56 protein-coding genes and 1 pseudogene (1 of these 57 running past the window's edge) are annotated in these 55,552 nt (G+C 70.2%); 25 read left to right on the forward strand and 32 right to left on the reverse strand.

The window, feature by feature from the left end; all coding sequences use genetic code 11:
• Positions 1 to 84: 84 nt before the first annotated feature.
• Entirely contained in the window at positions 85 to 570 is a 486-nt protein-coding gene (locus AUC44_RS14180; protein WP_062159298.1) for a YbjN domain-containing protein, read from the reverse strand.
• A gap of 222 nt (positions 571 to 792) precedes the next feature.
• On the opposite strand from AUC44_RS14180, the gene AUC44_RS14185 reads away from it, so the two are divergent.
• The gene (locus tag AUC44_RS14185) at positions 793 to 1,743 is read left to right on the forward strand and encodes a bifunctional nicotinamide-nucleotide adenylyltransferase/Nudix hydroxylase (RefSeq protein WP_335338673.1); all 951 of its coding nucleotides are present in this window, start codon (positions 793 to 795) and stop codon (positions 1,741 to 1,743) included.
• Between the two features lie 65 nt (positions 1,744 to 1,808).
• The gene (locus AUC44_RS14190; protein WP_062159299.1) at positions 1,809 to 2,387 is read left to right on the forward strand and encodes a GIY-YIG nuclease family protein; all 579 of its coding nucleotides are present in this window, start codon (positions 1,809 to 1,811) and stop codon (positions 2,385 to 2,387) included.
• Positions 2,388 to 2,441: 54 nt separating this feature from the next.
• Here AUC44_RS14190 and AUC44_RS14195 read toward each other — a convergent pair whose 3' ends face one another.
• The 9 genes from AUC44_RS14195 to AUC44_RS14235 form a co-directional block, all read right to left on the reverse strand.
• A complete protein-coding gene (locus AUC44_RS14195; protein ID WP_335338701.1) occupies positions 2,442 to 3,233 on the reverse strand; it encodes a carbohydrate ABC transporter permease in 792 nt (263 codons plus the stop codon).
• Positions 3,234 to 3,313: 80 nt separating this feature from the next.
• Positions 3,314 to 4,438 carry a carbohydrate ABC transporter permease gene (locus AUC44_RS14200; protein ID WP_062159301.1) on the reverse strand — a complete coding sequence of 375 codons (1,125 nt, stop codon included), beginning with the start codon at positions 4,436 to 4,438 and terminating at the stop codon, positions 3,314 to 3,316.
• Positions 4,439 to 4,525: 87 nt separating this feature from the next.
• Entirely contained in the window at positions 4,526 to 5,761 is a 1,236-nt protein-coding gene (locus tag AUC44_RS14205; protein ID WP_062159302.1) for an ABC transporter substrate-binding protein, read from the reverse strand.
• The gene (locus AUC44_RS14210; protein WP_062159303.1) at positions 5,758 to 7,095 is read right to left on the reverse strand and encodes an ROK family protein; all 1,338 of its coding nucleotides are present in this window, start codon (positions 7,093 to 7,095) and stop codon (positions 5,758 to 5,760) included. The genes AUC44_RS14205 and AUC44_RS14210 overlap by 4 nt, the downstream gene beginning before the upstream one ends.
• Positions 7,096 to 7,345: 250 nt before the next feature.
• Complete coding sequence (gene lysS, locus AUC44_RS14215) at positions 7,346 to 8,908, reverse strand: lysine--tRNA ligase (protein ID WP_062159304.1); 1,563 nt, start codon at positions 8,906 to 8,908, stop codon at positions 7,346 to 7,348.
• Positions 8,909 to 9,026: 118 nt separating this feature from the next.
• The gene (locus AUC44_RS14220) at positions 9,027 to 9,515 is read right to left on the reverse strand and encodes a GreA/GreB family elongation factor (RefSeq protein WP_062159305.1); all 489 of its coding nucleotides are present in this window, start codon (positions 9,513 to 9,515) and stop codon (positions 9,027 to 9,029) included.
• Between the two features lie 144 nt (positions 9,516 to 9,659).
• Entirely contained in the window at positions 9,660 to 10,811 is a 1,152-nt protein-coding gene (locus tag AUC44_RS14225) for an MFS transporter (RefSeq protein ID WP_231724461.1), read from the reverse strand.
• A gap of 70 nt (positions 10,812 to 10,881) precedes the next feature.
• Complete coding sequence (locus AUC44_RS14230) at positions 10,882 to 11,850, reverse strand: hypothetical protein (protein WP_062159306.1); 969 nt, start codon at positions 11,848 to 11,850, stop codon at positions 10,882 to 10,884.
• A gap of 66 nt (positions 11,851 to 11,916) precedes the next feature.
• Complete coding sequence (locus AUC44_RS14235) at positions 11,917 to 14,211, reverse strand: endonuclease MutS2 (RefSeq protein WP_062159307.1); 2,295 nt, start codon at positions 14,209 to 14,211, stop codon at positions 11,917 to 11,919.
• Positions 14,212 to 14,326: 115 nt separating this feature from the next.
• Between AUC44_RS14235 and AUC44_RS14240 the strand changes: the two genes are divergently transcribed.
• Positions 14,327 to 14,785, forward strand: coding sequence for a DIP1984 family protein (locus AUC44_RS14240; RefSeq protein WP_062159308.1), 459 nt, complete (start codon positions 14,327 to 14,329; stop codon positions 14,783 to 14,785).
• A gap of 236 nt (positions 14,786 to 15,021) precedes the next feature.
• Here the strand turns inward: AUC44_RS14240 and AUC44_RS14245 are convergent, their stop codons facing one another.
• The 4 genes from AUC44_RS14245 to AUC44_RS14260 form a co-directional block, all read right to left on the reverse strand.
• Positions 15,022 to 15,354: a hypothetical protein gene (locus AUC44_RS14245; RefSeq protein ID WP_062159309.1), complete on the reverse strand. Its 333-nt coding sequence runs from the start codon at positions 15,352 to 15,354 to the stop codon at positions 15,022 to 15,024.
• Positions 15,339 to 15,926 (reverse strand): hypothetical protein, encoded by a 588-nt coding sequence (locus tag AUC44_RS14250; RefSeq protein ID WP_157445391.1) that lies wholly within the window; start codon positions 15,924 to 15,926, stop codon positions 15,339 to 15,341. Before AUC44_RS14250 ends, AUC44_RS14245 begins: the two co-directional genes overlap by 16 nt.
• Positions 15,927 to 16,027: 101 nt before the next feature.
• Entirely contained in the window at positions 16,028 to 16,480 is a 453-nt protein-coding gene (locus tag AUC44_RS14255; RefSeq protein ID WP_062159311.1) for a hypothetical protein, read from the reverse strand.
• Between the two features lie 23 nt (positions 16,481 to 16,503).
• Complete coding sequence (locus tag AUC44_RS14260) at positions 16,504 to 17,784, reverse strand: replication-associated recombination protein A (protein WP_062159312.1); 1,281 nt, start codon at positions 17,782 to 17,784, stop codon at positions 16,504 to 16,506.
• A gap of 91 nt (positions 17,785 to 17,875) precedes the next feature.
• On the opposite strand from AUC44_RS14260, the gene AUC44_RS14265 reads away from it, so the two are divergent.
• A complete protein-coding gene (locus AUC44_RS14265) occupies positions 17,876 to 18,145 on the forward strand; it encodes a hypothetical protein (protein WP_062159313.1) in 270 nt (89 codons plus the stop codon).
• A 58-nt stretch (positions 18,146 to 18,203) separates the two neighbouring features.
• Here AUC44_RS14265 and AUC44_RS14270 read toward each other — a convergent pair whose 3' ends face one another.
• Positions 18,204 to 19,448 (reverse strand): MFS transporter, encoded by a 1,245-nt coding sequence (locus AUC44_RS14270; RefSeq protein WP_062159314.1) that lies wholly within the window; start codon positions 19,446 to 19,448, stop codon positions 18,204 to 18,206.
• Between the two features lie 50 nt (positions 19,449 to 19,498).
• Here AUC44_RS14270 and AUC44_RS14275 point away from each other — a divergent pair, with 50 nt between their 5' ends.
• The 3 genes from AUC44_RS14275 to AUC44_RS14285 all read left to right on the forward strand — a co-directional run bounded on the left by AUC44_RS14275 (position 19,499) and on the right by AUC44_RS14285 (position 21,644).
• Entirely contained in the window at positions 19,499 to 20,401 is a 903-nt protein-coding gene (locus AUC44_RS14275) for an MBL fold metallo-hydrolase (RefSeq protein ID WP_062159315.1), read from the forward strand.
• Positions 20,402 to 20,449: 48 nt separating this feature from the next.
• Positions 20,450 to 21,067 carry a Dps family protein gene (locus AUC44_RS14280; RefSeq protein ID WP_062159316.1) on the forward strand — a complete coding sequence of 206 codons (618 nt, stop codon included), beginning with the start codon at positions 20,450 to 20,452 and terminating at the stop codon, positions 21,065 to 21,067.
• 85 nt (positions 21,068 to 21,152) lie between these two features.
• The gene (locus tag AUC44_RS14285; RefSeq protein WP_062159317.1) at positions 21,153 to 21,644 is read left to right on the forward strand and encodes a DUF4385 domain-containing protein; all 492 of its coding nucleotides are present in this window, start codon (positions 21,153 to 21,155) and stop codon (positions 21,642 to 21,644) included.
• 33 nt (positions 21,645 to 21,677) lie between these two features.
• Here the strand turns inward: AUC44_RS14285 and mobA are convergent, their stop codons facing one another.
• Both mobA and AUC44_RS14295 read right to left on the reverse strand, forming a co-directional pair.
• On the reverse strand, positions 21,678 to 22,244 hold the full coding sequence (gene mobA, locus AUC44_RS14290; protein ID WP_062159318.1) for a molybdenum cofactor guanylyltransferase: 567 nt from the start codon (positions 22,242 to 22,244) through the stop codon (positions 21,678 to 21,680).
• Positions 22,241 to 23,686, reverse strand: coding sequence for an aldehyde dehydrogenase family protein (locus tag AUC44_RS14295; RefSeq protein ID WP_062159319.1), 1,446 nt, complete (start codon positions 23,684 to 23,686; stop codon positions 22,241 to 22,243). The genes mobA and AUC44_RS14295 overlap by 4 nt, the downstream gene beginning before the upstream one ends.
• A gap of 191 nt (positions 23,687 to 23,877) precedes the next feature.
• Here AUC44_RS14295 and AUC44_RS14300 point away from each other — a divergent pair, with 191 nt between their 5' ends.
• On the forward strand, positions 23,878 to 24,315 hold the full coding sequence (locus AUC44_RS14300) for a hypothetical protein (protein WP_062159320.1): 438 nt from the start codon (positions 23,878 to 23,880) through the stop codon (positions 24,313 to 24,315).
• Positions 24,316 to 24,394: 79 nt separating this feature from the next.
• Here the strand turns inward: AUC44_RS14300 and AUC44_RS14305 are convergent, their stop codons facing one another.
• The 4 genes from AUC44_RS14305 to AUC44_RS14320 all read right to left on the reverse strand — a co-directional run bounded on the left by AUC44_RS14305 (position 24,395) and on the right by AUC44_RS14320 (position 29,742).
• Complete coding sequence (locus AUC44_RS14305) at positions 24,395 to 25,546, reverse strand: prepilin peptidase (protein WP_157445392.1); 1,152 nt, start codon at positions 25,544 to 25,546, stop codon at positions 24,395 to 24,397.
• Positions 25,547 to 25,624: 78 nt separating this feature from the next.
• Complete coding sequence (locus AUC44_RS14310; RefSeq protein ID WP_062159322.1) at positions 25,625 to 26,134, reverse strand: transcription initiation factor IIE subunit alpha family protein; 510 nt, start codon at positions 26,132 to 26,134, stop codon at positions 25,625 to 25,627.
• Positions 26,135 to 26,265: 131 nt separating this feature from the next.
• A complete protein-coding gene (gene rimO, locus AUC44_RS14315; protein WP_062159878.1) occupies positions 26,266 to 27,756 on the reverse strand; it encodes a 30S ribosomal protein S12 methylthiotransferase RimO in 1,491 nt (496 codons plus the stop codon).
• Between the two features lie 108 nt (positions 27,757 to 27,864).
• Positions 27,865 to 29,742, reverse strand: a complete 1,878-nt coding sequence (locus tag AUC44_RS14320; protein ID WP_062159323.1) for an alpha/beta hydrolase — start codon at positions 29,740 to 29,742, stop codon at positions 27,865 to 27,867.
• 218 nt (positions 29,743 to 29,960) lie between these two features.
• Here AUC44_RS14320 and minD point away from each other — a divergent pair, with 218 nt between their 5' ends.
• The 6 genes from minD (at position 29,961) to AUC44_RS14350 (ending at position 35,051) form a co-directional block, all read left to right on the forward strand.
• Complete coding sequence (gene minD, locus AUC44_RS14325; RefSeq protein WP_062159324.1) at positions 29,961 to 30,761, forward strand: septum site-determining protein MinD; 801 nt, start codon at positions 29,961 to 29,963, stop codon at positions 30,759 to 30,761.
• A 1-nt stretch (position 30,762) separates the two neighbouring features.
• On the forward strand, positions 30,763 to 31,017 hold the full coding sequence (minE, locus tag AUC44_RS14330) for a cell division topological specificity factor MinE (protein WP_062159325.1): 255 nt from the start codon (positions 30,763 to 30,765) through the stop codon (positions 31,015 to 31,017).
• Positions 31,018 to 31,176: 159 nt separating this feature from the next.
• Positions 31,177 to 32,244, forward strand: coding sequence for an FtsW/RodA/SpoVE family cell cycle protein (locus tag AUC44_RS14335; RefSeq protein ID WP_062159326.1), 1,068 nt, complete (start codon positions 31,177 to 31,179; stop codon positions 32,242 to 32,244).
• Positions 32,245 to 32,291: 47 nt separating this feature from the next.
• Complete coding sequence (locus tag AUC44_RS14340) at positions 32,292 to 32,858, forward strand: dihydrofolate reductase family protein (RefSeq protein WP_062159327.1); 567 nt, start codon at positions 32,292 to 32,294, stop codon at positions 32,856 to 32,858.
• A gap of 50 nt (positions 32,859 to 32,908) precedes the next feature.
• A complete protein-coding gene (locus AUC44_RS14345) occupies positions 32,909 to 33,961 on the forward strand; it encodes a GGDEF domain-containing protein (protein WP_062159328.1) in 1,053 nt (350 codons plus the stop codon).
• A gap of 145 nt (positions 33,962 to 34,106) precedes the next feature.
• Positions 34,107 to 35,051: an aldo/keto reductase family protein gene (locus tag AUC44_RS14350; protein WP_062159329.1), complete on the forward strand. Its 945-nt coding sequence runs from the start codon at positions 34,107 to 34,109 to the stop codon at positions 35,049 to 35,051.
• 58 nt (positions 35,052 to 35,109) lie between these two features.
• On the opposite strand, the gene AUC44_RS14355 is transcribed toward AUC44_RS14350, so the two are convergent.
• The 4 genes from AUC44_RS14355 to AUC44_RS14370 form a co-directional block, all read right to left on the reverse strand.
• Positions 35,110 to 36,279, reverse strand: coding sequence for a DUF885 domain-containing protein (locus AUC44_RS14355; RefSeq protein WP_062159330.1), 1,170 nt, complete (start codon positions 36,277 to 36,279; stop codon positions 35,110 to 35,112).
• 125 nt (positions 36,280 to 36,404) lie between these two features.
• Positions 36,405 to 37,733: a S41 family peptidase gene (locus tag AUC44_RS14360; RefSeq protein WP_062159331.1), complete on the reverse strand. Its 1,329-nt coding sequence runs from the start codon at positions 37,731 to 37,733 to the stop codon at positions 36,405 to 36,407.
• A 152-nt stretch (positions 37,734 to 37,885) separates the two neighbouring features.
• Complete coding sequence (locus tag AUC44_RS14365; protein ID WP_062159332.1) at positions 37,886 to 38,971, reverse strand: M20/M25/M40 family metallo-hydrolase; 1,086 nt, start codon at positions 38,969 to 38,971, stop codon at positions 37,886 to 37,888.
• 129 nt (positions 38,972 to 39,100) lie between these two features.
• Positions 39,101 to 39,526, reverse strand: a complete 426-nt coding sequence (locus AUC44_RS14370; protein WP_062159333.1) for a hypothetical protein — start codon at positions 39,524 to 39,526, stop codon at positions 39,101 to 39,103.
• 246 nt (positions 39,527 to 39,772) lie between these two features.
• On the opposite strand from AUC44_RS14370, the gene AUC44_RS14375 reads away from it, so the two are divergent.
• The 6 genes and pseudogenes from AUC44_RS14375 (at position 39,773) to purL (ending at position 46,066) form a co-directional block, all read left to right on the forward strand.
• Positions 39,773 to 41,200 (forward strand): DR2241 family protein, encoded by a 1,428-nt coding sequence (locus AUC44_RS14375; protein WP_062159334.1) that lies wholly within the window; start codon positions 39,773 to 39,775, stop codon positions 41,198 to 41,200.
• 316 nt (positions 41,201 to 41,516) lie between these two features.
• Positions 41,517 to 42,241: pseudogene (gene purC / locus AUC44_RS14380) on the forward strand (phosphoribosylaminoimidazolesuccinocarboxamide synthase).
• 94 nt (positions 42,242 to 42,335) lie between these two features.
• Positions 42,336 to 42,611, forward strand: a complete 276-nt coding sequence (purS, locus tag AUC44_RS14385; protein WP_062159335.1) for a phosphoribosylformylglycinamidine synthase subunit PurS — start codon at positions 42,336 to 42,338, stop codon at positions 42,609 to 42,611.
• Complete coding sequence (gene purQ, locus AUC44_RS14390; RefSeq protein ID WP_062159336.1) at positions 42,608 to 43,279, forward strand: phosphoribosylformylglycinamidine synthase subunit PurQ; 672 nt, start codon at positions 42,608 to 42,610, stop codon at positions 43,277 to 43,279. The genes purS and purQ overlap by 4 nt, the downstream gene beginning before the upstream one ends.
• 20 nt (positions 43,280 to 43,299) lie before the next feature.
• A complete protein-coding gene (locus AUC44_RS14395) occupies positions 43,300 to 43,767 on the forward strand; it encodes a DinB family protein (RefSeq protein WP_231724462.1) in 468 nt (155 codons plus the stop codon).
• 70 nt (positions 43,768 to 43,837) lie between these two features.
• Positions 43,838 to 46,066, forward strand: a complete 2,229-nt coding sequence (gene purL, locus AUC44_RS14400) for a phosphoribosylformylglycinamidine synthase subunit PurL (RefSeq protein ID WP_062159338.1) — start codon at positions 43,838 to 43,840, stop codon at positions 46,064 to 46,066.
• Between the two features lie 65 nt (positions 46,067 to 46,131).
• Here purL and AUC44_RS14405 read toward each other — a convergent pair whose 3' ends face one another.
• Positions 46,132 to 46,425 carry an endonuclease domain-containing protein gene (locus AUC44_RS14405; protein ID WP_231724463.1) on the reverse strand — a complete coding sequence of 98 codons (294 nt, stop codon included), beginning with the start codon at positions 46,423 to 46,425 and terminating at the stop codon, positions 46,132 to 46,134.
• A gap of 151 nt (positions 46,426 to 46,576) precedes the next feature.
• On the opposite strand from AUC44_RS14405, the gene purF reads away from it, so the two are divergent.
• Both purF and AUC44_RS14415 read left to right on the forward strand, forming a co-directional pair.
• The gene (gene purF, locus AUC44_RS14410; RefSeq protein ID WP_062159339.1) at positions 46,577 to 47,995 is read left to right on the forward strand and encodes an amidophosphoribosyltransferase; all 1,419 of its coding nucleotides are present in this window, start codon (positions 46,577 to 46,579) and stop codon (positions 47,993 to 47,995) included.
• A 338-nt stretch (positions 47,996 to 48,333) separates the two neighbouring features.
• A complete protein-coding gene (locus AUC44_RS14415; RefSeq protein WP_062159340.1) occupies positions 48,334 to 48,540 on the forward strand; it encodes a YwbE family protein in 207 nt (68 codons plus the stop codon).
• Here AUC44_RS14415 and AUC44_RS14420 read toward each other — a convergent pair.
• Complete coding sequence (locus AUC44_RS14420; protein ID WP_062159341.1) at positions 48,537 to 49,319, reverse strand: SDR family oxidoreductase; 783 nt, start codon at positions 49,317 to 49,319, stop codon at positions 48,537 to 48,539. The genes AUC44_RS14415 and AUC44_RS14420 overlap by 4 nt on opposite strands.
• Before the next feature lie 292 nt (positions 49,320 to 49,611).
• Here AUC44_RS14420 and AUC44_RS14425 point away from each other — a divergent pair, with 292 nt between their 5' ends.
• Positions 49,612 to 49,803 (forward strand): hypothetical protein, encoded by a 192-nt coding sequence (locus AUC44_RS14425; protein ID WP_046843961.1) that lies wholly within the window; start codon positions 49,612 to 49,614, stop codon positions 49,801 to 49,803.
• 116 nt (positions 49,804 to 49,919) lie between these two features.
• On the forward strand, positions 49,920 to 50,213 hold the full coding sequence (locus tag AUC44_RS14430) for a hypothetical protein (protein ID WP_062159342.1): 294 nt from the start codon (positions 49,920 to 49,922) through the stop codon (positions 50,211 to 50,213).
• 83 nt (positions 50,214 to 50,296) lie between these two features.
• Here the strand turns inward: AUC44_RS14430 and AUC44_RS14435 are convergent, their stop codons facing one another.
• From AUC44_RS14435 to AUC44_RS14455, 5 genes are all read right to left on the reverse strand, one after another.
• Positions 50,297 to 50,812, reverse strand: coding sequence for a hypothetical protein (locus AUC44_RS14435; RefSeq protein ID WP_062159343.1), 516 nt, complete (start codon positions 50,810 to 50,812; stop codon positions 50,297 to 50,299).
• Positions 50,809 to 52,074 carry a hypothetical protein gene (locus AUC44_RS16680; protein ID WP_157445393.1) on the reverse strand — a complete coding sequence of 422 codons (1,266 nt, stop codon included), beginning with the start codon at positions 52,072 to 52,074 and terminating at the stop codon, positions 50,809 to 50,811. The genes AUC44_RS14435 and AUC44_RS16680 overlap by 4 nt, the downstream gene beginning before the upstream one ends.
• Positions 52,075 to 52,188: 114 nt before the next feature.
• Complete coding sequence (locus tag AUC44_RS14445; RefSeq protein WP_062159345.1) at positions 52,189 to 53,577, reverse strand: serine hydrolase; 1,389 nt, start codon at positions 53,575 to 53,577, stop codon at positions 52,189 to 52,191.
• Between the two features lie 89 nt (positions 53,578 to 53,666).
• Entirely contained in the window at positions 53,667 to 53,918 is a 252-nt protein-coding gene (locus AUC44_RS14450) for a hypothetical protein (RefSeq protein ID WP_062159346.1), read from the reverse strand.
• A gap of 72 nt (positions 53,919 to 53,990) precedes the next feature.
• Complete coding sequence (locus AUC44_RS14455; protein WP_062159347.1) at positions 53,991 to 54,878, reverse strand: SMP-30/gluconolactonase/LRE family protein; 888 nt, start codon at positions 54,876 to 54,878, stop codon at positions 53,991 to 53,993.
• 173 nt (positions 54,879 to 55,051) lie between these two features.
• Between AUC44_RS14455 and AUC44_RS14460 the strand changes: the two genes are divergently transcribed.
• A protein-coding gene (locus tag AUC44_RS14460) for a 2-oxoglutarate dehydrogenase E1 component (RefSeq protein ID WP_062159348.1) crosses the window boundary here: on the forward strand, positions 55,052 to 55,552 show its 5' portion. 2,346 nt of this gene lie beyond the right edge of the window; 501 of the gene's 2,847 nt are visible here — the first part of the coding sequence; it begins with the start codon at positions 55,052 to 55,054; the stop codon falls past the right edge of the window.

Below are 55,552 nucleotides of genomic sequence, written 5' to 3' on the forward strand. Positions count from 1 at the left end.
GCACCGCACAGTGGGGTCGGCTGTTCAGGCCTCTTGAACTGGCCTGGGGAATTCCTTTACGTCCGCGCGCCGTCCGCGGCGGTTTCAGTCGCCCGGCAGTTCGTCCTCGAAGGCGCTCACGTCGTCCAGGTAATCGGCGATCCAGGCCTTCACGGTGGCCTGCGTGAACCCGCCGCGGATGGCCAGGGTGCTGTCGAGGTAATAGCTGCCCTCGTAGGTGTAGGCCTGGGTGTAGTAGTTGCCGTTCCACTCGTTCACGAGGCCGGTGTCGAGTTCCCCGGCGTCGCTGTAGTCCCAGGAGGTGCTGGCGGTGGCGCGGCTGCACACGCCGTTCTTGCAGGAGCTGAGCCACACCTGGACCTCGTGCCCGCCGCTCGTGAAGGTCATGGTGGGGTCGCGGTCGGCCTGGGCGGGTTCCATGGTGACCTTGTACCCGGCGGCTTTCAGGGCGGCCATGACGGCGGCGGGCGTGGCGGGCTGCACCTGCGTGACGGGCGCGGCGGCGCCCCCGGCGACAGCGGGCGCGGTGAGGGAGAGGAGGAGGGTGGCGGCCAGCAGGGTGCGGGTCATGCCTCAGCGTACGCTGCCGGGTGCGGGGGCGTCCGGGCAGATGAGGCGACTGCACCCAGTTCAAGTCTCTTCCCTTGATAACTCATGTTTTTCATGGTTGCTGTATGTCAACGTGAGGAGCATGACCGCGCCCAGCACTCCCTCCCCCACCCCGCGCCGCCGCCGCACCTTCGGGGTGTACATCGGCCGCTTCGAACCCCCCACGCCGCGCACCTCGCCGTGATGCTCGAAGCGCTCCAGAGCGTGCAGAAGCTCATCGTGGTCATCGGCAGCGCCCGCGCCGCGCGCAACATCAAGAACCCCTTCACCGCCGAGGAACGCCAGGACCTCATCAGCGCCATGCTCCAGGGCGCCGGCATCCCAAAAACCCGCGTGCTGTTCGTGCACGTCCGCGACTACTACTACAACGAGGCCCTGTGGCTCAGCGAGGTCCAGGCCGGCGTGACCGCCCACACGCGCGGCAGCAGCGATGTCGCCCTCATCGGCCACATCAAGGACGAGAGCAGCTACTACCTGCGCTCCTTCCCCGCCTGGGAATTCATTCCCACCCACGTCGTCAGTCCGCTCAGCGCCACCGACGTCCGCCGCGCCTACTTCGAGGGGCACCTGGACACCGTGCAGGGCATGGTGCCCCCCGCCGTCCACGCCTTCCTGACCTCCTTCCAGACCACCCCCGACTACCGCGACCTGCGCGACGAGTACGAGTACCTCGCCCGCTACCGCGCCGCCTGGAAGGACGCCCCTTACCCCCCCATCTTCGTCACGACCGACGCCGTCATCACCCGCAGCGGCCACGTCCTCCTCGTGCGGCGCGGCGGGCTGCCCGGCCGGGGCCGCCTCGCCATGCCCGGCGGGTTCCTGGAGCAGAAAGAAAACCTCCTCGACTGCTGCGTCCGCGAGGTGCAGGAGGAAACCGGCCTGGGCAGCGGCCTTGACCTGAAAGCCGCGCTGCGCGCCCAGGCGGTCTTCGACTACCCCGACCGCAGCCTGCGCGGCCGCACCATCACCCACGCCTTCCACTTCGACCTCGGCATCGGGCAGCTCCCACGCCTCAGCGGCGGCAGCGACGCCAGCGAGGCCCTCTGGATGCCCCTGAGCGACATCCTGGCCAGCCCCGAACTGTTCTTTGAGGACCACCACGCCATCATCGAACACTTCGTCATGCGCGGGTAAGCGGAGGTGCGGCGCGGTCAGGGGCCCGGACCTGGCATGCTGGAGCGGATGATCGGGACGCCCAGGTGACGCCGGACAAGCCGTACTACGTGTACGCCCTCAAGGACCCGCGCCAGCATCCGGCGCGGCCCTTCTACATCGGCAAGGGCACCGGCACGCGCGCCCACGATCACCTGATCCGCCCGGACCACACCCCCAAGGGTGACCGCATCCGCGAGATCGAAGGGGCGGGCGCGCAGGTCCTCGTGAGCTATCTGGTGGAGCACCTGACCGAACCCGAGGCGCTGCGGCTGGAAGCGAAACTGATCGCGGCGTTCGGCACGCAGGCCAGCGGCGGCCTCCTGACGAATACCGTGCTGCCCTCGGGTCTGGGGGGCAAGGAGCGGCCCGGCCTGACCGTGCCCGCCGGCGTGCCGGAGAAGGCGCAGGTGGGCCTGACGCTGCTCAAGGACGCCGTGCTGGAGTTCGCGCAGGCCAACCCGGGCGGCGTGAAAAACGCCGAGGTGGCCAGCCTGCTGGGCCTGCGCAGCGACTACGGCGGCGGCTCGAAGGACTACCTCTCGTACAGCCTGCTGGGGCTGCTGATGCGCGAGGGCAGGATCGGACGCAGCGGCAAGGGACGGCACGTGGCGCAGGTGAAGTGAACATAGACAGCGCGCCCCACACCGGAGTGCGGGGCGCGCGGAGCGGGTGTGGGTTCAGCCCTTGACGGACCCGGCGAGCAGGCCGCGCACGAAGTAGCGGCCCAGCAGGATGTACACGAGCAGGGTGGGGAGTGCGGCGAGGATCGCGCCCGCCATGGGCAGGTTCCAGCTGACGGCCTGTCCCCCGGCCAGCTGCGACAGGGCGTACGTGACGGGCTGGCTGGTGGTGTTGGTCAGGGTGGCGGCGAACAGGAATTCGTTCCAGACCTGGGTGAACTGCCAGATGATCACGACGACGAAGCCGGGGATGCTGATCGGGAAGATGACCCGGCCGTAGATCTGCCAGAAGCCCGCGCCGTCGATGGTGGCGGCCTCGATCAGGGCGTCGGGCACGTCGGCGTAGAAATTACGGAAGATGAGGGTGGTGATGGGAATGCCGTACACGACGTGCGCCAGGATCAGGCCCCAGATGCTGCCGTACAGGCCGAGGCTCTTGATGAACTGGAACAGCGGGATCAGCACGGCCTGGTACGGGATGAACATCCCGAAGAGCATCAGCGCGAACAGGGTGTTGGCGCCCCGGAACTTCCACTTGCTCAGGGCGTAGCCGTTCAGGCTGCCCAGCAGGGCGCTGAACAGGGTGGCGGTGACGGCCAAGAACAGGCTGTTCAGGACGTTGCCGCCGATCTTGCTCCAGGCGTCGCTGAAGCTCGCCCAGTTCAGCGCGGCGGGCCAGTGCCAGGTGGTGGAGAGGTTGATGTCGTCCGGGCTTTTCAGCGCGGTGGCGACGAGCAGGTACACCGGCACCAGGAAGAACAGCGCGGCCAGCACGAGCAGGGCGTACATGAGAACCCGGCCGGGCTTGATGGGGCGGCGGGGCGCGGCGGTGGGGGCGGCGGCCGGGGCGTTCACGGGGGCGTTCGCGGTCATGCGTGGCCCTCCTCGGTGCGGAACTGGGAGCTGAGGTACGGGACGATCACGAACGCCACGAGGATCAGCAGGATGGTGCCGATCGCGGCGCCCAGCGCGAACTGGTTCTGCCGGAAGCTGGTGAGGTACATGTTCAGCGCGGGCACGCTGGTGTTGATGTTGTCCGGGCCCGCCATGGCGTACACGAGGTCGAAGATCTTCAGGCTGATGTGACCCAGGACGATCATGGCGCTCAGGGTGATGGGGGCCAGCAGCGGGAAGATCACGTGCTGGTACATGCCGAGGTCGTTCGCGCCGTCGACCTTGGCGGCCTCGCGCAGTTCCTCGGGGATGCCGCGCAGACCGGCGAGGTACAGGGCCATGGTGTAGCCGCTCATCTGCCACACGGCGGCGATGATGATGCCGATCAATGCGAAGTTGAAGCCGTGCAGTTCAGGGGCGGGCAGCATCTTGATGTTCGGCCCGATGATGAGTGCCCACAGGAACAGCAGCGCGGCGCACCCGCCCGCGACCAGGGTGCGGGTGCGGTCCCCGCTCCGCGCGGCGCGCACGGCCATGACGACCAGCACGAGGCCCACGACGCTGGCGGTCAGCAGCGGCAGCTTGTTCCAGTCGAATTTCCAGATGGCGTCGGTGCTGCTCAGCCACGCGAAGGTGCTGGGCTGCGCGCCGAACAGGGTGGGCGCCTGGTTCAGGCCGCCCTGGGGTTGCAGCATCCAGCGCCAGATGGTGCCGGTCACGATGAACGACAGGCTCATGGGGAACAGGAAGATGGTGCGCCACAGTCCTTCCCCGCGCGGGTTGCGGTCGAGGATCAGGGCGAGGCCCAGGCCCAGCCCCAGGCAGCCCAGGATGAAGAACAGCGTGAAGAAGATGGTGCTGACGAGTTCCTGCCGGAAGCGCCCCTGGAGGAATCCGGTGAACAGGTCCTGGTAGTTGGCGAAGCCCGTGAAGCGGATGATCGGGTTCAGCGCCAGGGCCTGCGCGGGGTCGTTGCCCCAGTCGGTCATGCTGACGTACACGCTACGCGCGATGAAACCGTACACGAACACCGCGATCAGGATGATGCTGGGCGTCAGGACGGCGATGGACCACAGGCGGTCTTTACTCAGGCCTTTCATGCGGGGCCTCCTTTCACAGGGGCGGTGCGCGGGAAGCGGCGCGCGGCTGACCGCGCATCCGAATTCCGCGCACCGCTGGCTGGTGCGTTACTTGCTGATGCCGGCGCGCACGGCCAGCTGCTGCGCGGCGGCGGCCGCGGCGGCGCTGTTCTTGCTGGCGACGAACTGGTCGATGATCGCGCCGAAGGCGCTGGTGAAGCTCTCGGGGGCGACGGCGCCGTGCACCATGCTGCCCACGATCTTGTTGCTCTTCCAGTCGGCGGCGGCGCTCTTGCTGTACGTGTTGTACTTGCTCAGGTCGCTGTCGGTGCGGGCGGCGATGGAGCCCTTGAGGGGGTTGAAGGCGTCCTGGCCGGCCTTGCTGCCCAGGACTTTCAGCCAGTTCAGGGCCTCGGCGCGGTCCTTGGCGCCCTTGGGCAGACCGAAGGAGTCGGCGAGCATCACGAAGGTCTTGGTGGTGCCGGGGGCGGGGGCCCAGCCGAAGCCGGTGTTCGGGGCGAGTTTCTTGGTGGTGGTGAAGTACCCGGCGGCCCAGTCGCCCATGACGTTGAAGGCGCTGGTGCCGTCGATGATGCGGTCACTGGCCTGCTGCCAGCTCAGGCCGCTGGCGTCCTTGTTGGCGCAGTCCATGACCTTGCCGAAGGTGGTGAAGGCCCCCACGACCTTGGGATCGGTGAACTTCAGCTTGCCGGCCCACAGGTTCTCCCAGTTGGCGGAGCCGAGGGTGCCGATCATGACGCTCTCCCAGAGGTGCTGCTGGGTCCAGTTCTCACCGACGACCAGCGGCGCGGCGACGCCCTTGGCTTTCAGGGTGGAGCAGGTCTTGAGGAATTCGGGCCAGGTCTTGGGCGCGGTGACGCCCCAGGCCTTGAGTTTGGCGGGGTTGTACCACATGACGTTGCTGCGGTGCACGTTCACGGGCACGCTCCAGGGCTTGCCGTTCGTGCTGATCAGCTTGACGAGGTCTTTGGGGAACACCTTGTCCCAGCCTTCGCTCTTGAAGAGGCTGCTGAGGTCTTCCATGCGCCCGGCGACGACCCAGGTGCCGATGAGTTCCTGACCGGCGTGCGCCTGGAAGGAGTCGGGGGGCGTGCCGCCCAGCATGCGGGTCTTCAGGACGGCCTTGGCGTTCGTGCCGGCGCCGCCGGAGACGGTGGCGTTGTCCACGGTGACGGAGGGGTACTTCTGCTTGTACAGCTTGATCAGGGCTTCCAGGGCGGGACCCTCGTCACCGGACCACCAGGAGAAGATCTCCAGTTTGCCAGCGGCAGAGGCGCTGGTGGTGACGGCGAGGGCGGCGGCGAGCAGCAGTGCTTTTTTCATGGTGTTCCTCCGTGTGAAACGGGTGCGTTCAGGGTGGGGGTCGGCCGGGGGGCCGGGGGCGGGGCGCGGCTGCCCGCGAGGTCACGGGCGTTCTGGTTCATGCGGGCGATGCCGTACAGGTGCGGCAGGCCCCGTGGGGTGAAGAGGGAATCGAGCATCATGGCTCCGGCGCCCATCACGCCGGCGTCCTGACCCAGGGTGCCCAGGTCGATGCGGGTGCGGTCGGCGTTGATGCGCATGGTGCGGCTCTGGGCGCTCACGCGGATGGCGCGCAGCAGCACGTCGCCTGCCTGCGCCAGCCGCCCGCCGATGATCACGGCGGCCGGGTTGAAGAGGTTCAGGGTGGTGCTGATCGCCACGCCCAGGTGGTGCCCGGCTTCCTCCCACACGGCGCGGGCCAGGGGATCGTGCGCGGCGTGCGTGAGCAGGTCCTCGATGGTGATGGGGTCGGGGAGGTCAGTGGGGTGTCCCTGGAGGCGCAGGCTGCGGGCGTGGTTCTCGATGACCTGCGCGGCGGCGTAGCTTTCCAGGCTGCCGGGGTTGCCGCTGCGGCCCACGGGGCCCTGCTCGTTGATGCTGATGTGCCCGATCTCGCCGGCGCCGCCGCGCGTGCCGCGGTGCAGGCGCCCGCCGAGCAGCACGCCCGCGCCGATGCCGGTGGCGACCTTGACGTAGATGAGGTCCTGAATGCCGCGGTGCGCGCCGAAGCGGGCCTCGGCCAGGGCGCCCAGGTTGGCGTCGTTGTCCACGAGGACTTCGAGGTTCAGGGCGTCCTGCAGGGCGGCGCGGACGTTCTCGCCGTCCCAGCCGGGCATGTTGGGGGGCTGCACGACGCGGCCGGTGTCGTGGTCGACGGGCCCCGGGACGCCCACGCCGACCAGCGCGACTTGCGCGGCGTGCAGCTGCGCGTCGGCGAGCACCTGCCGGGTCAGGTCTTTCAGCAGGGCGTAGGTGGGCTGCGGCCCGCGCGAGATGTCGTGCGGCACGGTGCGGCTGGCGAGGGTGCGGCAGTGCAGGTCCAGGGCGTCCACGCGGGCGTGGCTGGCCCCCAGGTCGATGGCGAGCAGCGCGGCGGCGCGGGTGTTGAGGTTGAGCAGGGTGGCGCGCCGGCCCACACCCCCGGTTCCGCGCGTACCGACCTCGTTGACCAGTCCCACACTGATGAGCTCCGTGACGATGGAGCTGATCGCGCTGCGCGAGAGGCCCAGTTCACGGGCGATGTCCACGCGGGCCAGATCCCGGTTCCACAGCAGCCCGAGCAGCAGCAGCGTGTGCCGCGCGCGGATGGCCGCGAGGTCCAGGGTGTCCGGGGTGTGGGAGTCGGCGTGCAGCATGGGGCGTCCTCTGTGGCCGGGGTGGGGCCAGCATGGAAAAAGGCGCAGGGGGAGCGTCAGCCGACAGGTTCGGCTGCGGGTCGTGGTGGGGCTTGTGTACGGGTATGCTGCGCCTGTCTAATTTTGTTTGTCAAACGAACGAATTAATGGAAGCGCTTCCCAGCGCCCTTTTCTGGACAACTGATCTAAGTTGACATCAAACGAACCGGCCGGAGCAGCAGCCCCGGTCGGTTTACCCACGCCGATTCGTTCAGCCGGCGGTGACTTCCGCCGCGTCCTCTGCACCCGCACCCGCGCCCTCGGGGCGCAGCAGCGGGAACAGCAGCACGTCCCGGATGGAATCCCGGTCGGTCATCAGCATCGCCAGACGGTCCATGCCCATGCCCATCCCGGCGGTGGGCGGCATGCCGTACTCCAGCGCCAGCAGGAAGTCCTCGTCCTGCTCGTGCGCCTCGTCGTCCCCGGCGTCCCGGCGGGCCGTCTGCGCCTCGAAGCGCTCCCGCTGGTCCAGCGCGTCGTTCAGCTCCGAGTAGATCGGCGCCAGCTCGAAACCCGCCACGTACAGGTCGGCGCGCTCGGCCAGCCCCTCGCGGTCACGGTGCACCTTCACCAGCGGACTGATCGCCAGCGGCATATCCGTCAGGAAGGTCGGGTTCTGCAGCAGCGGCTCGACGTACTCGCCGCCCAGCTTGTCCAGCAGCTTGTAGTCCGGGGTCTTGCGGTGCTCGGGGTGGTGCACGTCACTCCACTCGCGCAGCTTCACGAGATCCAGCGGGTCGAAGTCCAGCCCCGCCTGCTCCTTGAGCGCCGTCACGAAGTCCAGCCGTTTGAACGGCAGCGAGAAGTCCAGTTCACGGCCCTGATAGGTGAGTTTCGGCTCGCCCTTCAGGTCCACGACCAGGTCGTGCAGCAGCGTCTCCACGAGCACCATCATGTCGTTGTAGTCGCCGTACGCGAAGTACGCTTCCAGCATCGTGAATTCCGGGTTGTGCGTCCGGTCGATGCCCTCGTTGCGGTAGTTGCGGCCGATCTCGTACACCCGCTCGAACCCGCCCACCAGCAGCCGCTTGAGGTACAGCTCCAGGCTGATGCGCATGCTGAACTCGTGCCCCAGCGCGTTGTGGAACGTCTTGAACGGCTTGGCCTCGGTGCCACCAGGGACGACCTGCAACGTGGGGCCCTCAACCTCCATGAAGTCGCGGCTGTCGAGGAAATTCCGGATGAAGCGCAGCATCCGCGAGCGCGTGCGGTACACCTCCCGGCTCTCGGGGTTGATCATCAGGTCCACGTAGCGGCGCCGCGCGCGGAGTTCCTCGTCCTGCAGGCCGTGGAACTTGCTGGGCAGCGGGTGCAGGCTCTTGACCAGTGGCTGCCAGGACGTCACGCGCAGCGTCAGCTGCCCGGTCTTCGTGACGAACGGGAAACCCCGCACGCCGATGATGTCGCCCAGATCGATCTTCTTCGTGGGGTCGAAATGCTCTGTGTCCTGCTTGGAGAAGTGCAGCTGGATCTTGCCGTGCTCGTCGGTCAGGTCCGCGAAGGCCGCCTTGCCCATGTGACGCATCAGGGTCACGCGCCCGGCCAGCGCGTACTGCACTTCAGGCCACTCCTGCCCGGCCTCCCACTTCGGCGCGCCGTCCTCACCGTGCGTGTCGGCCGGGTGGGCGGCCAGCACGTCACGGGCGTGATGCGTGCGCGGGTACGTGTAGGGGTGGGCCTCGAAACCCGCGGCCACCTGCGCGTCCAGGTTGTTCAGGCGGCTGACGGTCTGCTCGTGCAGACCTTCGCGGCGGTTGGGGGAACCATCAGACATAACCGCCAGTATAGGCCGCGCCCCACACGCCGCGCCCACCCGACGTCCAGTTCACGGCCTGCCAGAGAACGGGCCGGAGGCAGACCGCACGCGGCGACCTGCCTCCCCAGTGCTGGAGTCAATACTCGATGCTCTTGACCTTGTACTTCATCTGCTTGCCGTTGTCGAGGTTCACCACGAAGGTCTCCCCTTTCTTGCGGCCCATGAGTTCCTTGCCGACCGGGCTGTCCTCGCTGACGCGGGGCAGGCTGCCGCCGGTGACGGTCGCCTCGGCGGCGCTGACGACCTGCACCTTCATGTCCTTCTTGGTGGTCTCGTTGGCGAGCACGACGATCGCGCCGAGTTCCACGCGGCCCTCGTTCTCGTGGTCCTCGATGATCGTGGCGCGCGCCAGGGTGTCCTCGAGTTCCTCGATGCGCGCCTCAATGTTCATCTTCTCGCGCTTGGCATCTTCCAGCCCGGTGTCCTCGGTGTCCGAGTTGGTTTCCATCTGCTCCTGCAGGATGCGGGTCGCTTCCGCGAGGCGGTTCATCTCCTGATCCAGCGTCTTCTGGAGCCGTTCGAACCCTTCACGCGTGAGCTTCACCTGTCTGGTCGCCTGTGCCACTCTAGAGCCTCCGTTGCGCCGCCGGGCCGAACCCGGCGAGGACTTGAATCGTGGGTTGCTGAGAATTCGCCGCGCATTCTGCCACACACCCCCCACCCTGACAACGAGGTTTGCTAGAACCCCCCCTCACACGCCCCCGGCGGTTCAGGCCGCCGCGCGCGCGCCGCGCCGTGCCAGCGCCGTAAACAGCAGCATCAGCGCCGCGAGGACCGCGAGCGTCACCGGCACCGCCCCCGCCCCGAAACGCGCGAACGCCTGCCCCAGCAGCCACGGCGAGAGCACCCCACCCAGCGAGCCGGCCACCAGCAGCAGCGGCACCAGCCGCGCGCTAAGCACCTGCGAGAGCCACGCCAGGGTCGTGCCGAACACCGGGGCCAGCGCCAGCCCGGACAGGATCACGGCCAGCGGGGCCAGCGCGGGCACCCACATGGTCAGGGCCAGGGCCACGAGCGCCGCGCCGCAGCTCAGCACCACGCGCGGCGCGCCCACGCGGCCCGCGAACACGCCGGTCAGGACGCGCCCCACCGTCAGTGCCGCCCAGAAGGCACTCAGGGTCAGGGCCGCGCCGGGCAGTCCCCGCTCGGTCAGGTACCGTGACGCCCACGCGCCGTACCCGGCCTCCAGGCCCACGTAACACACGATCAGCGCCGCGAACAGCGCCGCCTGCACGGCGGGGCGCGCCGGAGTGGGCGCGTCCGCTGCCCGCGCGGGCGCGTGGATGCCCGGCACGCCCCACACCCGCCCCACCACGAACGTCACCGCACACAGCGCCGCGACCGCCAGGAACGGCCCCGCCAGTCCGCCCGGCGTGCCGTCCGCGCGGCCCAGGCCCACGACCAGCAGCGGCGCGATCATGCTGCCCACCCCGAACACCGCGTTCACGAGGTTCACGGCGCGCGCCCCCACGCTCGCGTACGCGGCGTTCAGGCAGGCACTCACGCCGCCCAGCCCGAAGCCGCCCAGGAACGCCGACGCGACCGCCAGCGGCCACAGCGGCGCGAACACCACGCCCGTCACGCCCAGCGCCAGCAGCAGCAGGCTCCAGGACACTCCGGCCCGCACGCTCACGCGGCGCAGCAGCAGCCCCATCAGGGGGGGCGCGACCGCCGACCCCAGGAAGTGCGCGCTGGCGATCACGCCCACCGACGCGGTACTCACGCCGAAGCGCGCCTGGAACAGCCCGAACGCCGGGCCGTACATCGCCTGGATCAGGCCCAGCGTGAAGAACGCCGCCACCCCCACCGCCAGCAGCGTCCACGAGAGCGGCGGCGGGGCGGCGGGGCGGGCAGTCGTCACGCCGGGACGCTATCACCCGCCGGGGCTGCCGGGGCGGTCCCCTGTCCATCCGGCCCCGGCCACCCTGCACTCAGCGGGGCAGGGTCACCAGGCCGTAACGGACGTAACTGGTGCCGGCCCCGGCATCGTAGGCGACGTACCCGATGCTGGGACCGATCAGGACCGGCAGGCCGTCCACGCGGAACATCACGTCCCCGTCCGCCGCGCTGTACCGGCCGGTCCAGTCCCGGGCAGCGCGGGCGCGCACGGCACCCACCCCGAAGCCCGCCTGTCCCGGCAGGCGGTACGTGAGGTCCCCGCTAGTGGAATGGGCGCGCGCCAGGTTGAAGTCGGCAATGGCGACCTCCCCGACCGTGAACCGCTCGAAGTGAGAGGCGTTCAGCGTGAGGCCCTGTGCGAGCGGGGCGTTCAGGGCCAGGTTCACGTCCACGCTGCCCTGCGCCTTGCCCTGCACCGGGAATGCGTACAGGCGCGCAGTGGTGGACAGCCCGGTATTCACGCCGCCGATGGCCCTGCCGTACCCGGCGCTGACCTCCGACTGGGTGTAGGGCGCGGTCACGGCGCCCTGCTGCGCGATCCCGACGTTGTTCAGGAACCGGACCTTACCGCCGTCCACCTGGGTGGCGTAGCCCACACTGAAGTGCGAGTGGGCCCCGCGGCCCTGCACCAGCCCGCTCCACTGGAGCCCGGCGGCGGGGGCGTTCGTCAGTTCGGCCTTGGGGACGTTGTAGAACACGCCCGCAGCGGCGCTCAGGCTGCCGAGCTGCGCGCTGAGGCCGTAATCGGTGTACGTGGGGGCCTTGACCAGGGTGAGGCGCAGGTCGGCCTTGACGGGCAGGGGCAGGTACCGCACGCCGAATCCGTCGGTGCTGCTGGCGACGAGCTGCGTGCTGCCGAAGCGCCCGAAGTAGTCGGGGGGCAGCTGGAATCCCCCGGCGGGAGCGGGCGGGGCGGTCTGGGCGGACGCCAGGCCGGTCAGGGTCAGACCGAGAGCGGTCAGGGCAGAGGCCGTGAGGCGGGCAGGGGCAGGAAATCGCACCTGCCCATCCTGACGGTGAACCCTGAGGGTCGTCAAAGGCCGCCTCATGAGTGCCGCCCCGCCCGGTCAGCGGCGGATGTTCACGATGGTCACGCCGTGCCCGCCCTGGTTGGGTTCGGCGTCGTGGAAGGACTCGACCTTCTTGTCGTTTTTCAGGTACTCGCGCAGCAGGCGCCTCAGGACACCCTGGCCCTTGCCGTGCACGACGCGCAGCGGGGTTTCCTTCAGGGCGTGGGCCTCGAGGATGGCGGTGCGGAGTTCCTCGACGGCCTCCTCGACACCCATGCCCCGCAGCTGGAGTTCCTTCAGGGCGGCGGTGGGCGCGGTGCCGGTGAAGCGGGGGCCGCGCGTCTTAGGGGCGCTGACCTTGGCTTCCTGCTTGAGGCGCACGTCGCGGCGCTTCACGCCGACTTTCATGACGCCGAGCTGCACGACCAGATCGTCGCCGCGCAGTTCGAGCACCTGCCCGCTGGCGTTGTACGCGGGGACGTCCACGCTGCTGCCCACCCGGATGGGGTCGCCGCGGTCCTCGCGCGGGGCGGGGGCGGGGCGGGTCTTCTGCGCGGCGACGCGCAGCTCGCGCAGTTCCTGCATGACGCGCGGGCGGGCGCTGTCCTCCTGCGCGCGGGCCCGCAGCGTCCGGACGCGCTCGACAGCGTCGGCGTACAGGGATTCGGCCTTCTGGCTGGCCTCGGCGAGCATCTCGTTCCGGCGGGCTTCGAGGGTCTCGCGCTCGGCGCGGACGCGGCCCAGTTCGGCCTCGGCGTCGCGCCGGGCGGCCGCCGTGGCGTCCAGCTGGGCGCGCAGGTCGGCCCGCTCGCGTTCCAGGCCCTCCAGCATGCGTTCCATCAGGCCCGCGTCGGGGCCCAGCAGCTCCTCGGCGCGGCCCAGCACGTCGGCCGGGAGCCCCATGCGCTGCGCGATGGCGAGTGCGAACGAGCGGCCCGGCTGCCCCACCTGCAGGGCGTACGTGGGGGCCAGGGTGTCCACGTTGAAGCCCATGCTGGCGTTCTTCAGCCCCGGCGTTTCCAGCGCGAACAGTTTCAGCGGCGAGAGGTGCGAGGTGATCACGCCGCGCGCGTCCTGCGTGAGCAGGCACTCGATCAGCGCCTGGGCGAGTGCGGCGCCCTCGTTGGGGTCGGTGCCGCTGCCCAGCTCGTCCACGAGGACCAGCGTGTCCGGCGCGGCGTGGCGCAGCACGTACCGCAGGTGCTTGAGGTGAGACGCGAAGGTGGACAGGCTCGCCTCGATGCTCTGCTCGTCCCCGATGTCCACCAGCACGTCGCGCACGACCGGCAGCCGCGCACTGGCCGCCGCGACGTACATCCCGCACTGGTGCATCAGCACCGCGAGGCCCAGCGTCTTGATCGTCGCGGTCTTGCCGCCCATGTTCGGCCCGGTGATGAGCAGCAGTTTCGTCTCGCCCAGCGCGAGATCGTTCGCCACCGGATTCTCGATCAGCGGGTGGCGCACCTCGCGCAGGTCGTACGAGCCGCCTTCCACCTGCTCGGGGCGGTTCAGGCGCCAGTCGCGGGCCAGCCGCGCCTTCGCGGCGATCAGGTCCAGCTCGCCGATCACGGCCAGCGTCATGGGCACGGCCATGTCGGAGGCGAGCAGGCCCGACAGTTCCGTCAGGATGCGGCGCATCTCGGCCTCCTCGTCGAGGATCAGGCGGGTGAGTTCATTGTTCAGCTGCGTGACGGCCGCCGGTTCCACGAAGTACGTCTGCCCGGTCGCGGAGGCGTCCACGATGATGCCCTGCACCTGCCCCACGCGGCTGGCCTGCACCGGCAGCACGTAGCGGTCGCGGCGGATCGTGACGATGTGTTCCTGCAGCACGTCCGCCCACTTGTCCAGCGTGGCCGCCAGCCGCTCGCGGATGCGCCCCCGCAGCGGCTCGATGCGCTTCCGCAGGTCCCGCAGGCGCGGACTGGCGTCGTCGCGCACGCCGCCGTCGCGGTCCAGCGCGGACAGCACCCGCCGCACGAGTTCACTGTGGTCGCCCAGGTCCACCGCGAGTTCCCGCAGCGGCCCGCGTGAATTCGCGGTGATGGCGCGCTTGACGGTCATCGCGCCGTCCAGCGAGTACGCGGCGTTCAGCAGTTCCTGCCCGGCCAGCACGCGGCCCTCGCCGGCGCGGGCGTGCAGGTCACGGATGTCCTGAATGCCGCCCAGGCTGAGGCTCACGCCGAACAGCGCGTCCTCGACCTCGTCCAGTTCCCGCGCGATCCGCCCCGCGTCATCCGAGGGGCGCAGGGCCCGGGCGCGCTCGGCACCCAGCGTCGTGGCACTCCGCTCCGCCAGGGCAGACAGGACGCGGGGAAAATCAAGGGCGGACAGGGCGCGGGCATCGAAGGACATCTCCTACGGAGCATAGCGGCCCCCGCATGGAATGACCGTGCGCCGAGTGGCTTAGAAAGCCTTATCCTAATTCCCGCCGCACCTGTGGCCCATGTCCGTCCCCTACCCTGCATGCATGAAACTCGCCGAGGCCCTGATCACCCGCGCCGACCTCCAGAAACGCGCCGCGCAGCTCGAGGAGCGGCTCGTGAAGAACCTGCTCGTACAGGAAGGCGAGGCGCCCGCCGAGGACCCCCAGGCGCTGCTACGCGAGTTCATGGAAGTCGCCGCGCAGCTCGAGGCCCTCCTGCCGCGCATTCACCGCGCGAACCTCAGCGCCACGCTGCCCGGCGGGGAGACGCTCACGGACGCCCTGACCCGCCGCGACCTGCTCGACCTGCGCCTGAAGGTCCTGCGCCGCGCCGCCGCCACCGCCAGCGAACGCCCCACCCGCTACAGCAACAGCGAGGTCCGCATCCTCTCCGCGCTGCCCGCCCGCGACCTGCAGGCGCAGGTGGACACCCTGGCCAAGGCGCGGCGCGAACTGGACACGCAGCTGCAACAGGCCAACTGGTTGACGGACCTGCCCGAATAGGCCCACACTGCCGCTCGGGGACGGCCGCGCGGGCGGAGACCTACCCCGCAGCGGGGAACACGCTGCACCCCTGAAGACGCCGGGGCGGCGTCGCCGGACCGACCGGCCCCACCGGGCACGCCCAGCACACTGCACCCCTCACCCGGCACCGCGCACCCCTCACGACCACGGCCTCGACGCCGGACCGCCCCCACCCCGCCCTCCGCACCCCGGAGCGGCGGGGGCTTTTCATGCCTTCATGCCCGCGCGGCGTCCAGTGCCGCCATGAAGGCGCGTGGGTCGTCCACCGCCCCTGTCACCTGTGGCCGCCCCAGGAAGCCGTGCAGCGTGACGGGCCGCGCAAAGTGCAGGGTGACGTTCGCCCGCGCCTGACGGTGCAGAGGCAACACGCCCGCGTCACTGGACGCGCCCGCCTGCACCTGCGCGAGGTCACTCAGGGCCACGCTGCCGGTCCAGAGCAGGCCCACGTTCAGGTGCAGCCGCTCGCCCAGCACCACCCCCCACGCCCGCAGGGCCCGCAGCTGCCCCGCGCACCACAGGGCGCCCAGCGCGTTCACGAGCAGGTGCACGAGCGCCGCCCGCTCATCCCGCGCCGCCAGCAGGAATGAACTCCGCGCCCGCCCCCGTGGACGACCGGAACGCCGCGCCACGCGGCCCGCGCGCGCCCCAGCAGGTGCGTCCACACCGCCCCCTCCCACGCCAGCCACGCCCCCAGGCCCGAGCGGGGCGTCACGCGCGACCACGACACGATCCGCCGCTCCAGGCCCTCCAGCCGCGCCGCGCCCGCCGGGAGGGGCCGCGTCAGGCCGAACGCCACCACGCCCAGCCCCACCAGCCCCAGCGCCACCGCGACCGGCCACCACCCGCGCGACAGCGGCAGCAGCAGCCACGCCACCAGCACGCCCCGCACGAGCACCCACGCCAGCGCCTCCGGGTGCCGCTCGCCCCGCAACCGCGTGCGGGACGCGATCAGCGCCGCGCTCACCGTCAGGTCGAACAGGGCCAGCCCCACCAGCCAGGGCCGCACCTCCGGCGGGACCCGCCCCGCCAGCAGGAACACCAGCGCCACCGTCACGCCCGGCAGCACCCACTCCGCATTCAGCCGCACCCACGCCCGCCCTGCCACCGGCACTGCCAGCATCACGACCCCCCAGGACCACCCGGAACCGGGCGCCCACACGCACTTGAAGTACGGTCACCGTACCCGGTGAGGGGGACCGGATTGTCCCGGCAGAGCAACGCCTATCCGCACCCGCTCCGCCGTTCCAGTTCAAGCAGGTGCTCATGCATCCGCCAGAGTTGACGGGCGACCCGTCTGAGGGCTTGAGCCTCCGGCGTGGCGTTCAACTCGGCGAGCAGCGCAGGTAACTCCTGCGTGACGAGCTGCGCTTCCTGGCCCGTTGCTCGATCCGTCCTCGTGCGAAGACGCCACACGCGCCGGGGCAGAGTTTCTATCGTCTGCCGCGCCGCTGTGACCGTTGCCTGCTTCGCCCACCAGTCGCCGTACTCCACGAGAGGGCGTCCCACACCGAGCATCCGCTCGACGATCTGGGCCATGACATGGTCGTCCTCAATCACGACGAAACTCTCGCCCGTGACGGCATTCAGTGGCATCAGACGACCATCGGCGAAGCGCGCCACCACCCACTCACGGCTGCGGCTATCCCAGAGAGGCGCGTAATCCGAGACATTCACTCAGACGAGTGTAGTCGGCGAATCTACTCCGCTCCCCCCTCGCCGTGCGCGTCCCGGAGTTTGCGCCAGCGGTCGGCGACGCGGGCCTCCCAGCCCTCGCCGGTGGGGGCGTAGAGCCCCAGTTGTACGCCGTCGGGCAGGTAGTCCTGCCGGAAGCTGCCTTCGGGGTCGTCGAAGTAGTACGCGTACCCCTTGCCGTAGCCCTGAACGCGCATGAGGGCGGTGGGGGCGTTGCGCAGATGCAGCGGGATGGGCAGGCTTTCCCCTTCGCGGACGGCGTTCAGGGCGTTCTTCCACGCGACGTACACCGAGTTGCTCTTGGGGGCCAGGGCGAGGTACACGACCGCCTGCGCCAGCGCGAGGTCGCCTTCGGGACTGCCGAGGAACTCGACGGTGTCGCGCGCGGCGATGCACAGCCGGAGGGCCTGCGGGTCGGCGAGGCCGATGTCCTCGGCGGCCATGCGGACCACGCGCCGCGCGACGTACAGGGGGTCGGCGCCGCCCTCGACCATGCGGGCCAGCCAGTACAGCGCGCCGTCGACGTGGCTGCCGCGCACGCTCTTGTGCAGCGCGCTGATGAGGTTGTAGAAGTCCTCGCCGTTCTTGTCCATCTGCGGCAGGTGCCGCCCGAACGCCTCGGTGATCGCGTCGGGCGTGACGGGGTTACTCAGGGTGCTGGCGACTTCCAGGGTGCTCAGGGCGCGTCGGGCGTCCCCCTCGGCGAGTCGGGCGAGGAGGTCCAGCGCTTCCGGCTCGGCGGTCACGCCGCTCAGGCCGCGCGGGTCGGTCAGGGCGCGGTCCAGCAGGCCGCGCACCTCCTCCGGCGTCAGGGCTTCGAGCACCAGCGTGCGGGCGCGCGAGCGCAGGGCGGGGTTCACCTCGAAGCTGGGGTTCTCGGTGGTCGCGCCGATCAGGGTCAGCAGGCCCGATTCGACGTGCGGGAGCAGCGCGTCCTGCTGCGCCTTGTTGAAACGGTGGATCTCATCGAGGAAGAGGATGGTCTTCTGCCCCCGCCCGCGCAGGCGTTCGGCTTCCGTGACCGCCTCCCGCACGTCCTTGACCCCCGCCGTGACCGCCGAGAGCGGGATGAAGTGCGCGCCGACCTCGCCGGCCAGCAGCCGGGCCAGGGTGGTCTTGCCCACGCCGGGCGGGCCCCACAGGATCAGGCTGCCCAGCCGCCCGGACTGGAGGACGCGCGTGAGCGGCCTGCCGGGGCCGAGCAGGTGCGTCTGACCCACGACCTCCGCGACGGTGCGGGGCCGCAGGCGTTCGGCGAGGGGAGCGGGCGGGTCGAACAGCGTCACCCGCGCAGGATACGGGCGGAGCGCCGCAGGAATTGGGAGGCGGGGCGCGGTCCGGCGGGCCTCATGGCGTCCCCTCCGGCACAATGACCGCATGGACGACACGCTGCGCCACCAGATCGACCTCGCCGCCTTCCCCGCCGACGTGCAGGTCACGCACGTTCCCGGTCCCGGCGTCGTGCTGCGCGCCACGCGGGAGGGCCGGGGCCTGGAACTCCAGGTGACGCCCGACGCCCAGCGCATCTACGGCGAGGGCCCCGCCCTGTCCGCCGCCCTCGCGCAGCTGAAACAGGCCGCCGCGCAGGGCCTCCCGGACACGCATCCGGACGGCGGCTTCGAGCGGCTGGTCTTCATCGGGGACTGACAGCCGGGCAACCCCTCAGTCGGCGGCGCTGACCAATTCTCCTCAAAGAAACTGGGAATCAGGCTGCGTCAGCGGGAGCCTCGTCCAGGCCGCGCAGCGCCCAGCGCAGGCCCAGGGCGGTCAGCACGCCGATGGCCGCCAGGGTGACCCACGGCAGCGCCGGGAAGCCCAGCTGCGCGCCCGTGTCCACCAGCGCGCCGCCCAGGACGCTGCCCACCGCGCCGCCCACACCCAGGCTGATGGCGGAAAAGCCGAAGTAACTGCCGATCAATGCGGGCGGCGCGAAGCGGGCGGTCAGGGTCTGCTGGGTGGGGTACACGGTCATGGTGCCCAGCGAGTACAGCGCCACGCACGCCAGCAGCGCCGGGAAGGTGGTCGCGACGCTCATCAGGCCCAGGCTCAGGCCCACCAGGGCCACCGCCACCACCAGCGCCGTGCGGGTCGGCAGGTACCGTTCCACGGCGCGCAGCAGCGGGTACTGGAGGATCACGGCCATCCCGGCGGACAGGCCGTACAGCGGGCCGGTCGCGCCGGTCCCGGCCAGCGCGATGGCCTTCAGGGTGACCGCCACGTTGATCTGCGTGCTCAGGATGAAGTACCCGATCAGGACCAGCGTGAAGCGCCGGAAACGCGTATCGAGCGCCGCCACCCGCAGCCCGTCCAGGCTGCGGCCCGCGCCGCGCTGGGGGCGCAGGTGCGGGAGCGTCACCGCCAGCACCAGCGCCGCCAAGAGGTACACGCTGGCCGCCGCCAGCGCCGCCGAACGGAACCCCAGGCCCAGCAGCGCCGCGCCGATCAGCGGCCCCGTCACCATCCCGGCGTTCCCGGACAGGCTGGTCAGGCTGAACATCCGCGTGCGGTGTTCCTCACGCGTGACCTGCGTGATCGCGGCGCTCTTGGGCGCGTCGAACAGCCCGCCGCCCACCCCGGCCAGCACCGCCGCCGCGAGCAGCACGCCCAGCGAGTCCGCGAAGCCCATCCACGCGAAGCCCGCCGTGCGCAGCAGGCACCCCGCCAGGATGAGCGGTTTCGGCCCCAGCCGGTCCGACCACGCCCCGCCGAACACCGTCAGGCCCTGCTGCGTCAGCTGCCGCAGGCCCAGCACCAGCCCCACGCTCGCGGCACTCCAGCCCAGCCCGCCCCCCGCCGCAGGCCCACTGAAGTGCACGGTGACCAGCGGAATCACCGCGAAGAACCCGCCCCACATCAGGAAGTTCGACGCGATCAGTCCCGCCTGCGCCGCCGACACCCGGAACGGCGCGGGCGGCGGCGCAGACGGAATCACGGACACGGGCGCACTCACGCCGCGCAGGCTACACCCGGCCCGCGCGCACCGGGGGTACGCTGTCCCGCATGAGCAGCCTGTCTCCCCTGGCCCCCGGTGTTCACTTCCTGCCGGGCGCGGTGAATTCGCTGGTGCTGGAGGACGGGCGGGGTGGGGCGCTGCTGGTGGATACCGGGCTGGACGACGGGCACGCCCGGAAACTGCTGCGCGGCCTGACCGAGCTGAACCTGACGCCGACCGGGATCCTGAACACGCACAGTCACGCGGACCATCACGGGGGGAACGCGTTCATCCTGAAGAAATTTCCGGAGATGAAGGTGTTCGCGCCGCCGCTGGAGGATGCGATCATCACGCACCCGATCCTCGAACCCATCGGGCTGTTCGGCGCGCGGCCCCCGAAGGAGTTGCAGTCGAAGTTCCTGCTCGCGCCGCCCAGTCCGGCGCGGCTGGCCCCCGAGCCGGGGCTGACCCGGATCGGCGGGGTGAGCCTGGAACTGATCGAGGTGGCGGGGCACGCGAGCCTGATGTACGCGGTGCGGGTGGGCGGCGCACTGTACGCGGCGGACGCGCTGTTCGGGCCGGGGGCGCTGGCGAAGCATCCGCTGGTGTTCTGCCAGGATTCGGCGCTTCAGAAGGAGGCGGCGGCGCGGCTGGGTGAACTGGAGGGCGTGGAGGTGACCCTGCCGGGGCACGGTGACCCGACCGGGGACCTGCCGGGGCTGGTCGCCGCGAACCTGGCGGCGCTGGAGCGCGTGACGGACGCGGTGCGCGCGGCGGTGCGCGTAGGTGAGGCGGGGGTGGATGACCTGCTGGCCCGCGTGTGCGACGCGCTGGGCGTGCAGATGACGAACGCGGGCGCGGTGGTGCTGAACCGCGCGGTGGTCAGCGCCCACCTGACCGAGCTGCTCGAACGGGGCGAGGTGGGCCTGCGGGTCGCGGGGAACCGGCTGGTGTTCTTCCCGGAAGCGTAAAGGTTTCCCGTATGGGCGGGCGTGGGGGCGCGGGGGTACGGTGACCGCATGACCAAGAAGAGCAAGGCCGCCCCGAAGAAAGCTGACACCAAGGCCACGAGTGACGGCAAGGCCTCGACCGGCAAGGCCAGCGGCGCCGCGAAGGCCGACGCGGCGCACCTGAGCACCACGAACAACGCGCTCGTGGACCACGCCTACCTGTCCGAATCCGAGTTCGGGACGGTCGCGGAGACGTTGCAGCGCAACCTCGCCACGACGATCAGCCTGTACCTGAAGTTCAAGAAGTACCACTGGGACATCCGTGGCCGCTTCTTCCGCGACCTGCACCTCGCGTACGACGAGTTCATCGAGGAGATCTTCCCCGGTATCGACGAGCAGGCCGAGCGGCTGGTCGCGCTGGGCGGCAGTCCCATTGCCGCGCCGAGCGACATCGAACGATTCAGCACCGTGAAGGTCCCCACCGAGACCGTGCGTGACGCCCGCACGCAGGTGGCGGATCTGGTGGCCGACCTGACCCGCGTCGGCAAGGGCTACCGGGACGACAGCCAGACGGTGGACGACGCGAACGATCCCGCGACCGCCGACATGTACAACGGGTACGCGGCGACCATCGACAAGATCCGCTGGATGCTCCAGGCGATCATGGACGACGACCGGATGAACTGACGCCCGCCCGTCAGGGCCGAGCGAAGCGAGAGAGGCGCGAGGCCGCCGGGCCGTCCCGGTGGCCTTTTCGTCCTCAGGAGGACCGGTGCCGAAATTCGATTACTCCCTGAATTACGCGGAACTGGACCTGCGCGCGCGTCCGGAGCTGTACCGGGTGGGCGTGGGGGAGCAGGGCGTTCTGCTGGTGCAGCCGTACAAGTCCGAGATCCTGCCGCACTGGCGCTTCGCGACGCCGGAGGTGGCCCGCGAGAGCAGCGAGGCGATCTACGGGATGTTCCTGGCGTACCTGGGGGCGGGGGATTTCGTGGGAGCGGACATGGCCCGGAAGTTCCTGCAGATGGGCTTCACGCGCGCGCGGCGGTACGCGAATCACCGGGGCGGCAAGAAGTACGAGGGGCCGGTCCCGGAGGACAAGAAGGGCCAGAGTGGCGCGCATGGCCGTCCCGAGCGGCCCCGTGATCCGGAGGACCCGGTGAAGGCCGAGTCGGCGCATATTTTCAAGGCGAAGTGGGAGGAGGCGGAGGCGAACGTGAAGTACGCCCGCCTGAAGCGGGAGCATAAGGCGCGCTTCGGGTAGCGCACATCGGGTCGCAGAGTCCAGCAGCAGCGTTCAGCGGGTGCCGGGCAGGTCGGCGGGCGTGTTCACGTTGCGCAGCAGGGCCGGGTCCAGCCCGGACACGTGGCGGACCTGCTCAGCCGGTACGGCGAAGCGCAGGCGGCGTTCGCCCGCGTCGAGTAGCCCGGTGACGTGGGCGCGCAGGCTGGTGTGGTACAGCGCGGCGAGCGGCTGGGGGCGCCTCAACCCGTCGAGGGCCTGCACGCCGAGCACGCCGGGCGCGCGGGCGGCGAGCAGCGTCTCCCAGTACGCGCGGGTCAGGCAGGGCAGGTCCACGCCGGTGAAGGCCACCCAGCCGTCCGGGGCGGCGTGCAGCGCGGCCTCCAGCGCGGCCAGGGGGCCCTCGCCGGGGCGGGTGTCGGGCGTGACGCGCCAGCCGGGCACCTGATACCGCCCTTCCGGGGCGATGATCAGGCGTCCGGCGGCGGTCTCCAGGGGCGCGCAGGCGCACGCCAGCAGCGTGCGGCCCTGCCACGTCACGAGGGCCTTGTCGCTCCCGAAGCGGCTGGAGCGGCCCCCGGCGGTGACGACGCCGGTCACGTCGGCCCAGGCGTCGGTCATTCGCGCGGGCCGCTCTGGCGTTCAAGCAGGCGCAGCGCCCACGCGACCAGGCGGGGACCGGGGCGGCCGTAGGGGGGGTACAGGAAGCGGACGGGGCTGCGGGCGGGTTCGGTCAGGACGGCGCGTTCGTGGCTGAAGGCGCGGAAGCCGTGCTCGCCGTGGTAGCTGCCCATGCCGCTGGGGCCGACGCCGCCGAAGGGCAGGTGCGGGTTGCTGAGGTGCACGACGGTGCCGTTCACGACCATGCCGCCGCTGGTGGTCTCCTGCTGCACGCGGCGGGTCACGGCGTCGTCGCCGCTGAACAGGTACAGGGCCAGGGGAGCGTCCAGGCGGCGAATCAGGTTCAGGGCGTCGTCCAGCGAGCGGTAGGTCAGGACCGGGAGGACCGGGCCGAACAGTTCCTCCTGCATCAGCGGCATGTCGGGCGTCACGTCGGTCACGACGGTCGGTGAGATGAAGCGCTCGGCGGGGCTGAACTCGCCGCCCAGCACGATGCGCGCGCCCATCTGCACACTCTGGCGGGTCAGGGTGTGCAGCCGCTCGACGCTGGCGGCGTCCACCAGGCGGCCGTAGTCGGGGCCGGCCCGCAGCCACGCGCGGTCGCCGTAGCGGCGGGCGATGACCTCGTCCAGGCGCAGGATCAGCGCGTCCCGCTGCGCCTCGGGCACCAGGGCGTAGTCCGGGGCCACGCAGGTCTGCCCGGCGTTGAGCAGCTTGCCCCACGCGATCCGTTCGGCGCTCAGGTCGAGGTCGGCGCTGCGGTCGATCAGGGCGGGACTCTTGCCGCCCAGTTCGAGCGTGACGCTGGTCAGGTTGGCGCTCGCGGCGCGCATGACGTACTTCCCGACGGCGGTGCTGCCCGTGAAGAAGATGTGGTCGAAGGGCAGTTCGGTCAGGGCGCGCGCGGTGTCCGCGTCACCCTCGACAACCGCGACCAGCGCCGGGTCGAAGGTGGCCTCCAGCAGCTCGCGCAGCGCGCGGGCCACGTTCGGGGCCTTCTCGCTGGGTTTCAGGATGACGGTGTTCCCGGCCGCGAGGCTGGCGACCAGCGGCGCCAGGGCGAGGTTCACGGGGTAGTTCCAGGGGCTGAGGACCAGCGTGACGCCGCGCGCCTGCGGCTGGATCTCGCTGCGCGCACCCGCCAGCACCACGGGGGTGTCCACGCGGCGGGGGGCCATCCAGCGCGGCAGGCGGCGGATGGCGTGCTGGATCTCCTCCAGGACAGGGTGCAGTTCGGTGACCTCGGCCTCGGCGCGGCTCTTGCCCAGGTCGGCGCGCAGCGCGTCGGCCAGCTGCGCGCGGCGGGCCCTGACCGCGTCGTGCAGGCGGCGCAGGATCGCCTGCCGCTGCGCCGGGGTGCTCTGCGCGGCCGTCCAGCGGTGCGCGCGCTGACGCTTGAACAGCGCCTGGAGGTCGGTGGGGAGCGGCTGGGTCTGCGTCATGGTCGCACCTCGCGAACTGGGAACGGGCCGGAAACCGGGATGGGTTGAACCCAGTATAAGTCTGCACTCACCCTTCAGCCGACCTTCAGGCACCCGTCACAAAGGGATCAACCTGACACTCTGCGCGGCCCGCTCAGGCACAGACTGCCCGAGTTCACCGCTGTTCAATTCATTCCACCGGAGGTCACCCCATGAAGAAGACCCTGCTCGTGTCCGCCCTGTCCCTCGCCCTGGGTTCCTGCGCCATGATGTACGCCCCCATGTCCTACACCCTGGCCAAGCAGCCGGCAGGCGGCGCGCTGAACTCCAGCGGCAACGTCACCGTCAAGCGTGACGGCATGACCGTCATGACGAACGCCATGGTCAGCGGCCTGGCCCCGAACACCTACTACGTTGCGCACTACCACGTGCAGGGCACCGCCAGCACCGATCCGTGCAGCAGCGGCGGCGCGCCCATCATGAGCAGCATGATCGTCGGCCAGAGTGACGCCATGGGCATGCTGACCCTCTCGGGCAGCGTGGCCGCCGCCGACGTCATGAACGCCACGTACTTCAACATCCACACCGCCAAGGACGCCAGCGGCGCCCCGGCCGACGCCGGCGTGACCTGCACCAGCGTCAAGATGTAACAGCAGCGGATGGCAGATAGCACCTGGCGGAGGCCCGGTCACGGCACCTCCGCCAGCTGCCTTTCGCCATTTGCCTCTCCTACAGTCCCAGCATCGCGCGGTAACTGCCGATCAGCGAGGCGCCCCACAGCAGGGCCACCACGGCGCCCAGCGCGAGGAACGGCCCGAACTTCACGCGGTTCTCGCTGCGCAGGGCGAGCTGCGCCACCCCGAAGATCGCCCCGGCGAACACCGCGACGACCAGCGCCAGCAGCAGCCGCTCCCAGCCCAGGAACGCGCCGATCACGGCGGCCAGTTTCACGTCCCCGAAACCCATCGCGCTGGCGTCCACCTGCGTGTCGTCCGCCGCGCCGTCGTCCTCGCGGTGGCGGCGCCAGTGGAGCCACCAGTACACGCCGCAGGCGAGCGACACCGCCCCGGCGGCCGCAAGTGCGCCCTGCACCATCAGGATCATGCCGGGGCCGTACCCGGCGCTACCCAGCATCACGCTGACGAGCAGGCCGCCCAGCGTGAGCAGTTCCGGCATGCGGATCACGCGGCGGGCGGCGACGTTCACCAGGGCGGACAGCAGGCCCACGCCCGCCCCCCACCACGGCCCCAGCCACGCGCCGGCCAGCAGCGCGAGGCTGATCTGCTGGTACCCGATGGGGAACTCCGGGAAGGCCCGCTCGCGGAAGCGGCGCAGCACCCACGACCCGAACTGGTTGATCGCCACGACCACCCCGGCCCCCAGCAGCGCCCCCTGCACCGCGCCCGCAAGGTCCGGAAGGCCCTCCACGCCCGCCCGCCCGTTCAGGAGGCCGAACAGCACGCCCAGCGCCACGCCGGGCAGGGTCAGTTCGTCGGGGATGGTGTAGGTGTCCAGGTCGATGGCGCTGCCGACGAGCAGGATCGTGAACAGCACCATCAGGCCCAGCGCGCCCCAGCCGACCGTCAGCGGCGGAAACAGCGCCGCGATGGCCGCGTACCCGATCCCGGTCAGGAGTTCCACCACCGGGTAGCGAGCCTTGATGGGGGCCCTGCAGTAGCGGCACTTCCCGCCCAGGCTCAGCCAGGAGAACACGGGCACGAGATCGGTGACGCCCAGGCGGTGGTCGCAGTTCGGGCAGTGGCTGGGCGGGAACGCGATGTTCTCCCCGCGCGGCAGCCGCCAGATGAGCACATTCGAGAACGAACCCACCAGCAGGCCCAGCAGCCCGGCGAAGATCACGAGAAGGACGTCAGGGGTCACCCTGGCAGTGTAGGGAACATTCATCACACGCGTCTTGCGTGCCCGCCCCGGCAGACCAGCCCGCCACCGGCCGCGCGGTCACACCCCCAGCGTGTGCAGCGCGTCCAGCCACGCGCGCAGCGGCAGCGGCACCCACGTCACCCCGTCCGGCAGGGGGGCAGGGGCGTGCGGGAGGTCCAGGCGGGCGATCTCGGCCTCCAGGGCGCGCAGGGCGGCCTCGACATCCACGTAGCCCTTCTCGCCCGGCGAGATCAGGGAGGTGCGGAGCGCGGCCCCGGCCCGTTCCAGATCGGCCCAGTTCAGGCGGTACACGTCCTCGTAGATGAACGACACCTGCGGCTGGCCCGGCACGTCGGCGGTGAAGCGCACCGGGGGCCGGCAGTCACCGTCGGTGATGCCGATGCGGGCGCCGCACCTGGAGCACGTGAAGCTGCCCACGTACCCGTAGCGGCTCCCCACGTAGCGCAGCGCCTCGGGCGGCGTGAAGCCGCAGTTCGGGCAGACCGTGAAGATCGGCGCGTCCAGCAGCCACGTACTCGGCTGCCGCCCCGTGCGGTTGCCGGGTCGATTGAAGTGCAGTCGGATCACCCCCGCAGTCTCCCCCATCCCGACGTGAGCTGAAGCCCGGAAACGGTGAAGGGGCAGGCCACCTGAGCAGCCCACCCCCTTCTATCCGCCCGGTGGAGGGCCACCGGACAGCCCGGCCACCGGAGTTCAGTTCAGTGCTTGCCGAAGTGGCCCAGCTGCGGCACGTTGGGGCGCCACTCGGGCGTCTCGACGACCTCGCCGTACAGGTCGTACTCGTCGCTGTCCTCGATGCGCACGCGGACGATGTCCCCGATCTTCACGGCTCCGGCGAAGTCGGCGGCGTACACGTACACCTGCCCGTCGATGCCGGGCGCGTCGCCCTTCGTGCGGCCGATGAGTTTCGTGCCGGGCTGGTCGTCCTCGTCGTCGTTGAACTCGTCGATGATGACGTCCATCACGGTGCCGACCTTCTCGGCGAGCTTCTCGGCGCTGATGCGCTGCGCGACCTCCATGAAGCGTGCCAGCCGCTCCTCCTTGACCTCCTGCGGCACCGCGCCGGGCAGCGCGTTCGCGTCCGCTTCCTCGACGTCGCTGTACGCGAAGGCCCCCACGCGGTCCAGGCGGGCGTCCTCCAGGAACGTCAGCAGCTCCTGGAAGTCCTCCTCGGTCTCGCCGGGAAAGCCCACGATGAACGTCGAGCGGATCACCAGTTCCGGGCAGATCTCGCGCCAGCGGCGGATGGTGTCGAGCTGCTTGCCCGCGCCGGGGCGTCGCATGGCGCGCAGCACCTTCGGGCTGGCGTGCTGCAGCGGCACGTCCAGGTAAGGGAGGATCTTGCCCTGGGCCATGAGTTCCACGATCTTCTCGACGTGCGGGTAGGGGTACACGTAGTGCATGCGCACCCACGCGCCCATCTCCCCGAGTTTCACGGCGAGGTCGGTCAGGTGCGCGCGGACCTGCTCGCCCTGGAATTCGGACTCGCGGTAGCGGACGTCCACGCCGTACGCGCTGGTGTCCTGGCTGATGATCATGAGTTCCTTCGTGCCGCCCGCGATCAATCGGAACGCCTCGTACAGCACCGCGCCCGCGTCGCGCGACACCTGCAGGCCGCGCAGCTTTGGGATGATGCAGAACGAGCAGGTGTGGTTGCAGCCCTCGGCGATCTTCACGTACGCGTAGTGACGCGGCGTGAGCTTCACGCTGGGCGCGAACACGTCCCCATGCCGGGTGTCCTCGCGCGCGGGCTGCTCCGCCCCGGCGCGCGTGCCGGGCGCGGCGACCGGCAGCAGGCCCGTGAACGCGTCCGTCTCGATGGGCAGCAGGGTGCGCACGTGCCCCATCACGTCGTCCACGGCCTCGCTTCCGGTGATCGCCGCGACCTTCGGGTGCCGCTCCATGATCTTCTCCGGGCGCTCGCCCAGGCAGCCGGTCACGATGACCTTCCCGGTCGCGTCCAGCGCCTCCCCGATCGCGTTCAGGGACTCCTCCACGGCGGGCGTGATGAACCCACACGTGTTCACGATCACCGCGTCGGCGTCCTCGTAGCTGGGCGCGACCTCGTAGCCCTCCACGCGCAACTGCGTCAGGATCCGCTCGCTGTCCACCAGCGCCTTCGGGCACCCCAGGCTGATGAACCCCACCTTTCTTGCGCCCGCGGTGGCGGGCTTCACTGCTTCCGTCATGCTCACTCCTCGCCACGCCACACCCGCTCGGGCGGGGGCACAGCACTTCAGCCCGCCACTCTACCGTGACGGGCCGCAGGGGGTTGGAACTGGATTACAAGCGGACGGTTACTGGCAGCTCTGCACGGTCAGCTTCGCGCGCAGTTCGGGGCTCAGCGCCAGGGTCTTCGGCAGGAAGCGGCCCGCGTTCTGCGTGATGATGTGCCGGGTTTCGTTCCGGGCCGCGGTCAGGCGCTGTTCACCCAAGGTCTGGCTGCTGAGAACAGGCTGGGCGATGCAGAGCCCCCCGTTCCTGACGGTCAGCGTCTTGACCGGGACGGCCTTTTCCTCATCCCAGAGCGGCAGAGCCGTGCACGTGCTCAGCTTATCGCTCGGCAGCTTCCCAGTCAGGAAGTACTCGGTGATGGGGCCGTCCACGCAGGTGGTGCCGTACGGGAACGCGGCGTGCTGGGGCTCATCGTCGATCAGGATCATCTTCGCGCTGGGCGTGCTGTTCAGGGCTTCCAGCGCACCTTCCTGCGGGGTGGCAGGGTCCAGCTCGTTCTGGAGCATCAGGATGGGCGGCATGTTTTTGGGGAGCGCGGGCTGCTTGACGCTGGGGCCGCCCTTCCACTGGTAGCAGGGATTGGCGGCGTCGTACCCGCCGATCAGGGGGTACTGCTCGGCGTCCTGCCGGCCCTTGGCGCGGGCCTGCTCCAGGGTGCTGGTCCAGGGGGTGTCGTTACAGGTGATGGCCGTGAAGGTCGAGGACGAGGCGTCCAGTTCGACCGGGAAGGGCGCCGGGTTCAGCTGCGACTCGCGGATCATCAGCAGGAACTGAGCGTTCTGCGCGGCCTTGGCATTCATGTCGGGATCGTCGAAGTAGGTGGCCTGGGCCGCCAGACTCATCAGTTCGTCCGAGGTGGCGTCCGGGTGGGCCTTGATCAGCGCGTCGAGGACAACGGTGGTCTTGAGCAGTTCGCCTGCGAAGGGGTACGCGTCACGCTGGTAGAGGAACTGCGCGATGATGTTGCCCATGACGCTGCGCAGCGGCTCAGCCAGCCTGTTCTGCGCGGCGTACACCTCGGCGCCCGTGCCGCCCAGCCCGAAGGTGGCGTTCTGACGGGCGAGGTAGGGAGCCATCGCGTCGCGGAAGTCGCGTTCGAACGCGGCGGGTTGCAAGCCGAAGGCGTGCTCCATGGTCGTGTTCCAGGACATGTTGCCGTCCAGGAGCATGCGGCCGGTCTGCTGCGGGAACAGCTTGGCGTACCACGAGCCCAGCCACGTGCCGTACGAGTACCCGATGTAGTTCAGTTTCGCGTCGCCCATCAGCTGCCGCGCGAGGTTCAGGTCACGGGCGGTGGCGTCGGTGTTGATCAGGGGAGTCAGCGGATTTTTCTGGCAGGCCAGGGCCAGCAGGCGGCCCTGACGTTTCATGGCCTCGAAATTCGCGTCGCTCTGGTCGGTGGTGGGCGGGTTGATGGGAGCGGCGAACTCGTTGGTGCCGCAGTTCAGTCGGCTGCTGGCGCCCACGCCCCGCGGGGAGAAACCGATCAGGTCGTACTGCTGGGTCATGGCCTTGAGTTGCGTGGCGTTCTTGGACGGGTTCCAGTCACTGGCCCACTGGTAGGCGAACAGCGGGGCGAAGATCAGGCCGTCGCCACCGGGGCCGCCGGGGTTGAAGAAGATCGCGCCCTGGCGTTTGGCGGTGTCGCTGGCGGCCACGCGGATCAGTGCGAAGCTGGCGGTTCCGGCAGCGGGATTGCTCCAGTTGGCGGGCACGCGAACGTCGGCGCAGGTGAGGCGGCCCGCGATACTGGGATCATTCAGGATGCCCTGCACGTCCGGGCTCTGGCTGTCCATTCCCAGGATGGTGGGGTCGCAGGTCGTCCAGTTCAGGGTCTGGCTGGTAAAGGGCTTCAGGTCGTCCACTTCGGGCGTCTGGGGGGGTGTGCAGGCGACGAGGGTGGTCGTCAGGGTCAGCAGGGCGAGGGCAGTTGTTCTCATGGTGGTGCCTCCGGTGCGTTCAGATCAGGGTCTTCATGGAACGTGTACGGCACGCTCACGCGGTGACCCGGCCGGAGCGTAACAACTGCCACCGCTCCGGCGCGTCCTGAACTGACTTGACTTTCAGCTGCGGTCATGGTGCGGGCCGGGGACGCCGCCCCATGCGCCGCACAGGTCGGTGCACACCCCCTCATGCACTCGCGCTACACTGCCGGAACATGAATGCCAAGGTGATTGTCGTCACGTCCGGGAAGGGGGGCGTGGGCAAAACCACGACCACCGCGAATATTGGAGCGGCGCTGGCCAAGCTGGGCGAGAAGGTCGCCGTCATCGACGTGGACGTGGGTCTGCGCAACCTCGACGTGGTGATGGGCCTGGAGTCGCGCGTGGTGTTCGACCTCGTGGACGTGCTGGAAGGCAAGTGCCGCATGAGTCAGGCGCTGATCCGGGACAAGCGCGTGGAGAACCTGTACCTGCTGCCCGCGTCCCAGACGCGTGACAAGGACGCCCTGGACCCCGAGGTGTTCAAGGGCGTGGTGCGGGATCTGGTGGAGCAGGAGGGCTTCTCGCGCATCCTGATCGACTCCCCGGCGGGCATCGAGTCGGGCTTCAAGACGGCCGCCGCGCCGGCCGAGGGGGCGCTGGTCGTGGTGAACCCCGAGGTCTCCAGCGTGCGTGACGCCGACCGGATCATCGGGCTGCTCGAAGCGCAGCAGGTCAATGAGATCCGGCTGGTGATCAACCGCCTGCGGCCGAAGATGGTCGCGAGCGGCAACATGCTCTCCGAGGCGGACATCCTGGACATCCTGGGCGTGAAACCGATCGGGATCATCCCGGAGGACGAGGGGATCATCGTGAGCACGAACGTCGGTGAGCCGGCGGTGCTGGGCAAGACGAAGGCCGGGGAGGCGTTCATGGCGACCGCGCGGCGCCTGAAGGGCGAGGACGTGCCGTACCCGAAGTTCGAGGAGGACCGGGGGTTCCTGGCGGCGCTGCGCCGACTGTTCGGGGGGGCCTGACGTGTTTTCCTGGATGAAGCGCGGCCGGACGAAGGAGACGCTGAAAGACCGTCTGGAGCTGGTGCTGGCGTATGACCGGGCGCAGATTCCGCCCGGCAAGGTGGACGCGCTGCGCAACGACCTGCTGGAGGTCGTGCGGCGCTACTTCCCGGCGGGGAACAGCAGCGTGGAGGTCGAGCAGCGCGGCGACATGGTCGTGCTGATGGCGAACATCCCGCTGGACGAGCCGCCCGCTCCGGGTGGGCGCAGCCGCTGAGGGCGGGTGCGGGGACGGAGGCCTGGGCTGCGGCTCAGGCCTCCGTCCGTTGAGCCGGGGCCGGCCCGCGCAGATGAGAACCGGGTCAGCGGCTCTTAGGATTTTCTGGCTCCATGCGCCTACCCTGGGTGGCGTGACCTGCCCCGCCCGGAGTTCTGCGTGAAGTACGACCTGCGTTTCCCGATGATCATCGCGCTGCTGCTGCTCGCAGGTCTGCTGACGGTCAGCACGGCGGCCCTGTCCCCGCGCGTCTCGGAAGGGATCTTCGTGAAGCAGATGCTGGGCGTGCTGCTGGCTGCCGTGCCGCTGGGGGCGCTGTGGTGGGCGGGGCGCGACCGCATCTACCGCTTCGCGCCGCACCTGTTCGGACTGGCGCTGCTGCTCCAGGCGAGTACGTTCGTGATCGGCAAGGAGGTGAACGGGCAGAAGAACTGGATCATGCTGGGGCCCATCCAGTTCCAGCCGCTGGAACTCACGAAACTGGCCCTGATCCTGATGCTGGCGCTGGTGCTGCGCGGCGGTTTCAAGGGCCTGCCCACGTACGCGCGGGCGCTGGCGGTGTTCCTGCCGGCGGTCGGTCTGGTGGTCGTGAACGATTTCGGCGGGGCGATGGTGCTGAGCGTGATGTTCGGCGTGATGCTGCTGGCGGCGCGCATCCCGTGGTGGCACGCGGCGCTGGCGGTGCTGGCCGTGAGCGTGGCGGTGCCGACCGTGCTGTTTCCGCACCTGGAGCCGTACCAGCAAAAGCGCCTGACGATCTTCGTGAATCCGTATCAGGATCCGCGCGGGGCGGGCTATCAGGTGATCCAGAGCATCATCGCGGTCGGCTCGGGCGGGGTGGAGGGCAAGGGGTACAAGCAGGGCAGCCAGTCGCACAACGGCTTCCTGCCCGAGGCGCACACGGACTTCGCGTTCAGTACCTGGGCGGAGGAGCAGGGGCTGGTGGGCGCGCTGGGCGTGCTGCTGCTGTACGGGGGGCTGTTCTGGGGGCTGGCCGGCATGGCCGCGCAGTCGCCCCGGTTGCAGGATCAGGTGCTGTTCGCGGGCATCCTGGGGCAGATCGGTTTCCAGGTGATCGAGAACATCGGCGCGGCGCTGAGCGTGTTGCCGCTGACGGGCATCACGCTGCCGCTGATCAGTTACGGCCTGAGCAGTCTGGTCTCGACCCTGACGACGCTGGGCGTGGCGTACGTGGTGTACCGCGACCGGTTCGACGGGCAGATCTGAGCCGCGCGCCGGGCGGGCCGGCACCGGGGGCCGGGTAGGCTGGAGGCATGACGACCTTTCGGGTGTTCATCGCCACCAGCCTGGACGGATTCATCGCGCGGCCCGACGGGCGGCTGGACTGGCTGCCGGGGGCGGCGCCGGACGGGGTGCCCGCGCCGGCGGGTGAGGATCACGGGTTCGAGGCGTTCATGGCGGGTACCGAGGTGATCGTGATGGGCCGCGCGACCTTCGGGGCGGTGCGGGACTTCCGGCCGTGGCCCTACGCGGGCAGGCGGCTGCTGGTCCTGAGCCGCACCCTGACCGGCGCGGACGTGCCGGAGGCGCTGCGGGCCGAGGTGACGGTGCATCCGGGACCGCCGGAGGTGCTGGCCGCCGAGTTGCGGGCGCAGGGGGTGGGCGGCGTCTACGTGGACGGCGGGCAGACCGTGCAGGCGTTCCTGCGCGCCGGCCTGATCGGGGAGCTGATCGTCACGCGCGTGCCGGTGCTGCTGGGGCAGGGCAAGCCCCTGTTCGGCGCGCTGGCCGGCGACGTGTGGTGGGATCATCAGGGCACGCGGGCCTTCCCGTCGGGACTGGTGCAGGATCGGTACCGCCGGCGGCCGGCGGGACGCTGAGGAGGTCCACCGTCAGGCACCTGTGAGAGTCGAGGGTGCCCAATAGGGGCATGACGCCGCGCCTGCCTCCCCTGTCCGGCACGGACCGTGACCCGGTGAAGTTCTGGGTGCTGGTGATGTTCTTCGGGGCCGGGGTGGGGCTGGCGGCGCTGGGCCTGCTGCTGCCCGGGGGGCCGGGGGCGCGGCCTGACCTGGGGCGGGCGCTGATGCTGGGCAACGGGATCGGCAGTCTGGGGGCGCTGGCGCTGCTGTGGCGGGCGCGGCGCCGGCCGCCGCTGAGACGCTTCGATCTGCCGCTGCTGCTGCTGGCGCAGGTCTGCACCCTGGGGGGCGTGCTGGGCGAGACGTTCCTGTTCGGCTCGCAGTTTTCCAGCATGACGCAGCTGTGGGTGACGGTCTTCGCCGCCGGGTTCCTGCCCCGGCGACTGGTGTGGGCGCAGCAGCTGCTCGGGCTGGCGAGCGTCACGCTGATGGTGTGGGTGCGCACCCGGTACGGCCTGAACCCGCCGCACCTGTGGGTCGTGGAGGTGATCGTCACGGCGCTGCCGGTGCTGCTGACCGGGGTGGCCGTGGCGTACTTCCGGGGGGTGGCCGAGCAGGAGGCCTGGGCACTGGAGCAGGCCGGGCGCACCGATCCGCTGACCGGGCTGGGCAACCGGCGCGCGCTGTTCGAGACGTTCGGGGCCCGGCAGTCCGGCGCGGCGGGCCGGACCGGGCTGGTCATGCTGGACATCGACCACTTCAAGGACGTGAACGACCGCTACGGACATGCCGAGGGCGACCGCGTGATCCGGGTGCTGGCCGACGTGATGCGGGAGCACGCGGTCCCCGGCGATCTGCTCACGCGGCACGGCGGCGAGGAGTTCGTGTGGGTGACGGCGGCCAGCGGCGAGGAGGCGCTGCTGGCGCGGGTCAATGCCCTGCGGGAGGCGTTTGCGCAGCGGGTGGAGGTGCTGGGCGTGACCGTCAGTGCCGGTGTGGCCGTGACCGCCCGGCCGCTGGCGGACCCGGCGGCCCTGCTGCCGGATCTGCTGCGCCGGGCGGACGCGGCGCTGTATGGGGCCAAGGCGGCGGGGCGGGATCAGGCGCGGCTGGCGTCCTGAACGGCCGCCCTGGCCTGGAGACAGGACCACCGGGCGTGTCCATGCGGTCGGGCAATTCCACAGACCGGGCACATCGTGATGAGCCTTTCTTTATGAAATCTCCATCTGACCTGCCGCGAATGCTTTAAGAGATAAAGTGTCGCGCATGGAATACCGGAACCTCGGCAGGAGTGGTCTGAAGGTCAGTGAAGTCGCCCTGGGCGGCTGGGAAACCTACGGCATCAACCAGGACGCCTCGGCGATGGTGCGCGAGATCGTCACCGCCGCGTACGAGGGTGGCGTGAACTTCTTCGATCAGGCCGACATCTACGCCAAGGGCCGCAGCGAGGAACTCATGGGCGCCGCCCTCAAGGAGTTCCCCCGCCACACGCTGGTCATCAGCTCGAAGGTCTACTGGCCCATGAGTGACGACGTGAACGACCGTGGCCTGAGCCGCAAGCACATTCTGCACAGCATCGACGGGAGCCTCAGGCGCCTGGGCACCGATCACCTCGACATCTACTTCGCGCACCGCTACGACCCGGACGTGCCCATGGAAGAGATCGTCATGGCCTTCGATCAGGTCATCCGGGACGGCAAGGCGCTGTACTGGGGCACGAGCATGTGGCCCGCGGCGCGCATCGCGCAGGCGGTCGAGTTCGCGAAGGCCAACGGCCTGCACGCGCCCGTCACCGAGCAGCCCGAGTACTCCATGATCCGCCGCGACCGCGTCGAGGGCGAGATCCTGCCCTACACCGAGGAGGCGGGCGTGGGTCTGGTCGTCTGGAGCCCCCTGGCGATGGGTCTGCTGACCGGCAAGTACGACGCGGGCAAGCCCGAGGGCGCGCGCCTGACCGAGAAGGAGAACTGGGGCAAGAACTTCCTCACGGAGGAGAACATCCAGAAGGTGCGCGACCTGAAACAGGTTGCGGACGACCTGGGCATCACGCGCGCGCAGCTGGCCCTGGCCTGGATCCTGCGCCAGAAGGGCGTGAGCAGCGTCATTACGGGGGCAACGAAGGTCCAGCAGATCGAGGACACCGTGAAGGCCGCCGGCGTGCGCCTGAGCAGCGACGTGATCGAGCAGATCGAGAGCATCCTCAAGCGCTGATCTGCGCGGGGCGGGGGGAGGGCGAGGCGCAGGTCTCCCCTCCCCCTGCCCGCGCTGGTCAGGCGCGCAGCTGGCCGGGCGTGACGGGTTCGCGCAGCAGCCGCGCGTAGGCGCCTGCGCCGCCCCGGTCGAGTTCCGCACCCACGAGGTCCCCACCGACCGAATAGGTGAAGATGTACGCGCGGAAGTTCGGATTCTGGATGAAGCGCAGGGACTGCGCGGCGCGGGCGTCGCTGGCCAGCGCGTAGGTGCGCAGGAAGTCCAGCACCCCGGCCTCTGGGGCGCCGTCGGCGTGCAGGCGCATGGCGGCCTCGCCGCTCACGCCGGCCAGGGCCTTCTTGATGCGGCTGGCGGCCAGGAACGTGCGGATGTCCTCGGGGTCCACGCCCGCCAGCTCGGCGAGGTCGCCGGTCAGCCACGCCTCCAGTTCCTCACGGGTCATCACGGCGCGCAGGGCGTTCACGGCGATGCCCTCGGACACCACGCATTCCGGCGCGTTGATGAGCTGGATGCTGTGCTCGTGCCAGCCGCGCTCCCGCACCAGCCGGGCTTCCTTGGTGGCGTGCTCGGTGTGGTGGCCGGGGTAACCCTCGTGCGCCATCAGGTCGGGCAGGGCGGGCAGCAGCACCGGAAGGTCGGTGTTGATATCGATGCGGCTACGCAGGTTCCCCAGCGGCCAGTTGTACCCGCTCCAGGGCTTGTCGGTCACGAGTTCGATGCTGAAGTCCTCGCCGCCGGGCAGGCCGAAGCGCCCCGAGACGCGGGCGCGCAGTTCGGCCAGGATCGGCTCCGCCACGCGCAGGATCTCGCCGCGCGGCACGGCCAGCCGGGCGCGCAGGGCCTCCTCGCGCTCGCGCAGGGGGCCGCTGCCGGGCAGCGTGGCGTCCAGTTCGGCCAGCGCAGCGTCCAGCTCGCCCAGGTCGGCGCGGCGCGGTTCGATGTCGTACAGGCCGCGCACCTCGTCGGCGTAGGGGATCGCCTCGCCGGACAGCAGGCGGGTCATGGTGTGCATGGCGCGCACCTGCACCTCCAGCCACGCGCGCCGCTCGGGTTCGGGCACGCCCGCCACGTCCGCCAGGAGGGCCTGCGCCTCGTCCCGCAGCGCCTGCGGGTCGCGTTTCTCCCGCACGGCCCAGTCCTGCGGGCCGCCGTACCCGTCGATGAAGCCCTCGGAGTGCGCGTCGATGGCGTGGGCCAGCCGCACGTAGCGTTCTGCGATGTCGCTCATGCCCCGGAGGATAGGCCCTGCGCGGGGTCCGGGGCGCGCGGCGCGTCCGGCATCGCGGGGCAGCCGCCACCAGACGCGGCGGCGCGGCCCCGCCAGCAACGTGGGGCCGCGCCGACTGCCGGGGGTCAGGGCCGCCCGAAGGGGTTCAGGCCCAGGGTCGGCGCGCCGCTCAGGGCGTCCACCCCGGCGCTCAGGAGGCTGTCCACGCCGCGCGTGAGTTCGCGGGTGGTGGCCTCGCCCTGCTCGCGCACCACGTCCGGCGTGACACTCACCGGGTAGGGGGTGCCGTCGGGCTTGGCGTAGTGCAGGATGGTCAGTTGCAGCGCTCCCTCGCCCACCGGGAAGACGCGGGTGGCGGTGTTGCCCACCCCGGCGGTCTGCTCGCCCAGGACCGGGCCGCGCCGGGCGTACTGGATCTCGAACGCGAAGAACTCGCTGCACGAGGCGCTCCCCTCGTCCACGAGCACGGCCATCGGCCCGCTCCAGAGGTTCGGGTTGCGGACGCTGCCCGCCAGCCGCCCGTCCTCCAGGCGGGTCCCGCGACTCACGACCGTGCGGGCGTTCCCGTCGGCGCTGCGGGCCAGCCGGGTCAGGTTGGGCACGAAGGCGCTCACGGCGCTGTCGCACTCGGCGAGGCTCCCGCCGGTGTTGCCGCGCAGGTCCACGATCACGCCGCTCGCGCCGCGCGCCTGGGCCTGCCCGACCAGATCGTGCACGCGCTGCGCGACCCCACCGCCCGACAGGAAGGTCGGAATGCGGATCACGGCCGCCTCACCGGTTCCCGCAGGCACGAAACTCAGGCGCGGCAGGTCCACGGTGCTGCTCTCACGCGCGGTGATCGTCAGATTCAGGGGCTGACCCAGTCGCTCGGCGCCCAGGGTGATGGTCTGGCCCTGCTCGCGCGCCGCGCGGAGGTTGTCGTAGGTGTACGCCTTCCCGTCGATGGTGAGCAGCACGTCCCCGCGCCGCAGCCCGGCCTCCTCGGCGGCGCTGCCGGGCACGACCTCGGTCACGACGCGGTTCTGGCCGTCCAGTGCGCCCAGTTTCACCCCGAACTGCAGCCGGCTGCCGCCCGTGACGCTGGCGCGGAAGTCGCGGTAGTCCTCGGGCGTCTGGAAGAAGGTGTGCTCGTCGCCCAGGGCGGTCAGTTCGGCCTCCAGCACCGGGTATGCCTTCGCCTCGGCGCAGGTGTCGGGCGCGGGCGCGCAGACGTTGTCGAGCCGGGTCTGGTACTCGCGGGTCAGGGCGGCGCGGTCCACGGTGGACAGCCCGCCGTACTCGTTCTGGATGAGCAGGTTGGCGCGGTTGAAGAGGTCCTGCGCGGGCGACACGACGCTCTGCGCCAGCGCGCCGGGCGCCACGCCGACACCCAGCAGCAGCGCCGTGAGGCCTGCCGTGCGCGCGGCGCGAAGGAAGGACAGGGCAGTCACCGGGCGGGCAGGTGTGGCGTTCATCGGTCCCCGTATTGTGCGCCGCACGCATGGGAATTTGGTGGGCGGCGATTGCGACGGAAGTCACAGGATTCGCCCGCCAGGACGCCAAAATCCACCCCCAGCCGGGGGCATGCTGCGCGGCGGGTCAGCGCCCGGCCCTCAGCGCCCCACCGTCAGCGGACGGGGCGGCGCTGGTACAGCTCCACCACGCGCCGCAGGAACTTCAGGCCTGGCGTCAGGCTGCTGGCCTGCACCCACTCGTCGGTGCGGTGCGCGTTCCCGCCGCGGTACACCCCGGCGGCCAGGGCCGGCAGGTCGTGCGGAACGGCGGCGTTCGCGTCGGTGCTGCTGCTCGCCACGCGCAGGTCAATGCGGCCCTCGCGGCTGGCCTCGCGCACCAGCTCCAGCAGCGCCTCGCCGCGCAGGTCGCCGCCCGGGCGGTCCCCGACCCGCTCCAGGTGCAGTTTCACGCCCGCCTCGCGCGCCGCCGCGTGCAGGGCCGCCACCGCGCGCCGGTCAAGGTCGCTCAGCACCTCGCCGTCTAGGGAGCGCAGGTCCAGGAGCAGTTCGGCGGTGCCGGCGATGGAGTTCACGCTGGTGCCGCCCGTTGCGACGCCCACGTTCAGGGTGGTGCGCGGGCTGGTGGGCAGGTACAGGGCGTACAGGGCGCTGATCGCGCGGCCCAGGGCGTGCAGGGCGCTGGGCGCCTGATCGCCCCAGGAGTGCCCGCCGGGCCCGATGAACGTGGCGCGGTAGCGGCGCACGCCCACGGCGCGGGTCACGGCGATGCCCAGGTAACCGTCCACGGCCAGGAACGCGCCCAGCTGCGCGCGGTGGGCGCGCAGCAGGTGCTTGGCGCCGCGCAGGTCCCCCAGGCCCTCCTCGCCGACGTTGGCGGCGAGCCACAGCGGGCGGCGCAGCGGGGCGGGCCGCTCGCGCAGGTCGCGCAGCAGCGCGGTCATGACGGCCAGGCTGGCGCTGTTGTCCCCCACGCCGGGCCCCACCAGCCGCCCGCCCTCCTCGCGGACGGTCACGTCGGTGTCCGCGTCGAAGACGGTGTCGAGGTGCGAGGCGAGCAGCAGCGCAGGAAGGCCCTCGGTGCCGGGCGGGGTGATCCGGGTGAGGACGTTCCCGGCCTCGTCCCGCTCGACCGCGTAGCCCAGGTCCGTCCACAGGCCCGCGATCAGGTCCGCGCGCCGCTCCTCGTGGAAGGTCGGGGCGGGGGTCTGGGCGATGCGCTTGAGGTACGTCAGGGGCATTGCGCGCCATTGTACGTGCGCCTGCCCGGGCGGATGCCCAGATCAGCGCGCCTGACAGGGGAGCGGCCCGCGCGCTCCGGCCCCTGGAGGGGCACAGGAACGCGCGGGCCTGAGGGGCGCGGTGACGGGTCAGCGGCGCAGCATGCGGCTGCCGATCATGCCGGCCAGCCCGACCAGTCCGGCCTTCACCAGGGGGCTGCTGAGCATCCCGCCGGGCGCGAAGGCCGCCTCCAGGGGGCTCTTGCCGTCCTGCGCGGGGGCCTGCGCGGTACGGGTGTAGGCGTCCACGAGGTCGTCGTCGTCGTCGTGGCGGACCTGGGTGACGGGGTTGGCGGGGCTGCGCACGATGGCGTCGCCCATCTCGCGGCGCTGCTCGGGGCTCATGCCGCCCACGTAGTCACGCAGGATCTGGCTGCGTTCCTCGGGGCTGGCCTGCTGCAGGTAGTCCTGGATGTACGCGGCGGCTTCCTGGGGGCTGACCTGCCCATCGCCGTTCGTGTCGCGGGGGTCGAGTCGGGCCATCTGCTCGTGACGGTCTTTCTGCTGGAAGAACATGCGGGTACCTCCGGGGTGGTGGGGGCGCGGGCAGCGGATCGCCGCGCGGGACGTGGGTTGAGGGGCAACGCTGCTCACGCTACCCGCCGCCGGGCGGGGCGGGCGTGAGGGGGGCCTTCAGCGGCGTTCACGCTCGCCTCTGCCGTCACGCCTGCGGCCGTCACCCCTGCTGCACCTCTGCCGCTGCCGGGCGGGGCGATCCGGTGAACACTCGCGCGGCGCGCGGGGCGCTACAGTCCGGTCTGTATGCGCTCACTGGTGCTGATTGGTCACGGGTCCCACCTGAACGGGGAATCGGCGGTCGCCGCGTACCGCTACGCGGAGCTGATCCGCGCGCGCGGCCTGTTCGACGAGGTGATTGAGGGCTACTGGAAGGAGGAACCGTCGCTGCGGCAGGTTCTCAAGACGACCGCCAGCACCGACGTGACCGTGATTCCCATGTTCATCAGCGAGGGGTACTTCACCGAGACGGTCATCCCGCGTGAACTGGGCCTGGGCCACCAGGGCCCCGTGCCGCCCGAGGGGATCGCCCGGGTGATCGGGGGGCGCACCGTGCGCTACACCCCGCCGTACGGGGTGCACCCCGGCATGGCGGACGTGATCGTCGCGCGCGCCCGCGAGGTGCTGCCCGAACTCGGCCCGGACGGCCCGGCGGACGGCGTCGAGACCGCGCTGATCGTGCTGGGGCACGGCACGACCCGCAACGAGAACAGCAGCCGCGTGATCTACGAGAACGCCGCGCGCCTGCGGGAGCGGGGGCTGTTCAGCGAGGTCCACGCCCTGTTCCTCGACGAGGAGCCGCGCGTGACCGGCTGGGCCGACCTCGTGCGCGCCCCACGCGTGGTGGTCGTGCCGTTCTTCGCCTCCGAAGGCTGGCACACCCTGGAGACCATCCCGGAGGAACTGGGCCTGAGCGGCGTGGTCACGCCCTTCCCGGACACCCCGCACGGCCCGCAGCAGGTGCACTACGCGCGGCCCGTGGGGACGCACGCGGCGGTCGCAGAGGTCATCCTGCACCTCGCGGAGGAGGCGCGCGGCGCGGGCGGCCCCGGCGGGGACACCGAACGCGGGCACGAGGCCGCGTGGCAGGCGTTCCTGACCCTCGCCCGGCGGGGCGCGCGGATCGGGGAACTGCTCGTCACGCCGGAACTGGGCGTGTTCGAGATCCGCAACGCGCTGGACGAGGGCCGCCCGGGCGGCGACCTGATGACGCTCGTCACGCCCGAGGGCGTGCGCGACCGGGTGCGCTTCACGGACGGCGGCGAGCACCGCCCGGTGCACACGCTGCGCAGCCTGCCGCGCGGCTGGCGGGCCGTGCTGAACGAGGCCGACCTGCGCCGCGCCGTGCACTACACCTACCCGGCGGTCGTGGAGGAAACGTACGCGCACGGCTGCCACGCGCTGCGCCCCACCCCCTGGGCGACCACCGCGCGGCGGCAGACGGGCATCTACGCGAAGGTGCAGCGCGCCGTGCCCGAACAGGTCGAGCGGGTCGCCGAGCGGGTGTGCGGCGGCTGCCTGCGCACGCGCCTGTGGGCGGGGGACCGGCTGACCCACTCGTTCCTCGACGGCGTGCCCGGCGGGATGCCCTGCGCGGAAGCCTGCACCTTCCTGGTCGCCGAGGTGCGCGAGGAGGTCGCGCGGAAGAAGGCCGCCGCGGCCAGCGACGACTGATCCGGACTCCGGCTGCGCACGCCTCGCCGCTGCGGCCTCGTCCAAGTCCTCTGAACACCTCCGCGTGCGCCTCATGCGGGGGTGTTACGCTGCGCAGCGGTGACCGCCCCCTCTCGGGGCGGGCATACATCTTCTCTTCCACCCGCGTCCCGTGAGACGCCCCGCACCCCACGCAACGGGAGCGGTAAGCCCGTCCGAGAGACGGCGATGGAGGCCTGCACATGCTCAGTTCTGCGACATTTCAGCGTCGCCCCGCTCTGCTTCGGGGGACGCGTTTCCTACATTCCGGGGAGCGCGCGCTCCCCACGGAGGGCGTATGACCGGTAGAGGCGAACTGAAGTACGAGGGGAAAGCCAAGCGCGTCTACGCCACCCCCGACGCGAACGAGTACGTGGTGGAGTACAAGGACGACGCGACCGCCTTCAACGGCGTCAAGAAAGCCCAGATCGGGGGGAAGGGTGCGATCAACAACGCGATCACCGCGCACCTCTTCCCACAGCTGGAAACGGCGGGCGTGCCCACGCACTTCATCCGGCAGCTGTCGGACACCGAGCAGCTCGTGCGGGCCGTGACGATCATCCCCGTGGAGGTCATCGTGCGCAACGTGGCCGCCGGGTCGTTCAGCAAACGCCTGGGCGTCGAGGAAGGCACCGAACTGTCCCGCCCGGTCGTGGAGTACTGCTACAAGAGCGACGCGCTGGGTGACCCCCTGATCAACACCGACACCGCCGTCGCGCTCGGCTGGGCCACCCCGAGCAGCTGACCCGCATCCGTGAACTGGCGTTGAACGTGCAGGCGTTCCTCGTGCCGTACTTCGCCGCGCGCGGCGTGCGCCTCATCGACTTCAAGCTGGAATTCGGCACCCTCGCGGACGGCACGGTCGTCCTGGCCGACGAGATCAGCCCCGACACCTGCCGCTTCTGGGACGCCCAGACGAACGAGAAGATGGACAAGGACCGCTTCCGCCGCGACCTCGGCGGCGTGGAAGACGCCTACGCGGAGATGCTCCGGCGCGTGACCGCACCGGGCGCGAATGGTTGAAGGTCGATGGCCGACCGCCACGATCCACCTGCGCCAGCACTCCTGACCATCCGCCATGAGCCTCTTGCCATCAACCCTTCGAAGGAGCCCCACCATGTCCACCTTTAAAGCGAAAGTGTTCGTGACCCTGAAGCCCAGCATTCTCGACCCGCAGGGCCGCACCGTGGAGCGGGCGCTGTCGCACCTGGATCACGGGAACGTGAGTGGCGTGCGCGTCGGGAAGTACATCGAACTGACCCTCTCGGGCAGCCGCGCGGAGGTCGAGGCGCAGCTGAAGGACATCACGGAGAACGTCCTCTCGAACCCTGTCATGGAGGACGCCCGCTGGGAACTCAGTGAACAACAGGGCGAGGAGCTGGTCGGGGCGTGAAGACGGCCGTCATCCAGTTTCCCGGCAGCAACTGCGACGGCGACGCGCTGCACGCCGCGCAGCTGCTCCTCGATCAGGGCGCGCAGTTCGTGTGGCACACCGAGGCCGGCCTGCCGCAGGGTACGGAGCTGGTGTTCCTGCCCGGCGGCTTTTCTTACGGCGATCACCTGCGCAGCGGCGCGATTGCCGCGCGCAGCCCGATCATGCAGGCCGTCAAGGCGCACGCCGAACGCGGCGGGTTCGTGCTGGGCGTCTGCAACGGCTTTCAGGTACTGACCGAGTCCGGCCTGCTGCCCGGCGCGCTGAGTCGCAACCGCGACCTGCACTTCCTGTGCCGCCCCGTGCACCTGCGCGTGGAGAACACCGGCACGGCGTTCACCGGCACGTACACGAAGGGGCAGGTCATCGAGGTGCCCATCGCGCACGGCGAGGGCAACTACTACGCCGACCCCGAGACGGTCGCGCGGCTGGAGGGCGAGGGGCAGGTCGTGTTCCGCTACGTGGACAACCCCAACGGCAGCCTGAACGACATCGCCGGGATCGTCAGCGAACGCGGGAACGTGCTCGGCATGATGCCCCACCCCGAACGGGCCGTGGAGGCCCTGCTGGGCAGCGAGGACGGGCGGGGCCTGTTCGACAGCCTGAAGGGCGCGCTGGTGTCCCGGTGACCCCCCCGTCGCCGGGTGCCGTGACGGCCTACCTGGCCGAGCAGTTCCGCAGCGAGCTGGAGCTGTTCCGCGCCGCGCTGGAGCAGGCGCCGGGCGACGCCTTCCACACGCCCCGGATGGGCCACAGCCCCGCGTGGCACGCCCTGCACATCGCCGAGTGGCTGCGCCTGATGGTGCTGGACGACCGCACCCCCACCTACCACCACCTGGGGTGGGAGGACAACGCCCGCGTGCAGGCGCTGGGCACCCAGCCCGCGCCCGTCCGCGAGGGCGACCCGCGCGAGCAGATCCTGGCCGCGCTGACTGAGACCGGCGCGCAGGTCGTCGCGTGGCTGGAACAGGCGGGCGACAGCGCCCTGAACGGCGAGGTCTTCAGCGCCGCCACGCCCAGTGGCACCCGCCCCCGCCGCCTCGCCCTCGGCATGCAGCTGCGCCACGTCGGCTACCACCGCGGCCAGCTGAACCTCCTGCTGAAATCGCAGGCGTGACCCACACCCCCTCTTCCCCACTCCCGATCCATCCCCGCCCGGGCCGCGCCCGGGTTTGCAAGGAGCTTCAATGACGCAAGCCGCCACCCTCCGCGACCGTGCGGGCACGTTTGGCCTGTCCACCGAAGAATTCGACCTGCTCGTCACGCGTATCGGCCGGGAGCCGAACGCGCTGGAGGCCGCCATCGTGGGCGCCATGTGGAGCGAGCACTGCGGCTACAAGAACAGCCGCCCGCTGTTCCGGCACTTCCCCACGACCGGGCCGCAGGTGCTGCAGGGTCCCGGTGAGAACGCGGGCGTGGTGGATATCGGGGACGGGTGGGGCGTGGCGTTCAAGATGGAGAGCCACAACCACCCGTCGGCGGTGGAGCCGGTGCAGGGCGCGGCGACGGGCGTGGGCGGCATCCTGCGCGACATCTTCGCGATGGGCGCTCGGCCCTTCGCGGTGCTGGACTCCCTGCGCTTCGGGAACCCGGACAGCCCCCGCACGCGCTTCCTGCTGAACGGCGTGGTGGAGGGCATCGCGCACTACGGCAACGCGATCGGCGTGCCCACGGTGGGCGGCGAGGTGACCTTCCACCCCAGTTACCAGGAGAACCCGCTCGTGAACGTGATGGCGCTGGGCCTGCTGCGCCACGAGGATCTGGCGAAGGGGACGATGGGTGAGGTCGGGAACACCATCGTGTACGTGGGCAGCAAGACCGGGCGCGACGGGCTGGGCGGCGCGGTGTTCGCGTCCGCCGACCTCAGCAACGCCAGTCAGGCGGACCGTCCCGCCGTGCAGGTGGGCGACCCGTTCATGGAGAAACTGCTGCTGGAGGCGACGCTGGAGGCCATCCAGGCGGGCGTCGTGGCGGGCGTGCAGGACATGGGAGCCGCCGGACTGGTCAGCAGCACCTGCGAGATGGCGTACCGCGCCGGGCTGGGCATCACCATGGACCTGGATCTGGTGCCCACCCGCGAGGACGGCATGGTGCCCATGGAACTGTGCCTGAGCGAGTCGCAGGAGCGCATGATCCTGGTGCCGGTGCCCGGCAAGGAGCAGGAGCTGCTGGACCTGCTCGCCAAGTGGGAACTGGACGTGGTGACCATCGGGCAGGTCGAGGGGCACACGAACTACCGCCTGACGTGGCGCGGCGAGGTCGTCTGCGACCTGCCGGTGGACCTGCTGAACGAGGCGCCCAAGTACACCCGCGAGGGCATCGAATCCGAGGAGATCAGGGCGAAGCGCGAGCGTGACCTGAGCGGCGTGCCCGTCCCCGGCGACCTCGGCGCGGTCCTGACCGACCTGCTCGCTCATCCCACGATTGCCAGCAAACGCCCCATCTACCAGCGCTTCGACCATCAGGTCATGACGAACACCGTCGTCGTGCCCGGCGCCGCCGACGCCGCCGTCATGCGCGTCAAGGGCTCCGGCATGGGCGTGGCCGCCACCAGTGACTGCAACCCGCGCTTCGTGTACCTCGACCCGTACGCGGGCGCCGCCGCCGCCGTCGCCGAGGCCGCCCGCAACCTCGCCTGCGTGGGCGCCACCCCACTGGCGATCACGGACAACCTCAATTTCGGCAACCCCCACCGGCCCGAGGTGTACTACCAGCTGGAACGCGCCGTGCACGGCATCGCCGACGCCTGCCGTCATCTCAACACCCCCGTCACCGGCGGGAACGTCAGCCTGTACAACCAGTACACCGAAGGGGACGAACGCGTCGCCATTCACCCCACCCCCACCATCGGCATGGTCGGCGTGCTGCCCGACGTGACCAAACGCGCCACCATGGACTTGAAGGGCGAGGGCCACACCCTCTACCTGATCGGCGAGCACGCCGACAGCATCGGCGCGAGCCAGTACCTCGAAACCGTCCACGGCCTCGAAGCCGGGCGCGTCCCCACCCTCGACCTGACCCGCGAACAGGCCGTCATCGACGCCGCCCTGCACCTGATCCGCGCGGGCCTGACCGACACCGCCCACGACTGCGCCGAAGGCGGCCTCGCCGTCGCCCTGGCCGAAATGGCCATCGCGGGCCACACCGGCCTGAGCGTCACCCTGGACGCCCCTACCACCACCCGCGCCGACGCCCTCCTGTACGGCGAAGCGCACGCCCGCATCCTCATCGCCACCCCCGACGACGCCGGCACCGAAGCGGCCCTCACCGCCCAGGGCGTCCCCTTTGCGCGCCTCGGCACCACCGGCGGCGACACCGTCACCATTGCCCTCCCCACCCACCACATACACTTGAGCGTGACCCTCAGCACCCTCACCCACGCCCACACCACCCCCCTCGCGGAGATCCTGGGATGAACTGCGGCGGGAGCGGTGGTCACACGGCCACCCCCCTCCCAACCTCCCCCACAAGGGGGGAGGAGTCACGTCACGCCCGCCAGATGCTCCGCGACGCGTGCCAGCACACCGTCCAGGTTGCCCCGCACTTCGTTGTTCCAGAAGCGCAGCACCGTGAACCCGTCCGCCGTGAGCTTCGCGTCCCGCAACCGGTCCGACTCGCTGCCCGCATGCTGGCTCCCATCCAGTTCCACCACCAGCCGCGCTGGATAACACACGAAATCCACCACGAACGGCCCGATCACCTCCTGCCGCCGGAAACTCACCCCCAGCCCTGCCCCGCGCAGCCGCGACCACAGCAGCCGTTCCTCCGGCGTCATGTCACGCCGCAACCGCCGCGCCACCTCGGTACTGACGCTTCCCCTCTGTCGCCTGCGCTGCATCCCGCCCATCTTTTCACCCCTCCCCCCTCGTGGGGGAGGCTGGGAGGGGGGCCACGCGCGCCCCCGGCCCCCACCTCTGGAGCCTTGCATGATCTTTGATCCGATTCTTGATAAGCCGCAGGATGAATGCGGTGTGTTTGGCATGTTCTCGCCGGAGCCGCTGGATCTGGCGTGGTTCACGTACCTGGGCCTGTTTGCGTTGCAGCACCGTGGGCAGGAGGCGGCGGGGATGTGCGTGTCGGACGGGGAGAAGTTCCACGTGGAGAAGGATCTGGGTCTGGTGACGCAGGTGTTCGATGAGCGGCGCCTGGACAGCGTGCGGCTGGCGAACGCGCGGGTGAGTATCGGGCACGTGCGGTACTCCACGACGGGGTCGAACCTGCGCTTCAACGCGCAGCCGCTGACGACCCGGACGAACAAGGGCATCCTGGGGCTGGCGCACAACGGGAACTTCGTGAACGCCCGCGAGGTCCGCAACGACATGCTGATGCAGGGCGCGCTGTTCCAGACGACGAACGACAGCGAGGTGATGCTGAACCTGATCGCCCGCGAGAGCCACATGGATCTCGTGGAGGCCACCGCCGCCGCCATGAAACGCCTGAAGGGTGGCTTCGCGTGCGTGCTGATGAGCCGCACGCAACTGCTGGGCTTCCGCGACCCGAACGGCGTGCGGCCCCTGGTAATCGGGCAGCGGGACGACCACGCGTACGTGATCGCGTCCGAGCCGTGCGCGCTGTACGCCGTGGGCGCACGCCTGATCCGTGACGTGCAGCCCGGCGAACTCGTGTGGATCGACCGCACCGGCCTGCACTCCATGATGGTCGCCCCCCGCCAGCCCACCCCCTGCGCGTTCGAGTGGATCTACTTCGCGCGCAGCGACAGCCAGCTGGACGGCGCGGACGCCCACGAGAGCCGCATCCGCATGGGCCACCAGCTCGCCAGGGAACACCCCGTGGACGCCGACATCGTCGTGCCCGTCCCGGACAGCGGGATCGGCGCGGCCATCGGCTACGCCCGCGAGAGCGGCATTCCGTTCGATTACGGCCTGTACAAGAACCCCTACGCGGGCCGCACGTTCATCGCGCCCACGCAGGAAGCGCGCGAGTTGAAGGTCAAGATGAAGCTCAGCCCCACCAGCGCCGTGCGCGGCAAACGCGTCGTGCTGGTGGACGACAGCATCGTGCGCGGCACCACCAGCCGCCAGATCGTGAACCTCCTGCGCGAAGCAGGCGCGACCGAAGTGCACTTCCGGGTCAGCAGCCCGCCCATCAAGCACCCGTGCTTCTACGGCATCGACACCGCCGCCCGCAAGGAACTCGTCGCCAGTACGCACAGCATCGACGAGATCCGCGACCTGATCGGGGCGGACACCCTGACGTTCATCAGTGAGCAGGGCATCCGCGAAGCCGTCGGCGGCCCCGGCCTATGCTTGGCGTGCTTCAACGGGGAGTACCCCGCCGGAACGCCGCTGTTAAATGACGTGGACAAGCTGGCACTGGAAGTCTGAATCCTGCCAGAACGGAGCATCGGCCTCTGCGCGGGGCCGATGCTTTTTTGGTGGAGGAGACGGGAGTCGAACCCGCATGAATGACGCTGGAACTTTTCAGGAAACGCGCTTCCCTTGCTGCTTTCAACCCACCCCTCGCGGGGCCGCTATAGGTGCATCCGCAACCCGTCCCGGCCTTTCAGCCTGCGCCCAAGACTTCCGCCTTTCCGGTCACTGAACGTTTTTACCGGTGCCCTTCCTCTTGAGACCACTCCCCCAGACCCACCCAGCATACCCACCCTTGCGGCCAGCCCCATCCGCCAGACGACCTACGCGGCAGCGTCCCGTACCCTGAGTCCATGCCTCCTCTCCGTTCGCAGATTCAGCCCGGCGTGACCGTGGATATCGTTCAGAAGCAGGATCAGCCGACCGGGCGGTTGACGCGGGGGGTGGTGGCGGCGCTCCTGACCCGCTCCCCCTCGCATCCGCATGGGATCAAGGTGCGCCTGACGACTGGGGAGGTGGGGCGGGTGCAGGCGGTCGTGTCTGCACAGCCGTACGCCTAGCGCAGCAGGGAGGCGCCGCCGTCCACGTACAGTTCGATGCCGGACACGTGGCGGCCCAGGTCGGACGCGAGGAACAGGCAGGCGTCGGCGACATCCACGGGTTCGCCCTCTCCGCCGTGCAGGGCGGGGTTGCCGCCGGGCAGTTCGACCTTGATGCCGATCTGGTCGGTGTGGCGCTGGTCGGTGCGCTCCTGGATGTTCGTGTGGATGAGGCCGGGGCAAATGGCGTTGCAGCGGATGTTGTGCCGGCCGAGTTCCAGCGCGATCATCTTCGTGAAGGCCACCTGTCCGGCCTTGGAGGCGCTGTAGGCGCTGGCGCCCGGGCTGGAGAAGGTGCGGTTGCCGTTGACGCTGCTGGTGATCAGGATGCTGCCGCCGCCCGCGCGTTTCAGGTGCGGCACGGCGTGGTGCACGGTGAGGTACGTGCCGCGCAGGTTGATGTTCAGGGTCTTGTCCCACTCGTCCGGGTGCAGTTCGTCGATGGGGGCCCACACGCCGTTGATCCCGGCGTTGGCGAACACGATATCCAGGCGCCCGTACGCGGCGACGGTCGCCTCGATGGCGTCCCGGACGGAGTGCCCGTCGCTCACGTCGCAGGGGACGTACAGGGCTTCCCCGCCGGCGCGGGTGATCTCGTCGCGGACCTTCTCGCCCTCGTCGGGTTGCACGTCGGCCAGCGCGACCAGCGCGCCTTCCTGCGCGAACCGCCGCGCAGTGCCCGCGCCGATGCCGCTGGCGCCCCCGGTGATGAATGCGACCTTGCCTGTCAACATGCCCATCTGAACCTCCGTGCGTCGCTGCCCCTGGTTCGCTGCCGCCGGCCATGGACGGTCCGCGGGGCCGACTGGACCGCACTTCACCGTCCCCCGATGGGCTGGGCGTGAGGTCACAGTTGAGGCTGAGTTCAGGGGCACTTGAGGTTCATCTCAGAGGGTCCGAACCCCTACGATCTCGCGCGGTCGTCTGCGCTGAAGTGTGGAGGTCGGTGACCGGGACGGGTGCGTTCCGGGGGTACGCCGCCCGTGCGGCGCCTGCTCTTCGCTCTGGCTGTTCTCTGCTCCGGAGGTCCCTATGAAACTGCACAACATCCTGTATCTGGCCGGGTTCGCGTCCATTCTGATCAGCGCCACGCAGTACTTCCAGAACGAGTCCTCGGACAAGGAACGCGACGGGCTGTTCGTGGGTCACTGGGCGCCGACGTTCTTCATCCTGGGCAAGATCGCCGAGGACAAGGCCCGCCTGAACCGCAGCCTGACCGAGTAATCCTTCACCGCCGGGCGCGGGTCGCCCCACCCTGCCCCTCATGACGCGAGCTTGAGGGGCTTTTCATCGGCCCTCTGCCCCGCCCGGCCTAGGCTCGGCGTCTCAGGAGGTGTCGTATGCCCAGGAGCTGGAGTGGCAAGGATGAGCGGCAGTACCAGCATGTCAGGGACAGTGAACTGGCGCGCGGTGAACCCGAGGAGCGCGCCGAGGAGATCGCGGCGCGCACCGTGAACAAGCAGCGCCGCGAGGAGGGCCGCACCCCGAACCGGCGCACGCAGGGCACCGGCCATCCGGACGCGGCCCTGGGTGACCTGACCCGCGACGAACTGTACAACCGCGCCCGTGAGCAGGCGGTCGCCGGACGCAGCCGCATGAGCAAGGCGGAACTCGTGCGGGCACTGGGCGGGTAGGTGGGCTCTGGCCTCGCCGTGTCCACACCCATCACATCACTGAGCCCACGGCGACAAGGCGCGTGGCGCAGGTTCTGGTCAGTTCATTCGGCTTCGATATGAATGCTGATCTGCTCAGCCTGATCGGTGGGTTGTACCTGCATATCCTCGCGGCGCACAGCAGCACTGATGACGCATGGGCGACCCGCCTGGATGGTGCGGAAACCCAGGACTGCCTGGCCTCCCGACTCCGTTGCGGCGGGCAGTTCCGTGGCTGCGCCCAGGGCCTGTTGCAGGGACCTCACGGTCGGGCCCTGCACAGGGCTGAAATCCACTTCAAATACCAGCGCGTCCAGCGGTTCTGAGGTGTAGATCAGGGTAGAGTTCACCGCTGGCGGGAGTGCCGTGAGGCGCAGGAACCCTGCGCCATTCAGCGGATCGGTTTCATGGGGGCCGAGCGTACGTGCCAGCAGTTCCGGTGAGGTGACGGCGGTCATCTCCTGGCAGATCTGAAGGATAAGGGCGGGCCAGTCGCCTCTCTGCCAGGAGACGCCCGGCCCTTGGGACTTTACGGTGCAGGCGGTGAGCAGGGTCAGCAGCAGGAGCGCGTGGCGGTTCACTTGAGGTACTCCGGGTTGTAGACGAACTTCGCAGCGTTCATGGCCGTATCCCAGGCATCCCGTTCCTCGGGAAGCAATCGGTAGTCGCGCTCGGCCCTTGCGTAGTTTGGCCGCTGCTCGTTCAGTTTGCCCTGCAGGAAGCCGATCAAGGTGTCCAGGCGTTCCTTCTCGCGGTTCAGGACGTCACGTCGCGAACCGGTCGCTGTTTTCAATGCGGAGGTGACGACTTGCTGCGCGGCGGTCTGCTTCCGGAGTTCCCGCTCATTTGCAGCGATGATGGGTCCCAGGTTCATGTTGTACAGCGTGGTTTGACGGTGCCCTCTGTTCTTGCCGAAATAGGAGTGGTACCACTCCTGCGCGACGATCCCCAGCGGACTGTCCGGCGCGACCGGCTTCTGAAGGGCGGCCAGAACAGGCTTGCTGGTGCTGTCCAGTTTCGTTTCTGCGGCGATCTGTCTGGCTGTTCTGCCCAGGCCGGCCAGATACCGCAGCGCGGTGAACAGTTGATCTGCGTGGCGGGCTTCATGGAACAGGGTCAGCAGGAACGACTGAATCTGCTGCTCGGTGGCCTCTTTCTGGTGAAAGAAGTCGCTGTTCACGGTCAGTGTCCAGGCAGTCGCTGAGAAGGTTCCCCGCGTGGCCTCATCCATGAGTTTGAGAACGAAGGTGGGTTCGTACACGCCAGCAGTCGCCAGTGTGGTCTGAAGTAAACGGTAGACCGCCTGCCGTCTCTTCTCCTGGCTTCCTAGCGACCGCCAGCGCCGACTGATCTCCAGTGCGCTACTGGCGAAGGCCCTGACGTTCTTATCTGATGCCAGCCCGGCAGGAAAGAGTTTGCTGAGTTGTTCTGCGGTGAGCACCCCTGTCGCGGGGTAAGCGGAGATCGCTTTGCCACTGCGGAGTGGGATCAGGCGGTTGCTGCTGTCCTCCAGATCATAGGTGGCCTGCCAGCGCGCAACTGCCTTGACGAATCCCAGATCGACCTTTCCCGTCGCGCTGAGATTCAGACGCTGCTGGACGGCTGTGATCACGCGCGGCGTGTACAGCGCCGCGTTGTTCTGATACCAGGTGATGGCCTTCTGAATCTGACCAGTCGTCAGTGTGGCCGCTGGGTAGCCGTCGGGGTTTAACACATAGCCTGGCGCAGCAGTCAGGGTGCGGGCCAGTCCTCGTGACTGAAGATTGGCGGGCGGCGTGGTCGTGGCGCGGTTCTGGCTGCTCTGGGCGCTAGAGGCAGCGCGCTGAAGTGATTCCAGTGTCATGGCAAGTCTTCCTTGAGTGGGCTCGCAGTGGCGTTACCCTGGACTTATCACAGGAGTTCTCCGCACGCCGCCTCACTTGTTGACCGCCTGCTCAGTTGCACTGAAGCCCGTCCGTCAGGGCGCGCCGCCACCGAGCCGTCTGGCGTTGTCGAGCACGTACCGGGCGATGTCCGGGAGCTGCCGCTCGATGTGCGGGCTGTCGATGACGTCCGAGCCGGGGTTGAAGTAGGCGTACACGAAGGTCTGCCCGGTGGTCAGGGTAAGCAGGCCGCTCATGGTGACGTTCCGCCAGCCGCTCCCGGCCTTGCTGCCCCAGTAGGCGACGCCGGGGTCTTTCACGCGGCAGCACCCCTTGGCCAGGGTGTCCCGCAGGAACGCGCGGGTGCTGGCGGTCAGGCTGGGGTCGAGGTACAGGCGGGTGATCAGCGCGGCCCACTCGCGGGGGGTGCTGCGGTTTTGCAGGTACACCTCGGTCTGCGGGTGGTACGTGGGGCTGAAGAAGGCGCGGTCGAGGTGGTCCAGGAGACGGTCGGCGTTCAGGGTCTGGGCCTGCTGCACGGCCTGGGCGCGGATCTGGGCTTCCCCGGTGGGGGGGAGGCTGAAGGCCTGCTGCGCGCCGGCGTTCACGTCGGGGCCGTAGACGCTGCTCAGGAGTCCGGCCTGCGCGGCCCACCACGCCTTGGTGGTGGTGTCCACGCGGGTGTGGCACGCGCCCTGCGCGGTCACGAGGGCCTGGAGGCGGCCTGGGCCGTAGCGCAGGTGCAGCACGTCGCTGGCGGTGTTCTCGCTCTGCACGATGGCCTGCGTGGCGAGGTTCTGCACGGTGCGCGCGCCCGGCTGGTACGCCTCGATGCTGCGGTTGGCCTCGGTGACGCTCAGGCGGGTGTTCAGGGTCAGGCGGCCGGCCGTCACGTCGCGCAGGGTGCCCCACAGGACGATCTGTTTGAAGGTGCTCGCCAGGGGGTACAGGCTATCCGGGTCGTTGGCGATGACCCGCAGGGGTGCGCCGCTGCGCGGGTCGATCTGCGCGAGGTAGAACCCGACCGGGCCGCTGGCGAAGGCGGGCGGCTGGTACGGCAGTTCCGGCACGGGGGCGGGGGCGCGGCAGGGCGTGACCGGCACGGGCTCGTAGGTCGTCCAGGCCTCCTCGGGGTACAGGTCGATGGCGGTGAAGCGGGTGGGTCCCTCCACGCCCGCGCGGACGGACATGAGGTTCACGCGCAGGGGGCGGCCCTGCGCGCTGCGGATCTGGACACCCTGGCCCTTCACGTTGATCTGGATCTGGTCCTGGGCGGTGGGCACCGTGCGGGTCAGGGTGGGCAGCGCGGCAGTGAAGCGCAGGTCCGCGCCGGTGCCGCCGGGCAGGAGGCTGAGCGTGCCGTCGCGCGGGCCGAGGCCGGTCAGGGTCAGGCGGTAGAACGCGCCGTGCCAGTCTCCCTGCACGCCAGGGGCCGCGTGGGCGGTCGTGACGAGCAGCGCGGCGATCAGGGGACGAATATTCATGGGGCGCGTTCAGGATGGCACGCCAGGGGCAGCCCGGGCGACGGAAACGCCCCACCGGACGGTGAGGCGCAGGGGAGGCAGCGCGGCGATCAGTGAGGGTTCGGGGTGCGGTTGCGGCGCGCCGGCATACCCAGGCCCAGGCCGGTCAGGAACCCGCCGATCACGGCGAGCACGGCGGTGATCAGCACGGTGTTCAGCGGGCTGGGGAAGTTGGTGCTGCGGTTGGCGTTCGCCACGGCGTGCAGCTGGTTGATGTCGATGACGTCCTTCCCGAGCAGCAGCGCGGCAGCGATCAGGATGATCACGCCGAAGGTCAGGGTCACGCGCGACAGGATCTGCATGACTCCAGTGTACGGAGGGCCGCCCCGGCGTTCGGGCGGGCGGCCCTTATGACGTTCTTGGCGAATCCCGCCTTACAGGTGCAGGGCGCGGGTGGTGGTCGGGACGCGCCAGAAGCCGCTGCTGGCCGTCACGAACAGGGTGGTGCCGTCGGGACCGCCGAAGCAGAGGTTGCTGACCGTCTGCGGGAACAGGATGCGGCCCAGTTCCTGCCCGTCCGGGGTCAGGACGTGCACGCCGTCGGCGGCGCTGCTCCAGATGCGGCCCGCCTCGTCCAGGCGCAGGCCGTCGGTCTTGCCGGGCGTCACGGTGAAGTGCAGGCCCTCCAGCGTCGCCTCGCCCTGGGGGGTCACGTGGTAGCGGTACGTGCCGGGGTGCTCGCCCGTGTCGGCCAGCAGCAGCGTGTCCGCACTCGCGAAGGCCAGCCCGTTGGGTTTGTGCCGCTCGCGGATGGGGGCGCTCAGGGTGCCGTCCGGCGCGAGGCGGTACACCCAGCGGCCCGGCACCTCCATCGGCTCGCCGCGCCCGCCCTCCTCGGGCTTGTCGAGGCCGTACGTGGGGTCGGTGAACCACAGGCTCCCGTCGGGGTGCAGGGCCACGTCGTTCGGGGAGTTCAGGCGGCCGCCCTCGAAGCGGTCGGCCAGGGTCGTCCAGGTGCCGTCCTCCTCCTGGCGCAGCAGCGCCCGCCGCCCCTGCGAGCAGGCGATCAGGCGGCCCTGCGCGTCCACGGTGTGGCCGTTCTGGTAGTCGCTGGGGTGCAGTTCCTCGATCAGCTGATCGTCGTCGGTGTAGGCCCAGGTGCGGTTCTGGCGCAGGTCGCTGAAGATCACGCGCCGCCGCGCCGCGACGTAGGTGGGTCCCTCCGTCCAGGCGTAGCCGCTGCCCAGCTGCTCGGGCGCCGCGCCGGCCGGGAAGAGGGCGTGGAAGTCCGCGTGCGTGACCTGAAAGGCGGGGTGCGTCATACCCTCATGGTGACGGGTCACGGGCGGGCGCGGGTGGGGGTGGTGTAAGCGGGTGCCCCGGCCCCCCGGGGCGGGCGCTGGCCGGGGTGGGGGGGGTGGTTACGCACGCGGGAACAAATTCCGGGGGGCGCGGATGCCAATGCGCCGCGCGGGGGGCGGTATGCTGAGGCGTTATGACGCAGTCGCAGACGATCATGTCCGGCGGGAACGCGGCCTTCATCGAGGGCTTGTACGAGGCGTACCTGGCGGACCCCCAGAGTGTCGATCCGCAGTGGCGGGCCTACTTCGACGAGTTGCGCGGCGGCGCGCACGAGACGCCGCACTCGAAGGTTCAGGAGGCGTTCTACCAGCTGGGCACGCAGCGCCGCGGCGGGGCCGTGGTGCCCGCGCCGCAGGGCGTGAGCGGCGCGCAGCAGGCGGCGGGCGCGCTGATCACGGCGTTCCGGGTGTACGGGCACATCAGCGCGCACACCAACCCCCTGAAGATGCGCGGCCTGCCCGTGGTGCCCGAGCTGACGCCCGAGTACTACGGCCTGTCGGCGGCGGACCTGAACGAGCAGGTGCAGGACGGCCCGTTCAGCGGCCCGCTGCGGGACGTGATCGCGCAGCTGCACGACACGTACTGCGGCCCGATCGGCTTCGAGTTCAACTACCTGCCCGCCAATGAGCGCGCG

The sequence above is a fragment of the Deinococcus actinosclerus genome (assembly GCF_001507665.1).
Classification (GTDB): Bacteria; Deinococcota; Deinococci; order Deinococcales; family Deinococcaceae; genus Deinococcus; species Deinococcus actinosclerus.

Coding starts and splice junctions, on each gene's coding strand:
- AUC44_RS14425 (WP_046843961.1), top strand. CDS start 49,612: ATGAAACTGCACAACATCCTGTATCTGGCCGGGTTCGCGTCCATTCTG.
- AUC44_RS14250 (WP_157445391.1), bottom strand. CDS start 15,926: ATGCTGGCAGTGCCGGTGGCAGGGCGGGCGTGGGTGCGGCTGAATGCG.
- AUC44_RS14210 (WP_062159303.1), bottom strand. CDS start 7,095: ATGCTGCACGCCGACTCCCACACCCCGGACACCCTGGACCTCGCGGCC.
- purS (WP_062159335.1), top strand. CDS start 42,336: ATGTCCACCTTTAAAGCGAAAGTGTTCGTGACCCTGAAGCCCAGCATT.
- AUC44_RS14265 (WP_062159313.1), top strand. CDS start 17,876: ATGGACGACACGCTGCGCCACCAGATCGACCTCGCCGCCTTCCCCGCC.
- AUC44_RS14235 (WP_062159307.1), bottom strand. CDS start 14,211: ATGTCCTTCGATGCCCGCGCCCTGTCCGCCCTTGATTTTCCCCGCGTC.
- AUC44_RS14420 (WP_062159341.1), bottom strand. CDS start 49,319: ATGGGCATGTTGACAGGCAAGGTCGCATTCATCACCGGGGGCGCCAGC.
- AUC44_RS14415 (WP_062159340.1), top strand. CDS start 48,334: ATGCCTCCTCTCCGTTCGCAGATTCAGCCCGGCGTGACCGTGGATATC.
- AUC44_RS14200 (WP_062159301.1), bottom strand. CDS start 4,438: ATGAAAGGCCTGAGTAAAGACCGCCTGTGGTCCATCGCCGTCCTGACG.
- mobA (WP_062159318.1), bottom strand. CDS start 22,244: ATGACCGACGCCTGGGCCGACGTGACCGGCGTCGTCACCGCCGGGGGC.
- AUC44_RS14365 (WP_062159332.1), bottom strand. CDS start 38,971: ATGCCCCTGACGTACCTCAAGCGCATCGCCCAGACCCCCGCCCCGACC.
- AUC44_RS14345 (WP_062159328.1), top strand. CDS start 32,909: ATGACGCCGCGCCTGCCTCCCCTGTCCGGCACGGACCGTGACCCGGTG.
- AUC44_RS14375 (WP_062159334.1), top strand. CDS start 39,773: ATGCGCTCACTGGTGCTGATTGGTCACGGGTCCCACCTGAACGGGGAA.
- AUC44_RS14340 (WP_062159327.1), top strand. CDS start 32,292: ATGACGACCTTTCGGGTGTTCATCGCCACCAGCCTGGACGGATTCATC.
- AUC44_RS14350 (WP_062159329.1), top strand. CDS start 34,107: ATGGAATACCGGAACCTCGGCAGGAGTGGTCTGAAGGTCAGTGAAGTC.
- AUC44_RS14430 (WP_062159342.1), top strand. CDS start 49,920: ATGCCCAGGAGCTGGAGTGGCAAGGATGAGCGGCAGTACCAGCATGTC.
- AUC44_RS14450 (WP_062159346.1), bottom strand. CDS start 53,918: ATGCAGATCCTGTCGCGCGTGACCCTGACCTTCGGCGTGATCATCCTG.
- lysS (WP_062159304.1), bottom strand. CDS start 8,908: ATGTCTGATGGTTCCCCCAACCGCCGCGAAGGTCTGCACGAGCAGACC.
- AUC44_RS14355 (WP_062159330.1), bottom strand. CDS start 36,279: ATGAGCGACATCGCAGAACGCTACGTGCGGCTGGCCCACGCCATCGAC.
- AUC44_RS14180 (WP_062159298.1), bottom strand. CDS start 570: ATGACCCGCACCCTGCTGGCCGCCACCCTCCTCCTCTCCCTCACCGCG.
- AUC44_RS16680 (WP_157445393.1), bottom strand. CDS start 52,074: ATGACACTGGAATCACTTCAGCGCGCTGCCTCTAGCGCCCAGAGCAGC.
- AUC44_RS14405 (WP_231724463.1), bottom strand. CDS start 46,425: ATGACGCCGGAGGAACGGCTGCTGTGGTCGCGGCTGCGCGGGGCAGGG.
- AUC44_RS14370 (WP_062159333.1), bottom strand. CDS start 39,526: ATGTTCTTCCAGCAGAAAGACCGTCACGAGCAGATGGCCCGACTCGAC.
- AUC44_RS14195 (WP_335338701.1), bottom strand. CDS start 3,233: ATGTACGCCCTGCTCGTGCTGGCCGCGCTGTTCTTCCTGGTGCCGGTG.
- AUC44_RS14275 (WP_062159315.1), top strand. CDS start 19,499: ATGAGCAGCCTGTCTCCCCTGGCCCCCGGTGTTCACTTCCTGCCGGGC.
- AUC44_RS14185 (WP_335338673.1), top strand. CDS start 793: ATGCTCGAAGCGCTCCAGAGCGTGCAGAAGCTCATCGTGGTCATCGGC.
- AUC44_RS14300 (WP_062159320.1), top strand. CDS start 23,878: ATGAAGAAGACCCTGCTCGTGTCCGCCCTGTCCCTCGCCCTGGGTTCC.
- AUC44_RS14320 (WP_062159323.1), bottom strand. CDS start 29,742: ATGAGAACAACTGCCCTCGCCCTGCTGACCCTGACGACCACCCTCGTC.
- AUC44_RS14280 (WP_062159316.1), top strand. CDS start 20,450: ATGACCAAGAAGAGCAAGGCCGCCCCGAAGAAAGCTGACACCAAGGCC.
- minD (WP_062159324.1), top strand. CDS start 29,961: ATGAATGCCAAGGTGATTGTCGTCACGTCCGGGAAGGGGGGCGTGGGC.
- AUC44_RS14240 (WP_062159308.1), top strand. CDS start 14,327: ATGAAACTCGCCGAGGCCCTGATCACCCGCGCCGACCTCCAGAAACGC.
- AUC44_RS14445 (WP_062159345.1), bottom strand. CDS start 53,577: ATGAATATTCGTCCCCTGATCGCCGCGCTGCTCGTCACGACCGCCCAC.
- AUC44_RS14205 (WP_062159302.1), bottom strand. CDS start 5,761: ATGAAAAAAGCACTGCTGCTCGCCGCCGCCCTCGCCGTCACCACCAGC.
- AUC44_RS14455 (WP_062159347.1), bottom strand. CDS start 54,878: ATGACGCACCCCGCCTTTCAGGTCACGCACGCGGACTTCCACGCCCTC.
- AUC44_RS14360 (WP_062159331.1), bottom strand. CDS start 37,733: ATGAACGCCACACCTGCCCGCCCGGTGACTGCCCTGTCCTTCCTTCGC.
- purL (WP_062159338.1), top strand. CDS start 43,838: ATGACGCAAGCCGCCACCCTCCGCGACCGTGCGGGCACGTTTGGCCTG.
- rimO (WP_062159878.1), bottom strand. CDS start 27,756: ATGACGGAAGCAGTGAAGCCCGCCACCGCGGGCGCAAGAAAGGTGGGG.
- AUC44_RS14295 (WP_062159319.1), bottom strand. CDS start 23,686: ATGACGCAGACCCAGCCGCTCCCCACCGACCTCCAGGCGCTGTTCAAG.
- purF (WP_062159339.1), top strand. CDS start 46,577: ATGATCTTTGATCCGATTCTTGATAAGCCGCAGGATGAATGCGGTGTG.